We start from the raw sequence: 49,525 nt of genomic DNA on the forward strand, positions 1-49,525 counted from the left end.
ATGAGCTGCCGCTTGCCGCGGGCCTCGAACCACTCGACGGTCGCCCTGAGCAGGCGGCGGGTCTCGTCGTCAAGATGGGCCGGGTCGTAGTGGTTCGGGTCGAGCAGCACTGGCGCCTCCTTCTGGTCTCCCATCGGACGCTACCAGTGAGTAACTTGTGGGTCTACGTGGGGTTTCTTCCAGCTGCGGAAATTGTCGGACCCCCGGCGTAACGTGCTCCGCATCACATCTTCTCGTGAGGAGGCTGCGTTGCGATGACGGTGGTCGTGGCGATCGGTACGCGCAAGGGCCTGTGGCTGGCGCGCAGCGAGGACCGGGTGACGTGGGAGGTCGACGGACCGCACCACGCGATGCAGGAGGTGTACGCGGTCGCGTTCGACACCCGGTCCGGCGTCCGGCTGCTGGCGGGCGTGGCCTCGCCGCACTTCGGTCCCGGCGTGTCCATCTCGGACGACCTCGGTGCCACCTGGGAGGAGTCGTCCTCGCCGCCGATCGCGTTCCCGGTGGAGGACGCGGCGCTGGAGCGCGTGTGGCAGCTCCAGCCGGCCCCGGCCTCGCAACCGGGCGTGGTGTGGGCGGGCACCCAGCCGTCGGCGCTGTTCAGGTCGTCGGACGGCGGCCGGTCGTTCGAGTTCGTCGAGGGCCTCTGGAACCACCCGCACCGCCCGGAGTGGGAGGCGGGCTTCGGCGGCCAGGCCGTGCACACGATCGTGCCGGACCCGGCCGACCCGGACCGGATGCTCGTGGCGATGTCGACCGGCGGCGTCTACCGCACGGCCGACGGCGGCAAGTCGTGGGAGGCCCGCAACAAGGGCATCAAGGCGTACTTCTTCCCGGACCCGTGGCCGGAGTTCGGCCAGTGCGTGCACAAGGTCGCCCAGCACCCGGCGTCGCCGTCCCGCTTCTACGCCCAGAACCACCACGGCGTCTACCGCAGCGACGACGGCGGCGACACCTGGCAGTCCATCGCCGCCGGCCTGCCGACCGACTTCGGCTTCGCGATGGTCGTCCACCCGCACGACCCGGACACGATCTTCACGTTCCCGATCGAGGCCGACGGCCGCCGCTTCCCGCCCGAGGGCAAGTGCCGCGTCTACCGCTCCCGCGACGCGGGCTCGACCTGGCAAGCCCTGGGCGCGGGCCTGCCGGACAACTTCTGGACGGCCGTGATGCGCGACGCCATGTGCACCGACGCCGCCCCCGTGCCCGGCGTCTACTTCGGCTCCCGCTCGGGCGAGGTCTACGCGAGCCCGGACGAGGGCGAGACCTGGCACCAGGTGGCCGCCCACCTGCCGGACGTGATGTCGGTCCGAGCGGCGGTGATCCCCACGTGAAGGTGACGGTCCTGATCCCCGGCGTCCTGCGGTCCGCGGTCGAAGGCCAGTCCTCCGTAGCGCTGGACGTCCCCGACCCGGCCACCCTCGGCGCGGCCTTGGACGTCCTGGCCGGCACCTACCCCGGCCTCGACCGCCGCCTGCGCGACGAACGCGCCGCCTTGCGCCGCTACGTGAACTTCTACGTCAACGGCGAGGAATGCCGCCGCCTCGACGGCCCGGCCACCCCGCTGCCGGCGGGCGCCGAGATCCAGATCCTGCCTTCGGTGGCAGGAGGCTGACGGCCCGAGCCGGGGGTGCGCCGACCGGGGATGACGGCGCACCTCCGGCACGAGCTGCCTGGCCGGGTGCGCGCCGCCCAGCCCCGCCGACGCGCCCGGCCGGCCCCGCCGCGTGCCCGGCCAGCGCCGCTGACGTGTCCGGCCAGCGCCACTGACGTGTCCGACCGGCCTCGCCCCGCCGACGTGGCCCGCCCAGCCCCGCCGACGTACCTGACCAGCTGCAGCTGACGCACCAACCAGCCCTGCGCGGTGCGGGCCGACTCCGTGCGGGCCGCCCCGGCGCGGGCAGCCTGACCTGCGCGCACCGCCCCGGTCTGCCTTCGCCGCGCCCCTGCGCCGCGCGCCTTCGCACCGCGAGTCCGAGGCCGCGTGCCTCCGCGCGTCGATTCGCTCTCGGCGTCGCACCGCCGCCCCAGCAACCTCGCCGCGTCCGCAACCCCGCCTCGCCGTCGTCGCCGTGCTGTGCCCCCGGCTCCCACCGCTCACCGCGCCGCCCTCCTGCCGCCGCCCCCGATCTTCCGCGCTTCCCGCACCTCCACTCCGTCCCCGCCGGCACCGACCGCCCTCCCGGCCTCAGCAGTTCGCGAAGTCGTCCAGCAACCCCGAAGCCACCTCGACGTCCGGGCTGAGCTGCCGGTCCGCCATGTCCGGGTTCAGCTTCGCCTCCGCCGCCTCGAACGCCGCCCGCAGCGCCGGCGTCTCCGGCACCACCCCGCGCAGGCGCAGCGCCCGCACCGCGGCCACCACCTCGCAGGCCAGCACCAGCCGGAACGCGCCCAGCGAACGCAGTGCCTGCGAGGCCGACTGGAAGGCGAAGCTCGAGTTCTCCTCCTGGCCGCGCGACACCACGGCGTTGCCGATGCTCGCCGGCTCGGCCAGGGTGCGGACCTCGGCCAGCGCCGAGTTGGCGCTGTACTCCAGGATCATCACGCCCGAGCTGCCGCGCACGCCCTCCGCCAGGAACGGGCGCAGGCCCGTGAAGTTCGGCTCCACCAGGGTGGCCAGGCGGGCCGTCGACAGGTGGCCGGTGTGCAGCATCGACAGGCGCAGGCGGTCGAGGGCCTGGCCCAGGTAAGCGCTGTGGAAGGCGCCGTGGTGGTAGGCGGCGTCGTCGGACGGGCCGAAGTGGTCGGCGACGATCAGCGGGTTCTCGGCGGCGGCGTTGAACTCCACGTCCAGGACCCGGCCCAGGTCGGTGGCGGCGTCGACGGCCGGGCCGTGGATCTGCGGGAAGCAGCGGTAGCCGAACGGGTCCTGGATGCGGGCCGGCGGGCGTGCCGGTTCGGACAGCAGGCGGCGCATCTCGGCGGCCACCGCCACCTGGCCGGGGTGCGGGCGGCCCAGGTGGACGCGTTCGTCGTAGGCCTCGACGGCGCCGTCCACGGCCAAGAACGACAGGGCGGCCACCACGTGCGTCGCCTTCAGCAGCTGGTGGGCGTCCTGCCAGGCCAGGCCCGCCATGCCGATGGTCAGGGCGTTGCTGCTGATCAACGCCAGCGCGTCGCCCGAGTCGAGCTCGATCGGGTCCGGGGTCTGCGTGGAGCCGAGCCAGTAGCGCTCGCCGAGCAGCGTCAGGCCCGTCTCGGCCAGGGCGGTCAGGTCGCCGGTGCCGATGGCGCCGTACTCGTGGACGCCGGGGTAGCAGCTGCTGTTCAGGGCGGCCAGCAGCGCGTCGGCGACGGCAGGGCGCACGCCCGCGCCGCCGGCGAGGAGCTGGTTGAGGCGCACGACCATCATCGCGCGCACCTGCTCCTCGGGGAGCATGCCGCCGAGTCCGCCCGCGTGGCTGCGCAGCAGGCGCAGGCCGTGTTCCGCCCAGCCCTCGGTGCTGATGATCTGGTCGCGGTTCGCGCCGACGCCCGTTGTGCGGCCGTAGACCTGTCGTCGCACCACGAGACGTTGGCTGGCGTGCCACGACGATTCGAGGCGTGCGAGTCCATCGGTGTGCAGGGACACCGGAGCGTGGTACCTCGCCACGCGCACCACGTCGTCGGCGCCGAGGGACTGACCGTCCAGCACGACAGGGGAGTCTTCGACCATGGCACCAATGTGAGCACATAGGGTTCAGAGGTGCTCGTACTGCATGGCCTGTGCACGACCGACGGCGTCCTCGCGCTGTGGGCCGAGGATGCCAGGCTGCCCGCACGCAGCGAGAGCACGCGTCGGGACGCACCGCACCCGTTCGCTGCGACCGCTGAATCGCTGGCTGAAGCCCTCGGGCAGGAAAGCGTCAAAACGACCACACGCGGGTTGCTGCTGCCGTCGTTCTCGTCGGGACCGATGGCGTCGCCGGAGCTGGTGCGCGACCCGTTGTCGGCGGGACGGGCGCAGCGCGGCAAGGTGCAGCTGCGGCAGTGGGGTGTTCCCACGGTTCGTCTCGACGGGACGGTCGAACGCGGTGCCGAGGTGCGGCTGAGCGACTCCGCGCGGTTCGTGTTCGACGTCGCGAAGTTCGCCACCGACCTCGTCGACCGCGGACGCGTCCTGCCGTCGGTCGCGCCGGACCAGGCCGTCGCGCGGTGGGTGCCGGTGCTGTCGGGAACGGACTCGGCGCGGTTCGCGGCGTTGCAGGCCGCGATGCCGCCCGCCTGCCGCTGCGAGGAGATCGCGGGCGACCCGGCCGAGCTGGTGCGCGCGGCGCTCACCACCGCCGTCGACGAACAGGTGCGCGTCCGGCTGAACGGCACCGGCCTCGTGCCGAAGCGACGTGGGCGCGTCACGACGGCGGAAGCCTGGCTCGCCGCGCTCACCGGTGAGCCCGCCTTCGACGCGGACCCCGTGGAGCTCTACGAACTGCGCGAGCAGCTCGACCGGTGGCGCGACAGCGCGGGCAACGAGAGCCCGGTGCGCACGTGCTTCCGGCTGCGGTCGCCCGAGCAGCGCGACGAGGACGAGTGGGCCGTCGAGTTCCTGCTGCAGGCCGTCGACGAGCCGAGCGTGCTGGTGCCCGCGCAGCAGGTCTGGTTCGCGGACGACGGCGTGCTGCGGCGGTGGATCCCCGCGCCGCAGGAGCACCTGCTCGCCGACCTCGGCCGTGCCGGCAAGCTGCACCCCGACCTCGACGAGGCGTTGCGCGCGTCGCACCCGGCCGAGCTGGAGGTCAGCGCGGAGGGCGCCTACCGGTTCCTGACGGCGGCGCCCGTGCTGGCGCAGGCCGGGTTCGGCGTGCTGCTGCCCTCGTGGTGGCAGCAGCGGACGAAGCTGGGGCTGAAGCTCTCGACGAAGAGCCGCGGGACGGCGGGCACCGTCGCCAAGGAGAGCGAGATCGGCCTGAAGTCCATCGTGGACTACAAGTGGGAGCTCGCCCTCGGCGAGGACGCGCTCACCGACGCCGAGCTGGCCGAGCTCGCCAGGGCGAAGGTGCCGCTGGTGAAGGTGCGCGGGCAGTGGGTGCAGGTCGACCAGAAGCGCCTTGCCGCGGGCCTCGCGTTCCTCAAGCGCGGCGGCGGCCAGATGACCGCCGCCGAGGTGATGCTCCACAGTGGACTCACCGAGGAGGACGAGAGCCTGCCGCTCCCGCTGGTCTCGGTCGAGGCCGACGGCTGGCTCGGCGACCTGCTGTCCGGCAAGGCCGACGAGCAGCTCGAACCCGTCGAGCCGCCCGCGAACTTCGGCGCCCGGCTCCGCCCCTACCAGCAGCGCGGCCTCGCCTGGCTCGCGTTCCTCGACAAGATCGGCCTGGGCGCGTGCCTGGCCGACGACATGGGGCTCGGCAAGACGGTCCAGCTGCTCGCCCTCGAAGCGCTGAACCGCGCGCACGGCAAGCGGCCGCCGACGTTGCTGATCTGCCCGATGTCGGTCGTCGGCAACTGGCAGCGCGAGGCCGCCCGCTTCACGCCGGAACTGTCCGTGCACGTCCACCACGGCGCCGACCGCCTCGACGGCGACGCGTTGCGCGAGGCCGTCGAGAGCCACGACCTCGTGCTCACCACGTACGCGCTGGCCGGCCGCGACGCCGACGCGCTCGGCGACCTCACCTGGGACCGCGTGGTGCTCGACGAGGCGCAGAACATCAAGAACAGCGCCACCCGCCAGTCCCAGGCCGTGCGGCAGCTCAAGGCACGCCACCGCGTCGCGCTGACCGGCACGCCGGTCGAGAACCGGCTGGCCGAGCTGTGGTCGATCATGGACTTCGCCAACCCCGGCGTGCTCGGCACGATCAACACGTTCCGCGCCCGCTTCGCCGTGCCCGTGGAACGCCACAACGACCAGGACGCGGCCGCCCGGCTGCGCAAGATCACGAACCCGTTCGTGCTGCGCCGCGTGAAGACCGACCCGCGCATCATCAGCGACCTGCCGGACAAGGTCGAGATGCGCCAGCTCTGCAACCTCACGACCGAGCAGGCCTCGCTCTACCAGGCCGTCGTGAACGACATGCTGGAGAAGATCGAGGAAGCGGAGGGCATCGGCCGCAAGGGCCTGGTGCTCGCGACCATGTCGAAGCTCAAGCAGGTCTGCAACCACCCGGCGCACTTCCTCGGTGACGGCTCACGCGTCGCCGGCCGTTCCGGCAAGCTCGCGCGCCTGGAGGAGGTGCTGGAGGAAGTGCTCGCCGAGGGCGACAAGGCGTTGTGCTTCACGCAGTTCACCGAGTTCGGCAGCATGCTCGTGCCCTACCTCGCCGCCCGCTTCGACACCGAGGTGATGTTCCTGCACGGCGGCACGAACAAGGCTTCTCGCGACCGCATGGTCGAGCGCTTCCAGGACGCGAAGGGCCCGAAGCTGTTCCTGTTGTCGCTCAAGGCGGGCGGCACGGGGCTCAACCTCACCGCCGCCAACCACGTGATCCACCTGGACCGCTGGTGGAACCCCGCCGTCGAGGACCAGGCGACCGACCGCGCGTTCCGCATCGGCCAGCGCCGCAACGTGCAGGTGCGCAAGTTCGTCTGCATCGGCACGCTGGAGGAGCGCATCGACGCGATGATCGAGGAGAAGCGCGCCCTCGCCCAGCTCGTCGTCGGCGCGGGGGAGAACTGGCTCACCGACCTGTCCACCGCCCAGCTGCGCGACCTGCTGACGTTGTCGGGGGAGGCCGTCGGTGAGTGAGCACTGGTCGGGGGAGCGCCCCCGCTACGGCAAGACCATCAAGGTCGACAACGGGATCAAGGCGCAGAGCAAGCGCGGCGACATCGGCGCCACCTGGTGGTCGCGCCGCTTCATCGAGGTGCTCGAGTCGTTCGGCATGGGCGGGCGCCTGACCAGGGGACGCACCTACGCGCGCCAGGGCCAGGTGCTGTCGCTGTCGTTGTCCACCAGCATGGTCATCGCGCTGGTGCAGGGCTCGCGACCCACGCCGTACAAGACGCGGGTCGCGATCAAGGCCTTCACCACGCCCGAGTGGCAGCGCATCGAGCACGCCCTCGCCGGACAGGCCCTGTACGCCGCCAAGCTGCTGGCCGGCGAGATGCCCGCCGACATCGAGACGTTGTTCGCCTCACTGGGCCTGCGCCTCTTCCCCGCCACGCAGCGCGAGCTGACGATGGACTGCACCTGCCCGGACTGGGAGGTGCCGTGCAAGCACCTCGCCGCCACCTGCTACCTGCTCGCCGAGTCGTTCGACAACGACCCGTTCGAGATCCTCGCCTGGCGCGGCCGCAGTCGCGAGGACCTGCTCGACCGCCTCCGCACGCTGCGCGGCACCACCCGCACCGCAGTGGCGCGCGAGGAGGCGCCACCGCTGACCCGCTGCCTGGACACGTTCTGGCAGAAGCAGACCACGACGAGCCTGACGCTCGGCGACCCCACCGCCGCGGTGCGGGTGGACGCCGTGCTCGACCAGCTCGACGCCGTGCCGATCACGGTCGGGCGCGAAGACCTCGTCTCCCTGCTGCGCCCGGCCTACCTCGCCCTGAACCGGCCGGCCGGGGACGACCCCGCGCCCGAGTGATCAGATCCGGCCGAGCCGCAGGAACACCGACTCGCCGGGAGCGTCGTCCACACCGTCGTTGTCCACCACGCCGACCAGTCGCCGCAACGGCCAGGACCCGACCACGGCAAGGCCTTCCGGCTTGTCGTGCGCGGTGGCGCCGTCCGCCTTGAGCGCGGGCAGCAGATCCTTGGCCAAAGCCTTGGACACCAACGGTTTCACGGCACCCGCGGGCACGGGCGTCGTGCGGCCGACGTCGACGCGGTAGACCTTCTTCGTCCGGGCCGCGTCGCCGCGCTGGTTGTCGCGTTCCAGCACCAGCAGGGTCCGGTCGTCCAGCGCGGTGATCTCGGACAGCCCGACCCACGCACCGGCCTGCGCCGTGTCGAGCGGGTACGCGGCGAACGCCCACTCCCCGGTCGCCGGCGTGTACCGGGCCAGCGTGGCCTGGCCGGGGACGTCCTGCTTCCACTCCCGCTGCACGGCGAGCCACACCTGCTCGGACTTGCCGCCGCCCACCGTGGTCACGCCTTCGAACCCGTTGCTGGTGGCCGCTTTCGCCACCGCCTCGGGCAACGCGACCTCACGCACGACGGCACCGTTCGCGGCGACCTCGACGAGCAGGTTCGGCTTCTGCTTGCCGTCGCCCTCCACCGCGATCCAGTAGCCACCGCCCCTGCGCGCGGCGATGCCCTCGCCGTCGTACCCGACGGGCTTGCCGTCCTTGGTCAGCGTCAGCTCCCGCCGGACCTTCGCCGGCGCGGCCACCGTGTCGATCGTCAGGATCCGGGTCGGGCTGTACGCCGAGTCCGTCACCGCCACGACGTCGCGGACGTTGCCCGGAACGCCCGAAAGCCCGGACAGGGCACCGAACCCGATGCCGTCCGACCCGATCGACGGCGTGCCTTCGTTGTGCGCCAACGACAACGCCAGCGGCTTGCGCGTCAGCCGGTACCCGCTGAGCGACGACCGGATGCCGTCCTCGGCCGAATCCTCCTCCGCGGACACCACGAGCGTGCCGGTCGCGGGGATCGGCAGCAGCCCTTCCGGCGCGACCCCGGTCGGCAGCGCCTGCACGAAGCGCGGCCTGCGCGGGTCGTTCACGTTGTAAACCGCGACGAGGTTGGCGCGCTCCAGTCCGACGAACGCGTACCTGTCGTGCCCGAACGTGGCGACCGCCAGACCTTCGGGCTCCACACCCTTGTTGTCGGACCGGCCGTCCGGGTACTGCCCCTGCTCGATCGCGATCTGCTGGAGCTCGTTGCCCGAGGACCGCACGACAGCGCCGGAGTCGGCGTCGAAGATCGTCCAGGTGCGCGAACCTCCCTTGTAGTCACCTTCGTCGGCGGTGGCGAGCGTGCGGTCGTCCAGCCAGGCCACGGCATCCGGCTCGCGGGCGGCGGTGATGGTCTCGGTGGGCGAGATCTGCTTGTCGTCCGCGGTGTCGACGTTCGCGACCGTGGCCGTGCCCGCCGAGAAGTGCCTCACGACCCTGCCGGAACGCAGGTCCACGATCGCGATGTGGTTGTTCTCCTGCAACGTGACGGCCACCTGGTTGCGGCCGTTGATGCTGACGTACTCCGGTTCGGGGTCGCCCGGCGCGACCTCGGCGAGCCCGGTCAGCCCGACCTTCCGCACCTTCCACGCGTCGGGCTTGCCGACCAGGTCGACGATGGTCAGGAACCCCGCGGGCGCCTGCGGGATCTCGCCCTCGTCGACGTCCTCGTTCCGCTCGTTCTCGACGGCGATCGCCGCGTACCGGCCGTCCTTCGAGATGTCGATCGAGTCGGGCTGCCCACCCAGCTCGTGGGTCGTGACGACGACCCGCTTGACCAGGTCGACGACGGCGAGCACACCCGACGGCTCGGTGTACGACCGCGAGGTGTTGACCGCGACCAGCGCGAGCCCGCCGACGACGTCGACGGACGTCGGCTCACCCGGCATCGCCAGCACACCGTCGGGCGTGAGCTTCGCGCCCGGCCTCGCGAACCCGATCCGGCGCGCGGGGGAGTCGGTGTAGACGACCAGCTTGCCGTCCGCGGTGGCCGCGGCGATCTCCGCGGCCGTGTGCTCGGCCGCCGAGCTGTTGCGGAACACCGGCATCGTGTCGAAGCGCTGGAACCGCTGCGGTGCCGACGCGGTGGCCGGTGCGGCCTGGGCCGCCGGGATGGCCGGGGTGGCCGATGCGAGCAGCAGGGCGGCCACCAGGCCTGTGCACAACCGGACCACTGGTCCTCCTCATGGGTTCGGAGGCGCGCATTGTGTCCGACGTGGTGGTCTGGCGGGTGAACGTCCGCTGATTATTCGGGGTGGGGTGGGTGGGAACGGTTGTGGGGCTGGGGTTGAGGGCTGCCCGCGACGGCTCGGGGGTGGTGGCCGGCGCGGGTTCGGACGCGGACGGACGGGGCGGCTCGGATGAGGTGGGCGAGGGCCTGGTCGCCGGCGCGGTGGTGCGGGTGTGGACGGGCGCGTGGTTGGGAGGGGTGGCGCGGCTGGCGCGCACCCGGTGGCGGAGACGGGGTCGCCTTCGTGCGGGCACGTGGGCAGGGCCGGACGGCGCGGTACGGCTTGGACGTGCTCCCCGGCGGGGTAGGACCGCTTGTGGGCTGTGGCGTCAGCAGGAGCAGCCCGTTGAACCGGACGCCGCTCATGCGTGCCCGGCAGCAGAGGCGGGCGCCTGGCTGCGGGCACGTGGTGGCGGGGACGGGCGGCTGGGGCCTGCCCGGTCACGCCGGCGGGGTTGGACGCTTGCCGAGTGGGCGCGCGTGGTGAGGGAAGGGTCGTTGGTGGAGCCGGATGGCGCGGTGCGGCTCGGGTCCGGCGGGCCGTCGAGTGGATGGGACCGTTTGTGGGTCGGTTCGCGGGCTGGCGTCGGTGGACGCAGCGGCTTGCTGAGCCGGGTGGTGCGGTTCGCACCGACCTGGCCGCGCCGTGTCGGCCCTCGGTTGGAGGGCGGGGACGGGTAGAGGCGGTACGGCTTGAGCGTGAGGTCCGGCAGCCCGGCGGGCGGGGTGCCGCTCGGGCCCGGTGTCGGCAGGCGCGACCGCTCGCTGGGCCGCTTGGCGCGGCTCCGGGCGCGCCCGGTGGCGGAGGCGGGGTTGCCTGCGCTCCGGGCGCGCTGGGGTGGGGACGGGCGGCTGGGGGCCCACCCGCCCCCGGCTCTGGGGGTCAGTGGTGGATCTTGGGCTTGGAGCGGTTGGCCAGGATGCTCACGCCCGCGCCGGCGAGGCCTACCTGCAGGGCCAGCTCGATCCAGTCGATGCCGGGGGTGTCGGCCACGCCCAGGACGGTGGCGGCCGCCGTGCCCAGGAGGGCGGCGACGATGCCCACCAGGATCGTGGCGAGCAGCGAGATGTGCTGCCTGCCCGGGATCACGAGGCGGCCGAGGCCGCCGATGGCGGCGCCGAAGATGAGTGCGGTGAACAGGCCCTCGATTTCCACGGTGGTTCCCCCTGGGACTGCGGCGGTTGCTTGCCAGTCCAGGGTGGGCCGGAGGGCACGGGCCGCGAATCAGGTCTTTCCCTGAGCGGTCCCTGAGTTCGCCCCTAGGAGGGTGGCGCCGGTCTCGGACAGCTCGCGGCCGGGGACGTCCGGATCGCAGCCCACCTTGGCCAGGCGGGCGCGGATGGCCGTGGTCGAGCGTTGCATGGCGTCGGCCAGGGATCTCGCCAGGGCCGGTGCGCTGCCCTCGGTGGCGGCGAGCCAGGTGGTGCGGAGCTCGGCGTCGAGGGACTCGGTCCAGGGCTGGTTGGCGTTGGCGTGGCGGGACGGGCGGGGGCGCAGGCGGGAGTGGGCGGTGAGGACGCGGGCCATGAGTCTGCCGACCGCGGTGCCGCCCTCGACCGGCATGCGCAGGCGGCCGTCCGCGACCACCTCGCCGGAGTCGAGCGACCCCAGCAGGTCCAGGACCAGGGACTCCTCGGAGTCCGTCGTCGCGCTCAGCCGGTAGTTGACCTCGCCGAGCTTCATCTCGTTGTAGAAGGTGGATGTCATGGGGTCGACGTTAGGGAGGGGGTCTGACGGTTTTTCGCCGGTGAGCGCTGCGGGCGGCTCTTGGTCGGGGGAGTTCACTCGAAGGGGTGGGGGCACACGCCTGCCCGCGCCGCTGAACAGCCTTGCGGGGCAAGGCTCACCCCGACGTCACCGAGCTCCGGCCCGTCCCGATGTCCGCCACGTCCGCCGCCGCACGTCCGGCACCCCAGCCCGCCGCCGACCGCACCGTCACGCGCGAGGTGCGCGTGCGCGTGAACATCTGCTCGAACAACGTGTCCACGGCCTTCTTGCGGTCCGCCAGCACCGGCAGCAACCGCTCGTCCGGCACGCCGGGGGCGTCGGAGGTGTCCGGAACGGACTCCAGCCGCTCCCCGATCCGCGACGCGAAGGCCACCAGGAACGACTTCCGGAACGGCCGCGACCGCGCCTCGCTGCCCTTCCCCGCCCGCCCGCCGACGGCGACCATCGCGCGCGTCGCCTGCACCAGCAGCGAGGTCGACAGCAGCTCGGTGCTCTCCAGGTCCACCTCGTCGCCCACCAGCGCGACGAACCCGAACCCGTCGTAGGCCACCGCCCGCGACCGGAACGCCGTCGCCACCACGTGCACCAGCTGCGACTTCTCCTTGAAGTAGCTCTTGTCCAGCCACAGCCGCCGCGAGGTCGCCTCCGCCGGCAGACCGGCGTCGAGCACGGCCCGCTCCAGCGCGTGCCGGTTCATCAGCTCCTGCGCCTTGGCCGACAACGCCTCAGCCTCCTCCGGGAACGCCGTCGACTCCGCCTTCGCGAGCAGGCCGCGCACCCGGTTGAGCACCTTTGGGTCCACGCCCGCGCGCACGGCCGACATCAGTGCGTCGCCCGGCAACGGCAGGATGCGCGGCAACGACGGCAACCTCCCGAGGAACTTCAGCAGCTCGTCAGCCGTCCGTGAGGCGTACGCCCGCGTCTCGATGTGACGGGTCGCCCACGCCTCCAACAGCGGCCCCTCCCACCACACGGAGGCGCCGATCTCCTCGAGCTGACGCCGCCAGCGCGGGTGCACGGTCGACTCCGGATGAGGCGAACAGGACAAAGCGATCACGTCCACCACGAGCGAGGTGGCCGACTCGTCGAGTGAGCGCGACACGATCTCGCGCACGTCGTACGGCAGCCAGCCCCGCTGCCACAGCCCGTCGACCGCTTTCACCAGTTCCACGCGACGCAGTATGAGACGTCCGCCATGTGCACAGGCCGGGGACCACCTGGTAGACACGGGATGTGATCGAGCTCCAGTTCCGCGGCCGGACCGTCGTCCGCGACCACGCGCTGGTGATGGCGATCATCAACCGCACCCCGGACTCGTTCTACGACAAGGGCGCCACCTATGCCGAGGACGTCGCCATGGAGGCCGTCCACCGCGTCGTCGACGAGGGCGCGGACATCGTCGACATCGGCGGGGTGAAGGCCGGCCCCGGCGACCGCGTCGACTCCGGCGAGGAGGTGCGCCGCGTCGTGCCGTTCATCGCCCGCGTGCGCGACGCCTACCCGGACCTGGTCATCAGCAGCGACACGTGGCGCGCGGACGTCGGCAGGCTCGCCTGCGAGGCCGGTGCCGACCTCCTCAACGACACGTGGGCGGGCGCGGACCCCGGGTTGGCCGAGGTGGCCGCGGAGTACGGCGCCGGGTACGTCTGCTCGCACACGGGCGGTGTGAAGCCCCGCACGCGTCCGCATAGGGTTAGTTATCCGGACCTCGTGCGGGACGTCATCGCGGAGACGACGACGCACGCGGAGAAGGTGGTCGCGCTCGGCGTGCCGCGCCAGAGCGTGCTGATCGACCCCACACACGACTTCGGCAAGAACACATGGCACAGCCTCGCGCTGGTGCGGCACACGGACGAGCTGGTGGCGACCGGGTGGCCCGTGCTGATGGCTCTGTCCAACAAGGACTTCGTCGGGGAGACCCTCGGCGTAGAACTGCACGAGCGCGTCGAGGGGACCCTCGTCGCGACTGCGATCGCGGCGTTGGCGGGCGCCGCGGTCTTCCGCGCGCACGAGGTGGCGCGCACCAGACGAGTACTCGAGTCCGTCGCTCGACTGTGAGCTGGAGGTATCAGGTGGACGACGTCTTCGCCCGGTTTTCGGACGACCGGTGGGACGACTTCCTCGACGAACTCGACAAGATCCGCGTGAGCGTGGTCGATCCCGCGGAACGGCAGCAGATCAAGGTGACCGCGCGCCGTGACGCCCGTGAGGCGGCCGGACAGCCGTTGCTCGTGCGCATGGCGCTCGCGGACCACTACCTGAACCTGCTCGCCATCGGCGTGTGGGCGGGCGACGAGAGCTGGCGCGCCGATCTGCGCGACCTGGTCGTCTCTCTCGTGCCCGAAGAGGACGAGTCGCACGACGACGCGCTGGTGAGCTCCGTCATCGCCGTGGCACTCGCACAGCTGCTTCAGGACGCACGGCTGCGTGGCGGTTCCGAGGCCGATCTCATCGCACGGTCGGCGTGGGAGAAGGCACAGGAATGGGCGGCCTACGCGGAAGACCGCATCGTTGAACGGTTGCTCTACCACTCCACGGAGGCCGGCGCGCGCGTCGTCACGGCGTCGGAGGTCCAGGAGGTCGTCGAACTGGCGACGGCCGCCGCGGACGACGACCACGCCGAGACGTTGGCCGTGCTGGAGGCCGAGGGGCTCTCCGCGGAGTTCATGAACGGCGTGTGGGTCGTGGACGGCGACTTCCGCAACCCCGTGCGTGCCGCAGCGCGCGCGATCACGCTCACGGGCTTCGGTTGTGTCCTCGCGCGCAACATCCGGTCATCCGCCGTGATGCTGTGGCACGAGAACACGCTCGCGATGGCGGACTCGAAAGTGCCGCGCTGGCGCGTCTACCCGATCCTCGCTCCCGTTACGCCGCAATCGAAGTTTTCCGGTGGTGAAGGCCTGCCGTTCACCCGCGAGACACACCCGTTGGCACCCGCGCCGGAAGTCGTGCGCCGGTTGGCGGACGCCGTAGGTGTCAACCTGTCCCATCTGCTGGCGGCATTGCGGTGAAAGGGTGATCTTTGCCTTTCCGCCACCTCGACTCGTTATCTTGGTGTCATGCCCAGATTTGCCGAGTTCGATGTGGAAGGCCTGCGAAAATCCAGCGCCGTCGCCGACTTTCCCTGGTCAGAGACGTGGGTCACGTTGATCCGCGTCGACGCCAAGGGAGTCGTCCGGCAAGCGAAGTCGTTGACCGAGAAAGTTTCTCTGCTGACCGTCGCGTCGGACAAGGACCTCGTCATCGCTTCCTGCCCGGAGATTTACGCTGTCGACGACCTGTCGGCGGCTCGTGCCGCCGTCAGGGCCTCGGTCGCCCGCGAAATGATGCCAAGCCTCGGATGAACACCTCCCTCCACTCGGGCTCAGCGGCGAGCGCGAGTTCGGGGGAAACGCCGGAGGAGCGTTTTCCGACCCGATTTCGCCCTGCTCGCGAGCGGCCTCGTCCCCGCCGCTCCACCTGAGACGGCGACCCCGCGAACCGCGACCCGTCCGATCTCCGCGCCGGTGCCGGCGACCGGAGCGTTACTCCCAACGGATGACGTCGGCGCTCGCGGATAACACGAGCCACGGGCCCGAACGACAGCTCCGGCATGGACAACGGGTACGCGGTCGTCGACGTCGAGACCACTGGACTCTCACCCGGTCACCACCACCGCGTGATCGAGGTCGCCGTCGTTCACGTGGACGGGTCGGGCCGCCGGACCGACGAGTGGTGCACGCTCGTCAACCCGCGCCGCGACCTCGGCCCCCAGCACGTGCACGGCATCAGCGCTGCGGAGGTCCGCCGCGCACCGGACTTCGCGGGCATCGCGGGCGAGCTCGCCGCGCGGCTGTCGGGCCGGGTGCTCGTCGCGCACAACCTGTCGTTCGACCTGCGGTTCCTGCAGGCCGAGTTCGCACGGCTCGGCCACGAGCTCGTCGCGGACTCCGGGCTGTGCACGATGGAGCTCTCCGGCCGTTTCCTCGGCGCCTCGTCGCGTTCACTCGCCGCGTGCTGCTCGGTGGCCAACGTGCCGATGGGCACCGCGCACTCCGCGCTGCACGACGCGCGCGCGTCCGCAGGTCTGCTCGTGCGTTGCCTTGAGCACGTCGGGCATGTGGAGCCCGTACGTCTGGAAGTACCGCGCACGTCGAACACGTACGCCGTGCAGCGCAGTAGCGCACACGGGCCGGAGCAGCACTTCCTGGCGAAGCTCGTCCAGCTGCTGCCCCGCGCGGAGAACTCGTCGGGCGACGAGTACCTCGACGTGCTGGACCGTGCGTTGCTCGACCGGCACCTGTCGCCGGAGGAGCAGTCGGAACTGCTCGACGTCGCCCGCGCCCTGGACCTGGGCCTGCCCGAGATCATGGAACTGCACCGCGGCTACCTCTCCGCCCTCGCCGACGCCGCGTGGGAGGACGGCCGGGTGACCGCCGACGAGGAGGCCGACCTCCGGCTGGTCGCGGCACTGCTGGGCGTGGACGTCACCGAGGTGCTGACCAGCGAGCCCGTGCGGCTGAACCTGGGCGATCTCGTCGTCTTCACCGGCGAGATGCGCGAGCCGCGGGACGTGTGGGAGAGGCGGGCGTCGTCGGCTGGGCTGACCGTGAAGGGCGGCGTCACCAAGCGGACGGCGCTGGTGATCGCGGCGGACCCGGACTCGTTGTCGGGCAAGGCGGACAAAGCGCGCACGTACGGCATCCCGATCGTGTCGGAGGACCTGTTCGCCGGGCTGCTCGGTGAGCTGACGGGGAGTGTGCGGTGATCGGGCACTTCGTGCTGGAGGAACGCGAGGACGTGCTGGCGGAGATCGCGGAGATCAGGGCCGCCCGCGAGAAGCGCGTCGAGGAGCAGCGAGCGGAGAACGCGTCCATCGTGCCGTTGGCGTGGCCGGTGCGGGCCATGACGGAGGCGATGGCCGGGCATCCGGCGCTGCGCCGGCGACGGGTGGAGGGCGCCGCGTGAACGAGGTGAAGCGGGTCGCCGACCTGATCCAGGAACGCAACCGCGTCGACGCCGCGCTGTCCGCGTGCATCCGGCGGCCCGCGTTGACCGGGCACCTCGGCGACTGGATCGCGGCGCAGATCTTCGGGATCGAGCTGGGGCTCGGGGCCAAGGGCGTCGACGGCACGCTGGCCGACGGCCGGACCGTCAACGTGCGGTGGAACCTCAAGCGCGACAACCTGCTGGACCTGCGTGACGGCGGGCCGGACGTGTACCTCGTGCTGAGCGGGCCCAAGGCGCTCGCCGAGAGTTCGCGTGGCGCGACGAGGCCGATGGTCATCGATGCCGTGTACCTGTTCGATGCCGCTGCTGTCGTGGGGGAGCTACGCGCGCGTGGACGCAAGGTCGGCGTGGCGTCGAGTGTGCGCGAGGAGCTGTGGGACGCCGCGGAGGTCTATCCGCGGCGCAACCCGTCGTTCGTGCTCACCGAGGAACAGCGGGAGTTCCTGGCGTTGTTCGGCAGTTAGTCGTCCGCGTGCAGGCTGTGGCCGTCCCAGGTGAACCGGACCGTCGTCACGGCGTCGTCGCCGTCGGTGCCGGTGGTCAGCTGGTGGATCGCGATGCCGGTCAGCTCCTGGTAGTCGCACCACTCGTGGTCCGAGGTGAGCACCAGGTCCAGGTCGAAGTTGACCAGCAGCTCCAGCAACTGACCGCGGTTCGTGGCGTCGACACCGACGAACACCTCGTCCAGCAGGATCAGACGTGGTGCCGTTGGCGTGGCGTGGTAGTGAGCTGCTGCTGCGGCGAAGAGGGGGAGGTGCAGCACGATGGCCTTCTCTCCGCCGGAGAGGGCGCCGTGGACGCGTTTGGTCACCGGCACCCAGCCTTCGCCGCGGTCGACCTTCACGACGAACTGGTGCCACGTCGTGTAGTCGAGCACCTGGGCCAACTGCTGCTCCCAGCCCGTGGCGGTGTCGTGAGCGCGTGCTTCTTCTACACGCTCGCGGAAGAACTGGTGCAGCGCAGCGCGTTCCGAGGCGTCGAGGTCCGTGCGCAGCAGTAGGTCGCGGGCTTCTCGCGTGCCCGGCGGCAGCTGGGGGTCCACCTGCCAGTCGAGCTGGACGCGGATGCCGGAAGCGGTCTGCACGCGCGCCAGGCGGTGGTTCATGGTGTCGACGAGCTCGGCGGCGCCCTGGATCCGTTGCGCCAGATGCCTACGCGTGTCGCCGGTGAGGGTCTGGTCGAACAGGTCGCGTTCGGCGTCGGTGATGTGTGTGCGCACGCGGTCGCGTTCGGCCTGGAGGGCTTGCAGTAGGGCGTGTGCGCCCATGCGCGCGCCGTCCAGGGACGCGGTCAGCACCGTGATGTCGTCGTCGGGGTCCAGCGACAGGTCGATCCGGCCCGCCAGTTGTTGCTGGGCGTCGTGCACGGCCACGCCCAGACGGGACTCGGAGTCGCGGATCAGGCGCGGGTCCACGGGGCCGTCGGGCACGTCGCCGGCATCCGAAGGCAGGTGCGCGGACGTGAGGTGGCGATAGCGGGCGTCGGCGACCTCGAACGCGATGGTGGCTTCTGCGGCGCGTGCGTTGTCGTTCTTGCGCTTCTCCTCCAACGTACCGAGGGTGCGCGCTAGGCCCGTTTGCTTGTCCTGCAGCAGCTCGCGGTCTTCGGCCAAAGCGAGTGCCTTGGTGCGCAACGTGATGAGCTGCTGGTCGAGAGCGTGGAACTCGGAGCCTGCGGCACGCTCGACGGTCTCCAGCGTGATCGCCAGGTCGGCGGATTCCTGCTGACGCGCTGCGGCGGTCTCCTCGGCTTCATCGGCCAGAGAGCTGCTCACGGACGCACGGTTGCCCGCCTCAACTGAGAACGACTCGGCGGCCAACGCGTCGTGGCGGTCGTCCAACCAACGATGACCCACGGTCCGGAACGACGTCACGGCGTCCATGTCGGGCACGTCCGCGACGGTGAGCGCGGAGAACGCCGCCTCGGCCTCGGACACATGCCGGGTGGCGGCTGCCACGGCGTCTTTGCGCGCCGCACACCGCAACTGCGCCTTGGTGCGCTGTTCCTCGGCGATCTCGATCGGGTCCGTCGACGGCTGCCGCGCCAGCTCGCCCGCCAGGGTGGCGCGGCGTACGGCGATCTGCGACAGCGCCGCGTCCACTCCGGACAGGTCGGTCGCCAGCTGCTCGATCAGGCCGGTCAGCTCGGCGATCCGGCCCGCGCGGGCACGTTGGCGGGCGACCTCGCCGATGTAGGTCGGCACTTCCTTGGCCCAGCGCCCGTGGTTGTTGCCCACGCGCCACGTCCCGTCCGTCCCGACCGCGGCGACGTGGCCGGTGGCCGTCTCGCCGAACGCGACCGTCTCGAGGAACTGGTAGCAGCGCTCGTCCTCGGTGACGAGGACGTCCAGCAACGAGCGGCCGGGAGCGGGACCGGCGAGCAGCGGTTCGGCGAAGCGGTCCTGGTCGGAGAGGCCGAACGAGTTGCCCGGCGTGATCCACGCGTCCAGCAGGCCCGAGGCCTCCAAGGCGGCTTCCACGGAGGCGCACACCTCCGGTGGCGTGCCCTGGCGGAACTGGACCAGTCGCCACAGAGGGGCCCCTGCGGCGTGCGTGCGGTAGTCGGCGTCACGCGTGTACGGCGCCGGTGGCGGCACGTCGACCTGGTTGGCGAGCTTCTCCCGGATGGAGCGGTACTGCGAGAGCTGCCCGTTCAACGCCGTGCGCGTCTCGTGCAGCCGTGCCTCGATCGCGCTGAACTCCTCGCGGGCGAGCGCGGCGGCCTCGACGATCTCGCTCTGGTCGGACACCTGCAGCTCGGAACAGCCGTGCGCCCACGTCTCGAAGTCCGCGCCGAACTTCGCAAACGCTTGCTCGAACGTGTACTGAGCAGCGATCTCGGCGTCCAGGGCGAGGTCGAGCTCCTCGCGCGTCTCCTCCAACCGTTGACGTGCGGCGTCCCGTGCGTCGACTGCTCGCTCATGCGCGGAGACGGCACTCATGAGAGAAGAGATCTCTGCAGTCCGTGAGTCCACAGCGGCCGAGAGAAGCTCACGGCTCGCACGTGCGTCCGTGCTCGCGTCGATCTCCTCGAACACCGACGGCATGCCCGCGAACTCCGCGGCCGCCTGCGCTTCCGCGACCGAACGACGCAGGTCGTCCGCGCGAGCAGCAGCCTCGGCCTTCGCCTGCGACGCGTGTTCCTCGTCCGCGACGGCACGCGCACGGAGCTTCGCGGCGTGTGAGGCCGCCTCCGACGCACGCAAGGTCGCCGCGGAGAGCTGCTGTCGCAACAGGTCGAGCTGCTTGCCCTCCTGGTACGCGGGCAGGTCGGAGATGCCGGCGATCTCGGCGTCGACCGCGCTCGCCTCCCGCCCCAGCGCCGCGAGCTGCTCGAACGCCTCGTCGGTCAGGGTCACCTGGCGCTGGAAACGCCGCTCGCTCATCCGTGCCGCACGCGTCGCGTCCTCGAGGTTCTCGGACGCGGTCGACAACGTGAACGCCGCCGCGCCCAGCACGCGCTGCGCGTAGACGCGTTGCACGTCCGCGAGCTTTCCGGCGGTGATGATCTCCTCGTCGAGGCGCCGCAGGTCCTCGCGCTGGCGGTCGAGCCGCTCGAAGCCCTCGGCGATCTCCGTGAGGTCGGACTGGTCCAGCGGCGGAAGAGCCTTGGACAGCAACGACGACAGCACGCTCGGGTCGAGCCGCTCGGACAGCTTCGGCGTGCGCAGCTGCAGCAACGCGGTGATCAACGAGTCGTACCGCTGCTCGGTCACACCGGGGAACAACGTCGTGCGCACCGTGTGCCGGTAGTCGGCCGGTGAGGCGTGCACGACGCCATAGTCGCCCATCGCCTCGATGAGGTCCGTCTTGGTCAACGGCCGCCCGGCCTCGTTCACGAGGTTGAGGTCGCCGATGCGCAACGACGTCGTGAAGTAGTTGGCGATGACGTTGGACGTGTTCGTGGTGGCCTGGAGCCGCGCACCGCACGTGAACCACTCGTCGCCCTGCTGGAACTCCAGCCACACGTACCCCACGCGCGTGCTGCCCTGGTTGCCCTCGCCCATGAGGTTCCAGTGCATCGTGCGGTCCGCGCTGCCGAACGTCGACAGCCGGTGCGGGCGCAGGTTCGCGTCGAAGAGGTAGGGCAGCAGCAGCTCGAGCGCCTTCGACTTGCCCGTGCCGTTGGGGCCCCTGAGCAGCAGTCTGCCCTGGTAGAACGAGAAGATCTCGTCGTAGTAGCGCCAGACGTTGATGATCCCGGCGCGGCTGGGTTGCCACCGGTCAGTCATTGAGCTCCTCGACCGCGTACCGAGCTGCCGCGGGCAGCCTGCGAACGGTGCCGTTCTCCGTGCGCGCGAGCCCGAAGCTCTCGAGCAGCGCGAGCCCGTCCGCCGCCAGCCTGCCCGCACCGCCGTCCGACTGGTAGGCCTTGGCCCACGTGCGGAACTTGGTGAGCAGCTCGCGTGCTTCTTCGACCAGGTCCTCGACCCGTGCGGGACCTCGTGCCAGCCGGTCGAGCAACAACAACGCCGCGACCTTCGCGCTGCTGTCGTCGTCCGGAAATCTCGTGTCCGTGGCGATCGCGTCCGCGTCGACCACGAGAAACCCCTCAGCGCGTTCTTCCAGCGTGCACCCGGCGAGCCCGACGCCCGTCTGGACGACCTTACGTCCCGCGGGCGACGTGAGGAACGCGAGTTGGCTCGCGTTCAGGTCTTCCTTGTAGACGACGGGGTCGTCGATCAGCCGGCGCATCACCGAGTGCCGTTGCCAGAGGCTGCGGTGCGCGCTCTCGTACCGCGACTCGTGCGTGAGGTCCTCGATGCCGTCCACCGCGGACGGCGGGTTCGGTGCGGAGAGCAGGCGCGTGATGAGCGTCGGGTCCGCGCGCACCTGCACCTCGTCGCTCTCCAGACCGCCGTGCTCCTCGAGGAACGTCAGCACGTCGGCCAACGCGGACCGGTCGCTGCGCCGGTTCAGGTCGAACGGCGGCAGCTCCTCTGCCGCGGCGGCCAGCCGTACGCGCGTCGTCAGCGCATCGACCGTCGTCGTCGGAGTGGTCAGCAGCTCCGCACACACCAGGCACAGCAACGTGTAGCGCCGGCGGTCGAACATCGGACGCGTGCGGTCGGGCCGTTGCGTCGTCTTGAACAAACGCGCGTATCCGGCCCGTGGCTCGACGTGCACGCGCCAGCCGCAGTAGTAGTCGAACCACTTCACGATGGGCTCACGGCGCCGTCGGATGAGGTCGAAGCCGTCGTGGTCGTACACGGCCGTGAGCAGCGGACGGGCGAGCAGCAGCCGCACGCCCCGTGCCACCTCTTCGCTCTCCAGCCGTGCCAGCTGGTTCCCGGTCCTGCTCATCGGCTCTGCACGTCGATCACGTAGTCGGGCCCGCTCAGGGTGCCCTTCTGGGTGGTGATCGTCGCCCAGCCGCGGGCGTTGCGGAGGTTGATCTGCATCCTGCCGTCCGTGGTGCCGGCCGTGCGCGTGCCGGTGCTGTCCGGGTCGCTGCCCAGCGCCCTGCCGACGAGGTCGATCAGCCGGTGGAACGTGTCGTGGTCGAGGTTGGTGAGCGTGGAGATCCGCACCGCGCCGTCGGTCTGGATCTGGGACCAGGCGTGCTCGAGCTCGCGGCGTTCCTTCTCGGCCTGCTCGCGCCGGTTGCGGCGGACCTCCTCGACGTTGCGGACCTTGCCGGTGCTGCCGATGTGCTCCTGCTTGCCGGTCGCGCGCAGCTGCGGGGACACGGGAACCGGCGGCGTGTTGTGCCACGGCTCGCCGCTGGGCAGCAGTTCGCCGTCGGCGTGCGCGAGGTGGGCGTGGCGCGCGGGCCACAACCCGAACGCGGCGTGGAACAGCTCGTGCGCCTCGTCCTCGGTCTCGGTCCGCGCGAACCAGCGGGCGAGCGCCCGGAAGTCGGCCGCGGTGTTCGTCGGCCGCTTGCGCTGCTCGCTGATCCGGTCGAGCACCCGCAGCAGCTGCACGATCGCCTTGCGCGCCACGTCCTGCAACTCGTCGGCCCGCGCGAACCAGTTCCGCATGTCCGTCCATCGCGCCGTGCGCTGCTGCAGCCACGACTCGTCGCTCTGGAAGAGGTCGGCGCCGTTGCGCGCGCGGTCGAGGGTCTTGATGGCGTCGATGGCGTCGATCTTGTCGCGGATCTGCTGCTTGCGCGCGTCCAGGTCGCCGATGAAGTCGCGCAGGTAGGTGATCGTGGTGCGCTTGACGTCCTGGAACGTGGCCAGGTCGGCCTGCTCGTCGCGCAGCAGCCGCTGCAGGTCCGCGTTGAACCGCGTGGTGTTGGTCCGCAGCGCGTCGAGGTGGCCCTCGACCTCCATCAGCGCCGTGAACACGCGCCGGTCGTCCTGCGCGTTCTGCAGCTCGTCGAGCCGGTCGACGATCGCGTCGAGCACGGCGGTCTGCAACGACCCGCTGCTCGTGAGGGTCTTGAGCGCGTGCTGCACCCCCGCGAACGCCGCCTCGCCGAGCTTGGTGAGCCCGTGGCGCTGCTGCGTCACGTCGAGCAGACCCCACTGACGCAGCGCAGTCAGCGACGCCGTCAGCTCGTCGTCCGTCACCTGCTCGGACCAGCCGACCTCGCGGAGCCGTTGCTGCACGTCGTCGAGGGTGAGGGCGGTCTCCAGGCGCTCGTTCGCCACGCCGAACGCGCGAAGCACGGCTGTGTGCAGCTCCGCGTGGTCGGTCGTGGTGAAGCGGAACAGGTCCGCGGGCACCGGGGGGAACGTCGTCACCTGTGTCACGGTAGCGGGTGGCGGTACGTCCTTAGAGTGACACGGCTCCGCCGTCCGGAGGCCGGGCCGCCGGGGAGGGTCGGTCGTGCCGGGCGACGCCCTCTCCGCGGCGATAGTGTGACCATCCGCTGTCAAACGAATGCGGAGTGTGGTCACGGATGGGGCGGTTCGGGAAGCTCGCGGGCACGCTGATGCTCGTGGTCGGTGCGGGTGCCTGCGCGGGCCCGGTCAAGAATCCGGCCGGGCACCCGGCGCTCGAGTTCGCCACGGCGGCCACGCCCGTACCCGCCAAGTACACGGCGGTGCCCACCTGCCGGCAGATCGAGCAGAGGGTGCCGGGACTGCCGAGGTTCCGGTTCGGCAACGAGGACGCGCCGCCGTACATCGACCTGTTCACCGGGTGCGAGTTCCAGAAGATCCCCGACTACCCGAGGATCGGTCTCGAAGTCTCGGTGTGGACCGGAGGATCGGGCAGGACCAGGGCGCGCGAGCGGTTCGCCGCGTCGTCCGACCCGGTCGACGACGGTGCGGCCGACGTGGGTGTCGGTGACCAGGCCAAGTAGCAGAACGACGTGGACCGCGACAACTGCTCCCTGGTCGTCCTCGACGCCAACGCCGTGCTGGTGCTCCGGAACAAGTCGGCCGACCGGATGAACCCCCGGTCCGAGGAGTGCCGGGGCAGGCTGAAGGAGCTGGCGCCGGTGTTCTTCGCCGCGGTACGACCGTGACTGCCCGTCGCCAAGCCGTGGAGGCGTGGTCTCGGGCTTCAGCGGATGACCTGATGTGGTGAAACGCGCCACGCCGTGATCCACCGCGCTGCCCCGTTGCGCCGATCGGGCTAACCTCCGGCCGTGCGGACGAGGTTGACCCCCAGGCAGCAGGTGGTGGTGGCTGCCGGGCGTCCGTTGCCCCAGCTCACCGACCCGCTGGAGGTCGAGCTGCGGGTCAGCGCGTTCGCCGGGCTGTACGCGCGCGACGAGGAGTTCTGGGAGGGCGTCGTCGCGCACCTGCGGGAGGTGCCGAGCCGGCGCAGTGCGGCGTTGCTGACGGCGCTCGGGCACCTGCTGCCGGGACGGCCGGGGATGTGGGCGCGGGAGGCGGCGCTCGAGCAGCCGAGGCCGCGGTGGGATCTCGGTGGCCTGACCTTCGGCGAGTGCTGGGTCGGCGACCGGTCCGTCGACGCGGGCTACCTGGCGTTGCTGTGCGGTTATGCCTACGGGGACGAGCGGCACGCCGTCGTCTACATGGTCGACGAGATCAGCGGCAGCCTCACCCGGCACGCGTTCCTGACCCGGCAGGTCGACGACGCGCTGGAGCGGCTGGGGCAGCAGGTGCGGCTGGAGCCGATCACGCCGGAGGCCGCGCACTGGTTGCTCAGCCGCAGCTACGACCGGTTCGAGCGGCGGCCGGGGCTCGGCGTCAGCGAGGACGTGCACCAGACGCGGTTGCTGGTGCGGCGGCGCATCGCCCTCGCGCTGGGTCAGGTCGGCACGAACGCGGGCAGCACGGCGTCGACCTCGTAGCCGCCGTCGTCGGTGGGGCCGGCGGTGAGGGTGCCGCCGACCATCTCCACGCGGCCGCGCAGGCCCAGCAGGCCCTTGCCGGACCGGGGTGGGGCCGGGTCCGGTGTGGACGCCGGGGCGGCGTTGCGGATGACGGCGCGGACGGTGCTCGGTCCGCAGTGGATGGTGATCTCCGTCTGGGCGCCGGGGGCGTGCTTGTGCACGTTGGTCAGCGATTCCTGGACGACGCGGTACATCGTGCGGCGGACGGCGGGGGAGACGATGTCGGCGTTGCCGTGCTCGGTCAGGGTGATCTCCAGGCCGGTGGCGGCGGAGTCGGCGACCAGGCTGGACAGGCGGTCGGGCAGGACGTCCGGGATGCGGGCGGCGCGGCCGGAGCGCAGGACGCCGACCAGGTCGCGCATCTCGGTCAACGCCTGGCGGCCCGCGGTGCGCAGCTCCTCGGACGCCTCGCGCACGCCGTCGTCCTTGGCCGCCATCCGCAACGCGCCGGCGTGCAGCACCATCAGGTTCAGGCGGTGGGTGACGACGTCGTGCATCTCCGCGGCGAGCCTGGTGCGTTCATCGGCGCGGGCGCGTTCGGCGAGCAGCTCGCGTTCCAGCTCGGCCCTGGCGGTCAGCGACTGGGCGAGACGGCGGCGGGTCTGCAGGTAGAGGCCGGTCAGCCCGGCCACGGCCACCCCGCCGAGGCCGAGCGGCCACGACTCGCGCCAGGTGTCCAGTGCCGCCACGAGCAGCACCGGCACCAGGTCCTCCGCCCGCGTCACGCGGGTGACGATACTGCCGGATTTGTGCCTTGGATCACCTACTCCAGCAGGGGATAGTCCCTACTTTCGCAGGTGGCGGGCCGTGCGGTTTCCGCCTGCCGGACGCCGGTGTCCGGTTCCCGCGTCAGTCCTTTCGGAACAGCGCCGTCCAGAGGAACGACTTCCCGAACGACGGCGACGCCGCCGGCTCCTCGGTCATGCGGCGCAGCTCCACCTCGGTGAGGTCCTGGAACACCCAGCGCAGGTCGGCCGGTCGGTAACCGACCCCGCCCGCCAGGCTCCCCTGCCGGTACAGGTCGGCGTCCGGCGCGGCCGTGCCCTCCTCGTCGGTGAAGCAGGTGAGGGCGAAGTGGCCGCCGGGTTCCAGCACGCGGTCGAGCAGCGCGAGGTAGGAGATCCGGCGGTGCGGCGGCAGGTGGTGGAAGCAGCCCGAGTCGTACACGAGGTCGTACGAGCCCTTGGTCGTGAACGCGTCGCCGTGACGGAACCGGACGTCGAGACCCTCCGCGCGTTCCGTCGCCCACGCGATGGCGGTGGCCGAGATGTCCACGGCGTCGACCTGGAAACCGTTGCGCGCCAGGAAGATGGCGTTGCGACCGGGTCCGCAGCCGACGTCGAGCGCCCGGCCGGGTGTGAGCAGGCCGCGGTCGAGGTAGCCGGCCAGGTTCTCGTCGGGCTTGCTCACGAAGAACGGGACCTCGCGCGACCGGTCCGCGTAGAAGGCGTCCCACCAGTCGCCCGCCCCGGCGGTCCAGCGGTCGGCTCCCGGCGCGAACAGGCCGTCGAGCAGGGTCAGGACGTCGTCGGTCGTGCGGATGTTCCGCTGCACTCGAACCCCCAGGTCAGAGAGGTTCGATCCTACCGGCCGGAGCGGCGCCCGGTTGCGCTCTCGTACGGTGTATGGGTGCCTTGACCTCATGATCTTCTGACTCCACCACCGCGACCTCGTTCGTTTCCGGCTGTGGGGAGTTCGCCTTGTCAGGTCAGCTGACGCTCAAGAAGATCACCAAGAGGTACGGCCACCGGCGCGTGCTCGACGACGTCTCGCTGACGGTCCGTCCGGGCGAGAAGGCCGGTGTCGTCGGGGAGAACGGCTCCGGCAAGTCCACGCTGCTGCGGATCATCGCGGGACAGGACCCGCCGGACGACGGCGAAGTGGTCGTCCACGCACGGGGAGTCGGCTACCTCGCGCAGGTGCTCGACCTGCCCGGCGAGGCGACCGTCGGCGACGCTGTCGACGCCGCGCTCGCCGAGATCAGGTTGCTGGAGCGGCGGATCGCGACGGCTGCCGAGGAAGAGCAGCTGGACGACCTGGGTGAGCTGCTCACCGCGTTCGAGCTGCGCGACGGCTACGCGGCCGACGCACGGGTCGAGGCGGCGATGTCCGAGCTCGGCGTGGCGTTCGCGAAGGACCGGATGCTGGGCACGCTGTCCGGCGGCGAACGCGCGCGGCTCGCGCTGGCGGGCGTGCTTTCCGCCCGCCCAGAGCTGCTCCTGCTCGACGAACCCACCAACCACCTCGACGACCAGGCGTTGGCCTGGCTGGAGAAAGCGCTCCAAGACCACCGCGGCACGCTCGTCGTGGCGACGCACGACCGCCTGCTGCTGGAACGGGTGACTACCACGATCGTCGAGGTCGACAACCGGACGGTCACCCGCTGCGGCAACGGGTACGCGGGCTACCTCGCCGGGAAGAGGGCGGCGCGGCAGCGGTGGGAGCAGGCGTACGCGGAGTGGGTCGCCGAGATCGGACACTGGACGCGGTGGCGCGGCACGACGGCCCACCGCGTGGCGCCCGGACGTGCGATCCCGGACCACAACAAGTGCAAGTACAACGGCGACGGCCGCCGTGTGCAGGCGTCGATCCGCACTAGGGTGCGCAGCGCGTCCGAACGCCTGGAACGGCTGCGCGACAACCCGGTGCCGAAGCCGCCGGAACCGTTGCGCCTCAAGGCGACGCTGGACGCGGCGATCCGCGAGGGAGCGGTGCTGGAGTTCGGCGACCTGACGATCGAGGCGGGACGGCGGTTGCTGGTGACGGGACCGAACGGTGCCGGCAAGTCGACGTTGCTCGACGTGCTGGCGGGCGTGCGTCCGCCGGAACGCGGCACGGTCGTCCGCGCCGGACGGATCGGGTACCTGCCGCAGGAAACCGTTGTGCGCCAACCGGAACGAACGATCCTCCAGGCCTTCGGCGGAACGGCCGAGCAGCTGAAAGACCTCGGTTTGTTCCGCGCCGAGGACTTCACGGCACCGGTCGGTGCGCTGTCGGTCGGGCAACGGCGGCGGCTCGCGCTCGCCCAGTTGCTGCGGCAGGAGTTCGACGTGCTGCTGCTCGACGAACCGACCAACCACCTGTCGCTCGCGCTGGTGGAGGAGCTGGAGGCCGCGCTCGACGACTACCCCGGCGCGGTGGTCGTGGCGTCGCACGACCGGTCGCTGCGCGCGAGGTGGCAGGGGGAGGAGCTCAGAACGGCCGGTAGCAGTCGAACGTCTCGATCGAGCTGATCAGGCCGTCGCGCGTCTCGACGAACTGCGCGATGTGCGCGGTGAGCTCCTTGCCGTCGCGCAGCACCCCGGTCCACGTCAGGCGGAGGATCGCGGTGTCGCCGGTGACCAGGGCGGAGTGCACGTCGTACTGCTGGCTCGACAGCAGGCCGACGCCCTTCTCCGACGCGGCGAGCATCTCGTCGAGGGACGAGCGCGCGCCGTTCGGCTTGATCAGGTTCGGGTGTTCGACGGTCATGGCGTCGGGCGTGAAGTGACGGCGCAGGTCGGCACCGTGCGTCCCGGCTTCGAGCGCGCGGTGCAGTGCGGTGGCGGTTTCGGCAGGAGTCATGTCCACAACCATAGTTGTACAACCTTGGTTGTCAATGTCAGGATGCGCGGCGTGGACCTGATGGACATCGACTTCGCGACGCTCGCGCACCTGGCCGGCAGTGCCGCGAACGACGCGATCCTCGAGCAGCTGCACGAGATCGGGCACGAAGGCGTCCGCGTCTCGCACGGGTACGTGATCCAGCACCTCGTCGAGGGCTCGCCCACCGTGTCGGAGCTGGGGGAACTGCTCGGCGTCACCCAGCAGGCGGCGTCCAAGCAGCTCCTCGAACTGGAACGGCTCGGCTACGTCACCCGCGTGCCGGACCGCGCCGACAGCAGGATCCGGCGGGCGGAGCTGACCGGACGGGGCCGGCGGCTGGTCGACGACAGCCGCCGGTTGCGGCGTGCGCTGGACGTGCACGGCGACGACGCGGCGAAGCGGGCTCTCGTGCGGTTGCTCGATGCGACCGGGGGAGCGGAGAACGTGCTGAGGCGGCGGGTCGTCCCCGGCTAGCCCGATCGGCTGACTCTCGTACCCGGTCCGGCAGTACATCGTTGACGAATGCATGACCTGTGACAACGAAGTCCCGGTCCCCGAAGCCCGGGTTCCCGTGCGTCGTCGGCAGTTCCTCGCGTTCCTGGTCGCCGCGCCGGTGCTCACCGTCGCCGTGCCCGGCAGCGCCGAGGCCGCCGTTCCGACGCTGCCGCAACCGGCCGAGATCCTCGACCTCGGCGACGTCCTCATCCTGGCCGGCACCCCGACGGAGGGCGCGCTCGCCGTGCTCAGCGTCGGCGAGGACGGCGTCGTCACCCTCGAACTGCCCCGCTGCGAGGTCGGCCAGGGCATCACCACGGCCACCGCGATGCTCGTGGCCGAGGAGCTCGACCTGTCCCTGAGCAGCGTCCGCGTCGTGCTGGCGGACGCGCGGCCCGAACTGCTGATGAACCAGCTCACCGGCGGTTCCAACACGATCCGGTCGGTGTACGGCCCGGTCCGTCGGGCGGCGGCGGCCGCACGGGCCAGGCTGCTCGCCGCGGCGGCGCAGCAGCAGGGCGTCGCGGTCGAGCGGCTGTCCACGAAGGACGGCGCGGTGGTTCTGCCGGACGGCCGGCCCATCGCCTACGGACTGTTGACGTCGGCGGCCTCGAAGCTCACCGGTGTCTTCGCGGCGCAGCCGAAACCCGTGTCGGAGCACCGGATCATCGGCACGCCGCAGTCGCGGATCGACGCCCGCGCGATGGTCACCGGCCGGTTCAGGTACACGCTCGACCACGACGTGCCCGGCGCCATGCCGACGGTCGTGCGCCGCCCGCCGACGATCAACGGCTCGGTGCGGTCCGTCGACTCGAGCACCGCCAGGTCCATGCCCGGCGTGCTCGCGATCGGCGTGGTGCCGACCGGGGTCGCGGTGGTCGCGGAGACGTTCGGACAGGCGATGGCCGCCCGTGACGCGCTGAAGGTCACCTGGAACGTGGGCACCATCGACTCGTTGTCGGACAAGGAGATCCGCGACAAGCTGCGGGCGGCCGCGCTGCCGTTCGTGGTACCGCCACTGTTGACCCAGCACGTCGACATGGAGTTCGACTTCGCGTTCGTCAGTCACGCGCCGATGGAGACGAACTCGGCGATAGCGGACGTACGTGACGACCGAGCGGAGATCTGGGCAGGGCTGAAGTCGCCGATCGTGGCGCGGCAGACGATCGCGGCGGCCATCGGGCTGCCGGAGGCGAGCGTCACAGTTCACGTCATGCAGGGCGGTGGGTCGTTCGGCCGGCGTCTCTTCTTCGACGCCGCTATAGAGGCCGCGCAGATCTCGAAGGCGTTGCGGCGCCCGGTGAAGCTCATGTGGTCGCGCACCGACGACATGCGGCACGGCCGGGCGCGCGCCGCGAGCCACCACAAGCTGCGGGCGACGTTCGGGCTCGGCAACGTGCTGACGTTCGAGCACCGCGTGGCGTCGGTGGAGACCGACTTCCGGCACGGCCTCGGCGAGATCCTCACGGCCACGGCCGCGTCACTGCCGGTCGGCGGCAACCTCTCGTTCGCGCAGACGGTGTTCCTGACGACGTGCAAGGTCCCCTACAACTTCGGCGTCGTCACGTCGTTGCTCAACGAGGTCCCGCTGCGCATGCACACCGGCTCGTGGCGCTCGGTCTACTCGGCCAACACCCGTGGCGCCGAGGAGATCCTGGTCGACCAGCTCGCGAAGAAGATGGGCAAGGACCCGGTCGCGTTCCGCCGCGAGTTCCTCAAGGACGCCCGCCAACGCGCCGTGCTCGACAAGGTCGCCGCCGAGGGGCAGTGGGGCCGTGCGATGCCGCAGGGGTTCGCGCAGGGCGTGGCCTTCCACGACGAGTACAAGTCGTGCACGGCCTGTCTGGTCGAGATCGACGCCCGCGACCCGAAGAACCCGCGTGTGGTCAAGGCGGTCATCGCGGCCGACGTCGGCCGCCCGATCAACCCGCGCGGCCTTGAGGCGCAGCTGCTCGGTGGCCTGACCGACGCCATCTCCACGACGCTGCGCGCCGGCCTGCACATCGACAGGGGCCTGCCGCTGGAGGGCTCGTACTCGCAGTTCCACTACGCCCGGCAGAAGGACGCGCCGCTGGACGTGCGGATCCACGTGATGCCCGCGACCGGCGAACCGGGAGGCGCGGGCGAGCTCGGCGTGCCGGCAGCAGTGGGCGCGATCGCCAACGCCTACGCGCGTGCCACGGGTGTGGTGCCGCGCAGCTTCCCGATCATCTTCCCCGTCGACTTCGAGCCGTTCCCGCGCTGAAGGAGCGTCCCCTGTGCCCAGCTACACGATGATCGTCAACGGGCGGCCCGTCACCGTCGAGGCCCCCGCCGACCTGGCGCTGCTGTGGGTGCTGCGCGACAAGCTCGGCGTGCGCGGCCCGAAGTTCGGCTGCGGCATCGGCGTGTGCCGCGCCTGCACGTCCCACCTCGACGGCGCGGAGATCCAGCCGTGCGTCACGCCGGTCGCCGAGTGCGCGGGGAAGGAGGTGACCACGATCGAGGGGCTGGCGTCCGGGGACGACCTGCACCCGGTGCAGGAGGCCTGGCTGGAGCAGGACGTCGCGCAGTGCGGGTACTGCCAGCCCGGTCAGATCATGGCCGCCGCCGCGTTGCTCCGGACGAAGAAGGAGATATCGGACGAGGACATCGACCGGATCGCGAACGTGTGCCGTTGCGGTACGTACTTCCGCATCCGGCAGGCCATAAAGTCGGCGGCAGCGAAGATGTGAGCGGGCCGGAGCAAGCCGGCGCAGGAGGATCGCGTGCTGGCGCTGTCGGTGTTGTTGCTCGTCGCCGTGCTCGTGTGCGCGGTCGTCAGGCCGTGGGGCTGGCCTGAGGCCGTCGTCGCGGTACCCGCGGCGGTCCTCGTCGTGCTCGTGGGTGCGTTGCCCTTCGACCACGCGGTGGACGAGGCGGTGCGGCTGGGGCCCGTGATCGGGTTCCTGGCCGCCATCCTCGTGCTCGCTCAGCTCTGCGACGACGAGGGGCTCTTCCACGCGTGCGGCACGTGGATGGCACGGGCGTCCGGTGGCAGACCGCGGACGTTGCTCGGCGGTGTGTTCGTCACGGCGTCGGTGACCACGGCGGTGCTCAGTCTCGATGCGACGGTCGTGCTGCTCACGCCCGTGGTGTTCGCGACGGCCGCACAGCTCGGCATCAGGCCGAAGCCGCACGTCTACGCGTGCACGCATCTCTCGAACAGCGCGTCGCTGCTGCTGCCGGTGTCGAACCTGACGAACCTGCTGGCGTTCGCGTCGAGCGGGCTGAGCTTCACCCGGTTCGCGGCGCTGATGGCGTTGCCGTGGATCGTCGCGATCGTGGCCGAGTACGTGGTGTTCCGGCTGTTCTTCCGCACCGACCTCGACGCGCCGGTGCACGCGCCCTCCGTGCAGCCGCCGCAGGAGCTCCCGGTGTTCGCGCTGGCCACGGTCGGTCTGACGCTGGTCGGGTTCGTGGTCGCGTCGGCCACCGGGATCGACCCGGCGTGGGCGGCGTGCGCGGGCGCGGTGGTCATGGCCGTCCGGGCGCTCGTGAAGAAGCGCACGACGCTGCCGAAGCTGGTCAAGGCGACGTCGTTGCCGTTCCTCGCGTTCGTGCTGGGGCTGGGCATCGTGGTCCGCGCGGTCGTCGACAACGGGCTCGACGACCTGCTGCGGCACGCCATCCCGAGCGGCAACGGCCTGTGGGCGCTGCTCGGAGTGGCCGCCGTCGCCGCCGTGCTGGCCAACGTGATCAACAACCTGCCCGCGGTGCTCGTGCTGCTGCCACTGGTCGTGCCGTTCGGGTCCGGCGCGGTGCCGGCCGTCCTGCTGGGCGTGAACCTCGGGCCGAACCTCACCTACGCCGGGTCGCTCGCGACGTTGCTGTGGCGGCGGATCGTGCACGACCACGACACCGAGGTGCACCTGCCGGAGTTCACGAAACTCGGCCTGCTCGCCGTGCCTGCCACCCTGGTCGGCGCGGTCGTGGCACTGTGGGCGTCCCTGCAGCTGATCGGAGGATGACCATGACGGTGGTCGTGTGGATCGCCGACGACACCTGGCAGGACTGCGTCGACGCGGCACGTGCCCACGGCGAGGACTTCCTGCTGCTGCACGTCAGCGACGTGGCCGGCGCGGCCCACGGCGCGTTCGCCGGGCTGTTCGGCCGCCACCCGTCGCTCGACCCCGGCACGCGGCTCGACCACCTCGCCGCCGACCACGCGACGCACCTCCTCGACGCCGCCGCCGAACGCCTCGGGCGGCCGTGCGCCAGGGAAGCGCGCGTCGGCCGGGTCGAGCACGAGGTCGTGGCCGCCGCCCGTGACGCGTCCCTGCTGGTCCTGTGCCGTGACGGCGACGTGAGCCACGCCGGTCCCCGCAGCCTCGGTCCCGCGACCCGGTTCGTCGTCGACCACGCGACCTGTCCCGTGCTGCTGGTGTGGCCGTCCTGAAATTGCCTATACGCAAAGTTGCGTGCACGCACTTTTGTCCCCTAGTCTCGCGGTCATGCGAGCCAAGGGGATTGCGTACGACACCGGTTTCGTGCGCCGTGGAGACATTTCGCTGAAGAAGTTCGACCTCGACGCGGTCCGGCGGGACCTGACCGTCATCAGGGACGACCTGCACTGCAACGCCGTCCACCTCGTCGGCGGCGTTCCGGAACGGCTGGAGCGCGCGGCGGAGGTCGCCGCCGAGCTGGGGCTGGAGATCTGGTTCTCGCCCTACCCGCTGGAGCTGACGCCCGCCGAGGTCCTGGAGCTGTTCACCGACTGCGCGCGGCGGGCCGAACGGGTCCGGGCGGCCGGCGCCGAGGTCGTGTTCGTGACGGGCGTCGAGCTGAGCGTCATGAACGAGGGGTTCCTGCCGGGCGGCGACGTCCTGGAACGCCTGACGCTGCTGCTGGGCGAGCCCGAGGGCAGGGCCGAGCGGATGCGGGAGGCCGGTGGGGTCCTCAACGCGTTCCTGGTCGACGCGGTGGCCGCCGTGCGGGAGCTGTTCCACGGCAAGGTCACCTACGCGTGCATCCCGTTCGAGAACCCCGACTGGGACCTGTTCGACATCAAGTCGTTCGAGCTGATCCGGACGGCCGAGGTCGCGGGCGTGTACGCCGAGAGCATCCGCAACGTGGTGGCGCAGGGAAAGCCAGTCGCGATCACCGGGTTCAACACGGCGGCGTGGCGCGGATCGGGCGCGAACGCACCGCGCAGCATGGAGATCGTCGAGTTCGACGACGCCGGACTGCCCGCGCGGGTGAAGGACGGCTACGTCCGCGACGAGGAGGAGCAGGCCACGTACCTGCGTGAGCTCCTGGAGGTCTTCGAGGAGGAGAAGGTCGACGGCGCGTTCGTCTACCTGTTCTCGCTCGCCGGCTATCCGCACCGGCCGCACGACCCGGGCCGCGACCTCGACATGGCGAGCCCCGGCATCGTCAAGGTGTTCGACGACGGCACGTGGGAGCCCAAGGCCGCGTTCGGCACGGTCGCCGAGATCTACGCGCGCGGCTAACTCGCTTGGCCCGCGCCACCGGTGCCGTCAGACTCGACGGCACCATGAGCGACAGACTGCGGGCGATCGCCCAGGAGACCGTCGAGATCTCGGAGCGGGGCTCCTACTCCACCGAGGCGGGCGAGGTCGTCGTCGACGTCGCCCGCGCGGTCTCCGGAACCCGCCTCCACCTGCCCGGCGAGGTGCTGTCCCTGCCCCCGGAGACGACGGGCACGCGGGTCGACGTCACCAACGAGTCCACTTTGGACGCGGCCCGCCGGCTCGGTGGTGACGTCGCCGCGCTGAACTTCGCGTCGGCGCGCAAGCCCGGCGGCGGCTTCCTGAACGGCAAGATGGCGCAGGAGGAGAGCATCGCCTACGCGTCGGCGCTGCACCCGTGCCTGCTCGCCGCCGGCGACTTCTACGCGCACCACCGCGCGGACCGCGACCTCACCTACAGCGACCGGGTGATCTACTCGCCACGCGTCCCGGTGTTTCGCGACGACGAGGGCGCGCTGCTGCCGCGGCCGTACGAGGTCTCGTTCCTGACCGCCGCCGCGCCCAACCGCGGCGCCATCCTGCGCAACCAGCCCGAGCGCGCCGAGGGCATCCCCGTCGCGTTGCTGCGGCGCGTCATCCGGGTGCTGCACGTCGCCGCGTCGCACGGTCACCGCCGGCTCGTCCTCGGCGCCTGGGGCTGTGGCGTCTTCGAGAACGACCCCGCCACCGTGGCCAAGATCTTCGCCCTCGCCCTGCGGGACAACCGCTACTTCGAGCACGTCGTCTTCGCCGTCCTCGACCGCCAGCAGGGCACGCCGACGTTCCAGGCGTTCGCCGACACCTTCGCCTGAGCCACGCTGGCATCACCTCTGACCAGTGGTGAGCCACAATGATGCCAAGCTGAGCCAGATTTGCTTGTGGGTGGTGCCACCGTGTGCCATAGTGATGCCATGGATCTGACCCCGTATGTGGCTTCCCTCGGTCGCGAGCTGCTGACCGCCGTCGAGACGGGCGGCGGCGAGGCGAGTGCGCTGGTCGAGCGGTTGACCGTGACGATGGAGTCGGCGATCCGGCTGGCACTGCTCGAAGCGCTGTCCGCCGCCGCCGACGAGATCACCGCGGACCTGGCACCGGACTCGGTGCAGGTGCTGCTGCGGGGCCGCGACCCCAAGTTCGTCGTGACGCGCCGGGTGCCCGAGCCGGCCGTCGCACCGGAGCCCGCGCCCGCCGCGCCCGCCGAGGACGTGGCAGCCGGCTACGAGGACGGCACCACCGTGCGCATCAACGTCCGCCTGCCCGAACCGCTCAAGGCCGCGATCGACGAGGCGGCGGCCAAGGAGGGGCGTTCGGTCAACGCGTGGCTCGTGCGCGCCGCGTCCGCCCAGCTGAACCCGAAGCGGGAGACGATCGAGGAGACGGTGACGAACGCGATCACCGGCTCGCAGCGTTTCGTCGGCTGGGTCCGCTAGCTCCCGCTCTTCTCCACTTCGCCCCGACCTGCGGGGATGCCCCACCCACACCTTCTGAGGGGACAGCCATGCCTTCTTACGACACGCCGGAACCCATTTCCGTACTGCTCGACATCTACGCGGGCCACGTCCAGGTCGTCGCGTCCGACCGCGTCACCACGACGGTCGACGTGCGGCCGTCCGACTCGTCCGACTCCTCGGACGCCGAAGCCGCGAAGAAGACCACGGTCGACTACACCGACGGCACGCTGATGGTGCGCGGGCCGAAGCGGACGTTCGACTTCTCCCGCAAGACCAGGTCGGTCGACATCGTGATCGAGCTGCCGACCGGGTCCAAGGTGGACCTCGACGTGACGGCGGGCAGCATCCGCACGAGCGGCGTGCTCGGCGCGACCGAGGCCGACCTGTCCGCGGGCAACATCCACGTCGACCGCACCGGCGCGCTCAGGGCCGACACCGGCGCCGGGCAGGTCAAGATCGGCGCCGTCACCGGCAATGCCGAGGTGAAGACCGGCAGCGGCCACATCCGCGTCGGCACGGTGGACGGTTCGCTGGTCGTGAAGAACTCCAACGGCCACATCGACGTCGGCACGGTCGAGGGCGACCTGCGGGCCCGGTCGGCCAACGGCGACATCCACGTCGAGCGCGCGGGTGCGTTGGTGGAGGCCAGGACCGCGATGGGGTCGATCGAGGTCGGCGAGGTCGTCCGCGACGAGGTCACGCTGAACACCGCGATGGGCGGCATCGAGCTCGGGATCGCCCAGGGCACCGCCGCGTGGATCGACGCCAAGACGTCGTTCGGGCGCGTCACCAACACCCTCGACGGCAGCGACGGCCCCGGCAACGCCGCGCGGACCGTCAAGGTCACCGCCCACACGTCCTTCGGCGACATCGCGGTGCGTCGTGCCTGAGGCGAGCGCGATCACGGCCAGGGGCCTGCGCCGTTCTTACGGCGACCACGAGGTGCTCAAGGGCGTCGACCTGGACGTCCGGCGCGGCACCGTCTTCTCGTTGCTCGGCGCGAACGGCGCCGGCAAGACCACCGTGGTCAAGATCCTGTCCACGCTGATCGGGGCGCACGGCGGCAGCGCGTCCGTCGCGGGCCACGACGTGGCGGCCGACCCCGACGGCGTGCGCGGCGCGATCGGCGTCACCGGCCAGTTCTCCGCCGTCGACAACCTGATGACGGGCCGCGAGAACCTGAAGCTCATGGCCGACCTGCACCACCTCGGCCGCGAGACGGGCCGGCGCAGGGCCGAGGAGCTGCTCGCCCAGTTCGACCTGGTGGACGCGGCGGACAAGTCGGCGGCGACCTACTCCGGCGGCATGCGGCGCCGGCTCGACCTCGCGATGACGCTGGTCGGGTCGCCCGAGGTGATCTTCCTCGACGAGCCGACCACCGGCCTCGACCCGCGCAGCCGCCGCGCCATGTGGCAGATCGTGCGGCAGCTGGTGGCGAGCGGCGTCACGATCCTCCTCACCACCCAGTACCTGGAGGAGGCCGACGAGCTCGCCGACCGGATCGCGGTGCTGGACCACGGCCGGATCGTCGCCGAGGGCACCGCGGACGAGCTCAAGCGCCGCATCCCCGGCGGGCACGTCCTGTTGCAGTTCACCGACCTGCGCGACCTCGAGGCCGCTACCGGGGTCGTGCGCGAGGCCTCCCGCGACGGCGAGGCCCTGGCGTTGCGCGTGCCGAACGACGGCAGCGTCCGGTCCCTCAAGGCGTTGCTGGACCGGCTGCACGAGCACGCCGTCCCGGTCGAGTCGCTCAGCACGCACACCCCCGACCTCGACGACGTCTTCCTCGCCCTCACCGGCGGCGGGCAGAAGGTGGACCAGGAAGTGACTCAGCCATGACGTACGTGCTCACCGACTCGGCGACGATGGTGCGCCGCAACCTCAGGCGGATGGTCCGCTACCCGTCGCTGACGTTCCAGCTGCTGATCATGCCGGTCGTCTTCCTGCTGCTGTTCGTCTACGTCTTCGGCGGCACGCTCGGCGCCGGGCTCGGCGGGCCGTCCGGCGGCCGTGCCGAGTACCTCGCCTACGTGACGCCGACGATCATCCTGATGTCGATCACCGCGGCGGTGCAGGGCACGAGCATCTCGATCGCGATGGACATGACCGAGGGCATCGTCGACCGGTTCCGCACCATGAAGATCGCCCGCGTGTCCGTGCTGACCGGCCACGTCGTGGGCAGCCTGGTCCAGACGGTCCTCGCCATGGCGTTCGTCTTCGGCGTCGCCGTCGCGATCGGCTTCCGGCCGCAGGCGAGCGCCCTCGGCTGGCTCGCGCTGGCCGGGCTGCTGACCGCCATGTCGTTCGCGATGATCTGGCTCTCCGCTGCGCTCGGGCTCGCGAGCAAGACCGTCGAGGGGTCGAGCAACGTCGGCCTGCCGCTGATCCTGCTCCCGTTCTTCGGCAACGGTTTCGTGCCCACCGACTCGATGCCGGCGGTGCTGCGGTGGTTCGCCGAGTACCAGCCGTTCACGCCGTTCATCGACGCGCTGCGCGGCCTGCTGACGGGCACGCCGATCGGTGACAGCGGGTACGTCGCGTTCGGCTGGTGCGCCGTCATCGGAACCGGTGGCTACCTGTGGTCCAAGAAGCTCTTCAACCGCGAATCGACTCGCTGAAGGAGATCCAGTCATGCAGGAAGGTCTTCCCACGGACCGCGACGTCAGCCCGTTCGTCCCGCCCAGCCGGATCACCGAGCTGCGCTCGGCCGGCCCGGTCAGCCCGTTGCTCTTCCCCGACGGCCACGAGGGCTGGCTGGTCACCGGGTACGACGCCGTCCGGCAGGTGCTGGCGGACACCAGGTTCAGCTCGCGCCAGGACCTCGGCATCATCCGCGTGCCGTTCCCGACGCCCGGCATGCCGGAGATGACCGAACCCGTCCCGCAGGAACCGGGCCTGTTCATCAGCATGGACCCGCCGGACCACACCCGGTTGCGGCGCAAGCTCACCGGCGCGTTCACCGTCAGGCGGATGAAGGCGCTCGAGGAGCGCGTCGTCGAGATCACCGAGCAGCGGCTCGACGCGCTGGCGGAGCTCACCCCGCCGGTCGACCTGGTGCGCGAGTTCGCGCTCCCGGTGCCGTCACAGGTGATCTGCGAGCTCCTCGGCGTCCCGTACGAGGACCGCGACTCGTTCGAGGAGAACTCCGCCCGGTTCATGGAGCGGGACATCACCCTCGAGGACAAGATCGCCGTGTACGTCGCGCTGAGCACGTACCTCAACGACCTCGTCACGAGCAAGCGCGCCGACCCGGCCGACGACCTGCTGTCCGACCTCGCCCGCGACGAGGAGCTCAGCCAGGCGGAACTGACCGGCATGGCGTTCCTGCTGCTGCTCGCGGGCCACGAGACGACCGCGAACATGCTGGCGCTGGGCACCTTCGCGCTCCTGGAGCACCCGGACCAGCTGGCGGAGCTGCGGTCGAGGCCGGAGCTCATCCCCGACGCCGTCGAGGAGCTGCTGCGCTACCTGGCGGTGGCCGACGTCTTCTTCCGCTACGCCTCGCAGGACATCGAGTTCCACGGCGAGACGATCCGCGAGGGGTCGATGGTCGTGCTGTCGCTGCTGGCCGGCAACCACGACCCCGAGCGCTACGAGAACGCCGGCTCGCTGGACGTCCACCGCAACGCACGGGGCCATCTGGCGTTCGGCCACGGCGTGCACCAGTGCCTGGGGCAGCAGCTGGCCCGCATCGAGATGCGGGCCGGGTTCGAGGGGCTGCTGCGCCGGTTCCCGACCCTGCGGCTGGACGTGCCCGCCCGTGACGTGAAGCTCAAGACGATGATGAGCATCTACGGCGTGCACGCCCTGCCCGTCAGCTGGGAGTAGCGGTCGGCGCCGCTGACGCCCGCAACGGCGCCGAGACCTCGTGCAGGTGCTCCAGCACGTACCCGTACGACCGGAACAGCCCGCACTCCGCGTACGAGATCCCGCGCTCGCGGCAGAACCTGCTCACGATCACCTGCGCGTGCCGCAGGTGCGGGCGCGGCATGCTCGGGAACAGGTGGTGCTCGATCTGGTAGTTCAGCCCGCCCAGCAGCAGGTCGGTGAACCAGCCGCCGCGGATGTTGCGGGACGTCAGCACCTGCTTGCGCAGGAAGTCGAGCGCGTGGCCGGCGGAGAGCACCGGCATGCCCTTGTGGTTCGGGGCGAAGGAGCAGCCCATGTAGAAACCCCACAGGCCCTGGTGCACCAGCACGAACGCGATCGCGTGCACGGGGGAGAGGACCCAGAACACGACACCGAGGTACACGACCACGTTCGCGATCATCAGGAGCCGCTCGCGGCCGGCGTGCTTGATCGAGTGCACGTGCAGTGCGAAGCCTTCGAGCAGCAGCAACGGGAAGAACAGCACGGCCTGGTGCGAGGCGATCCAGCGCAGCGGGCCGCGCTTGGCCTCGCCCTGGCGCTGGGTGAACGCGAGGACCGTGATGTCGACGTCCGGGTCCTCGTCCTCGTGGTTCGGGTTGGCGTGGTGGCGGTTGTGCTTGCCGTTCCACCAGTCGTAGCTGACCCCGATGAGTCCACTGTGGACGTACCCGGCGATCTCGTTCCAGCGCCGGGTCGCGAAGATCTGCTTGTGCCCGGCGTCGTGGCCGATGAACGCGAGCTGCGTCGTCACCACCGCCAGCACGGCCGCGACCGCGAGCTGCCACCACGAGTCGCCCAGCAGCACGAACGCCGCCCAGGCCGCCGCGTAGACCGCGAGGTTCGCGCCCATTCTGGCCAGGTAGTACCCGCGGCGCCGGTCGAGCAGGCCCGCCCGTTTGATCTCGGTCGACAACTGGGCGAAGTCGCTCGCCGCGCGGAGTGTCATTCGCGAAGAATGCCCGACCGCCGCGTCGGTGTCGTGCACGGGCCGTGAAGACGCCGCGAACCGCGCGCGGCGACACGATGGAGTGATCATGATCTTGGTCCTCGGCGAGCCGCTGGCCTCGGCCCTCACCGGTGCTGTCCAGTGCTGCCGCAACGGGCCCGGTGCGGGCCCGATCGGCAGAGAGGACCGGATCGCGTGGTCGACCACACGACCGTGCTCATCGCGGGCGCGGGGCCGGCGGGGCTCGTCTTAGCCAACCTCCTACGCGCGGAGGGCGTCGACACGCTCGTCGTCGAACGGGCGAGCCGCGAGCAGGTGCAGACCAGGGCGAGGGCCGGGTTCCTGAGCCCGAACAGCGCGCGGGTGCTGGTCGAGCACGGTCTGGGCGCCGGCTTGCTCCACAAAGGACAGACGCACGGCCTGTGCGCGTTCCGGGGCGAGGACGGCGAGTTCGAGCTCGACTACTCCCGGCTCGGCCGGGGCGAGGTGCACACCGTGTACCCGCAGCAGGACCTCGTCACGGATCTGGTCGCCGAGTACCTCGGCCGCGGTGGTGACATCCGGTTCGGCGTCACGGTCACCGGCGTCGACCCGCGCACCGCCACGATCCGCTACCGCGACGAGCGGGGCAGTGACGACGTCGCCACCGGGCGGTTCCTCGCCGGGTGCGACGGCGGCAACGGCGTGACCCGCAAAGCCGTGCCCGCGCGCCGGTACCGCCAGGACCACGGCATCAGCTGGCTGGCCGTGCTCGCGGAGGCGCCGCAGAGCATGGCCGCCGTGACCTACGCCGTGCACGACGACGGGTTCGCGGGCCACATGGCGCGCAGTCCCGAGGTGACGCGCTACTACCTCCAGATCCCTCCCGGCGACACCGAGGAGGCCTGGACCGACGACCGGATCTGGGCGGCGCTCGACACCCGCATGCGCGTCGACTTCTTCGGTCAGCTCAAGCAGGGCCCGGTCCTCGACCGGCGGATCGTGCGGCTGCGGTCCGAGGTGGCCGACCCGGTCCAGCACGAGCGGCTGTTCCTCGTGGGTGACGCCGCGAGCCTGATCAGCCCGTCCGCCGCCAAGGGCGCCAACCTGGCGATCATGGAGGCCGAGGTGCTGGCGTCCGCGCTGACGGCGGCCCTGCACGGCGACGAACGGCCGTTGGCCGCCTACTCCCGCACCTGCCTGCCCCGCGTCTGGCGGGCGCAGGAGTTCTCCCGCTGGATGATCGACCTCCTGCACGGTCCCCAGGACGACTTCCACCGTGCCCTGCGCCGCGCCCGGCTCGACAGCCTGCGCGACTGCCGCGCCCACCAGAACTTCTTCGCCGAGCAGTACGTCGGCATCTGAAACCCCGGGAACACTCATGATCTCGACACGCACCCCCGTCCTCGCCGCGGCCGACCTCGACCGCCTCACCGCGGCGCTCGACCTCATCGGCGGGCACGACACCCACTCGGCACTGGCGGCCGCGGTGCCGTCCCTCGACGCGGACCAGCGCGCCGCCGTGACGCGGCACGCCACCCTCGACCACGTGGCTCTGCTGATCTTCCCGGAAACCCTGGCGGGACTGGCGGACGAGCTCTCGGCACGTGGCATCGAGGTCGGCACGATGACGCCCAGCGTCGTCGTCCGCGAACGGCTGAGCAGCCGGTACTCCGTGCCCGTCGCCGATCTCCAGGTCGGCATCCTGCGCGCGCCCGTCACCGACCGCAACGGCTGGCCGTGCGAGCTGGAGATCTTCGTGCTGGTGACGCCGCCGTCGCTGGCGCACATCGCCGAGGACGAACGCCGCCACCAGCGGGAGAACCACGTCGGGCTGGCCGTCAGGAGGCCGGACCCGGTGCTGCTGCGCGGGTTGCGGACGATGATCGCGGGCGTCATGCGCCCGGACGGCGGTGGCTACAACGGGTACGAGAACAGCAGCGTCCTCTACTTCCGCGACGCGCACCGCGCCGATCCCGCGTTCCGCCGCCTGGAACTGGTCGCCACCGGCCGGTTCCCGCAGCTGCAGGCCCTCCACCAGCGCGAGTCGTGCGCCGGCACGGAACTGCTGCGCCTGCTGACCGGCGCGTGGGCCACGCAGGCCATCGCGACCGCCGCCGAGCTGCGCCTGCTCGACCACCTGGCGTCACTCGGCGACCTGCCGTCGCTCGCCGCCGCCACCGGGACCGAACCCCGGAGCCTGGCCAGGCTGCTGCGCTACCTCACGTCGCTCGGCGTCGTCCACACGGCTGGCGACCACCACTCGCTGACCGACCTGGGCGAGCTGCTGCGCTCGGACCTCACGGGCTCGATGCGTCCGCTGGCGTTGATGTACGGCGGCCCGTTCTACCGCTCGTTCGCCGAGCTCACCGAGTCCGTCCGCAGCGGTGAGGAGTCGTACGCGAAGGCGTTCGGCGCCCACCACTTCGCCCACATGGCAACGGATCCGGCGCTCGCGGAGCTGTTCCACGGCTCCATGGCGGCGAGCAACGCCATGTTCACCGGCGTCACCAAGGTCGTGGACTTCTCCCGCGCCCGCACCGTCGTCGACGTGGCCGGCGGCAACGGCGAGCTGCTGTCCCGCGTCCTGCACGCCAACCGGGACCTGCACGGCGTCCTGCTGGACCTCCCGAACGCCCTGGCCGCCGCCGAACCCCGTCTGGCAGACCTGGCCGAGCGGGTGTCGCTGGTGCCGGGCGACTTCACCCGGTCCGTCCCCGCCGACGGCGACGTCTACCTGCTGTCCCGCGTGCTGCACGACTGGGACGACGACCAGTGCCGCACGATCCTGGCGACGTGCGCGCGCGACATGCCCGCGCACGCCGAGCTGCTGGTGATCGAGCGGCTGCTGCCCGAAGCCGGTGACACCGACTCGCTCGCCATCCCGTGGGACATCCACATGCTGTGCAACACGGGCGGGCGCGAGCGTTCCGAGTCGCACTACCGCTCCCTGCTGGCAGAAGCCGGCTTCGAGCTCGTCGAGACGCACGCGCTGCCGTTGGACGCGCACGTCATGCGCGCCCGTCTGCTCTAGTGGCGCGGCTCGGGACGTCGGCGAGGTAATCCACGCTCAGCAGGGCACCTCGCGGCACCGCCCCCACGCCCCCGTACAACCAGTACGAGAGCGTGGGGGCGGCACCGCGATGCACCCGTCTGACCGCGCATTTCCCCGGCAACGTCCCGAGCCACACCACTAGAAGCTCACGAGGCAGAAGGGGTGGCCGGCGGGGTCCGCGTAGACGTGGAACCGCTCGCCACCCCCGTCGAGCCGCCGCGCCCCGAGCGCCTCCACCTGCGCACCCGCCGCCGCGAGGTCGTCCACCCGCACGTCGAGGTGCATGTGCGCCGACTCGTCCGGCCACTTCGGCGGCTGCCAGTCCGCGACCCGCGCGAACGCCACGCCGGGCCGGTCGGGGGCGTCCCCGATGACGACGAACCCGTCGTCGTCCTGCACCCGGATCATGCCGAGCACCTTCTCGTAGAACTCCGCGAGGCCCCGCGGGTCGGGGCAGTCGATCACCAGGCCGTGCCAACGTCCGATCATGCGCGGGATCGTGACACCGCACGCGGACATCCGCTGTCCTGGACTCGCGTCCTCTGTGGAGTGCCGCGGGTCACGGCCGGGTTAGTTTCGCCTAACTTAGGTTAGGCTCCCCTCATGCAAGCACCTGACGGGGTGATGTTGGCCGGGCGGGACCTGGTGCTCGCCCACCACGAGCACGAGGTCGTGCACGGCGTCTCGGTCGAGCTGACGCCCGGTGCCGTCACGGCGCTCGTCGGCCCCAACGGGTCCGGCAAGTCGACGGTCCTGCGGTCGCTGGCCCGCCTGCACAGGCCCAGGACCGGCGAGGTGCGTCTCGGCGAACGACCGGTCTGGCACGGATCGGCGTTGTCCGGCAAGGAGTTCGCCCGCAACGTCACGCTGCTCACTCAGCAGCGGCCCACGCCGTCCGGGGTGTCCGTCGAGGATGTCGTCGGCTACGGGCGCCACCCTTACCGCTCGGGCTGGCGCGGCGTCGACCCGGACGGAGCGGCGGCGGTCGCGCGGGCCATGGCGATGACCGGCGTGGCCGAGATGGCGTCCCGCGGCGTCGACGAGCTGTCCGGCGGCGAGCTGCAGCGGGTGTGGCTGGCGTCGTGCCTCGCCCAGCAGACGGCGGTCCTGCTGCTCGACGAACCGACCAACCACCTCGACCTGCGCTACCAGGTGGAGATCCTCGACGTCGTGCGCGACCTGGCGGACGACCACCAGGTCGCGGTCGGCGTGGTGCTGCACGACCTCGACCACGCGGCGATCATCGCCGACCGCGTCGTCCTCCTGTCGCAGGGCAGGGCTCTCGCCGGCGGCGCCGTGAAGGACGTGCTCACAGCCGAACACCTGACCGAGGCATACGGCGTCGTGGTGCACGTCGCCGACGACCCGGTCACCGGAACGCTCCATTGCCGCCCCGTCGGCAGACACACCCCTCGCGTCTGAACCCCTGGAGAACTGTCATGCGCATCCCAGCTCTGGTCGCGGCCGTCGCGATCCTGCTGACCGCTTGCGGCACAACGGAAACACCGCAAAGCGGGCAGGCGGCCGGTGACTCCGGTGGGCCGGTCAAGGTCACCGACTCCCGCGGCAAGGCCGTCGAGCTGAAGGCAGCCGCCCAGCGCGTCGTCGCTCTGGAGTGGGGCGAGGCGGAGATCGTCGCGTCGCTCGGCGTGATGCCGGTGGGCGCCGCCGACACCGCGGGCTACAAGACGTGGGACGCGGCCGTGCCGCTGGACGCGTCGGTCAAGGACGTCGGCAAGCGCGGCGAGCCGAGCGTGGACTCGATCGTCGCGCTGAACCCGGACCTCGTCGTGATGGCCGCCGAGCGCGACTCGCCGATCGTGCCGCAGCTGGAGAAGTACGTGCCGGTCATCGTCACGAAGTCCAGTGACGCCGCGCGGAACTTCGACCGGTTGCGCGAGGACGTGAAGATGATCGCCCTGGCGGTCGGCAAGACCGCGGAGGCGGACGAGCTGTTGTCCGACATGGACTCGAAGCTCGTCGAGGGCAAGAGGGCGCTGGCGGCCAAGGCGGGCACGCCGTTCTTCATGGCCGACGGCTACCTCGAGGGCAGCACGGTCAGCATCCGCCCGTTCGGCAAGGGCTCGCTGGTCTCCGACACCGCGGAGGCGCTCGGGCTGACCAACGCGTGGACCGGTCAGGTCGACCCGCAGTGGGCGCTCGGCCAGACCGACGTCGAGGGCCTGACCGCGTTGACCGACCCGAAGACCGTGCTGTTCTACAGCGCCTCCGAGGACGACGTCTTCACCACCGGCCTCGCGCAGAACCCGGTGTGGCAGCGGCTGCCGTTCGTGGCGTCGAAGCAGGTCCACAAGTTCGAGCCGGGCACCTGGACGTTCGGCGGGCCGAAGTCCGTGGCGCGCATCGCCGACCAGTTCGTGAAAGCCCTCGCCTGACCGTGCGGAACGCCGTCGTCGCGGCGGCGAGCGTGGTGGTCATCGCCCTGCTCGCCGCCGTCCACCTCACCCAGGGCACCGCCGACACCGGCGTGCTCGACGTGCTGCGCGCCGTGGTCGGTGCCGGTGACGAACAGACCTACGCCGTGCTCTCCGGATCACGGCTGCCGCGTCTGCTCACGGCCCTACTGCTCGGCGTCGCACTGGGCGTCGCGGGCGCGGGCATGCAGTCCGTGGCCCGCAACCCGCTCGCCGCACCCGACACGCTGGCCGTGAACGCGGGCGCTTACCTCGCGGTCGTCGCCGTGTCCGCGTTCGGCCTGACGCTTCCCACGCTGCCCGCGGGCGCCACGGCGTTCGTCGGGGCTCTCGCCGCCGCTGTGGTGGTGCTGGGCCTGTCCGGTGCCGGGTCCGCCACGCCGCGGCTGGTGCTGATCGGGTCGGCCGTGACGCTGGCGTTGCAGTCGATCACGATCCTCCTGCTGCTGACCTACGAGCAGGAGACGTCGGGGCTGTTCGCGTGGGGGAGCGGGTCGCTGAGCGTGGCGAACCTCGACGCCACGGCCCAGATGGCGCCGATCGTGCTCGCCGCGACCATCGCGCTGGTCGCGATGGGACGGTCGTTGGACATCCTCGCCCTGGGCGACGACAACGCGACGGTGCTGGGCCTGAAGGTCCGCCGCACCCGTGCCGGCGCGGTGCTGCTGACGGTGGCGCTGACCGCCGCCGCGGTGACGGTCGCCGGACCCGTCGGGTTCGTCGGCCTGTGTGCCCCGGTGATCACGCGGCTGGTGATGTCCAAGGAGGGACGTCACCGCGTTCTGCTTCCCCTGTCCGGACTTCTCGGTGTCGTGCTGGTGCTCGGCGCCGACGTGCTGCTGCGCGCCGTGATGGGCTCGGCGGCGGCACTGCGCGTGCCGACCGGTGTGATCACGACGGTCGTGGGCGCGGTCGTCCTCGTCTGGCTGGCTCGTCGCAGCCGTCCGGGCGGCTCACGTCGCCAGCCCCCTGCCGGTCGTGTGAGCGTCGCGGGGTCGCGACGTCGGCTGGTGGTGGCGAGTGCGGTCGTGCTGGTCCTGCTGGTGGCGGCGCCGGTCGTCGGCATGCTGTTCGGCGACCGGATGGTCCTGCTGGGCGACCTGGCCAACTGGCTGTCCGGCCGCACCGGCACCGCGCTGACGTTCGTGCTCGACCAACGCCTGCCCCGAGTCCTCGCCGCGCTGACCGCGGGCGCCGCGCTCGCCGTGTCCGGCTGCGGCATCCAGTCGGTCAGCCGCAACCCGCTCGCCGAACCGGGCCTGCTCGGCATCACCGCCGGCGCGGGCCTCGGCGCCGTCGCCCTGATCACGTTCGTGCCGCTGGCCGGCGCGTGGCAGATCGCCGGCGCCGCGGGTGCGGGAGCGCTGGTCGCGTTCGCCCTGGTCTACGGCCTGGCCTGGCGTTCGGGCCTCGACTCCGACCGCCTGGTGGTGATCGGCATCGGCCTCTGGTCCGGCGGGATGGCGCTGATCACGTTGATGATCGTGACCTCGGACCCGTGGAACATGGCCAAGGCGCTCACCTGGCTGTCCGGCTCGACCTACGGCCGCACGCTGGACCAGGTCGTCCCGGGCCTGGTCGCACTCGCGGTCCTGACCCCGCTGCTCTGGTCCCGGCACCGCGAGCTCGACCTGCACAGCATCGACGACGACACCCCGCGCGTCCTGGGCGTCCCCTTGGAACGGTCGCGCCTGGTGGTCCTCGCGGCCTCGGGCATCCTCGCGGCGACCGCGGTGGCCGCGATCGGCGTGGTGGCCTTCGTCGGCCTGGTGGCCCCGCACCTGGCCCGTTCGCTGGTGGGCGGCCGGCACGCGCGGGTCATCCCGGTGGCCGCGGCACTGGGTGCGATCCTGGTCAGCGCCGCGGACACGGTGGGCCGCACGGTCATCGCACCGGCGCAGATCCCCGCCGGTCTCGTCATCTCGTTGCTGGGCACGCCGTACTTCGTGCTGGTGCTCTGGCGGACGCGGACCTGACCCCGCCCGGCTCAGCCGCGGGTGGCGGAGCGTTCCCTCAGGACCGCGAGCGCCTTGTCGGCGTGGACGGTGAACTTCAGCTCGCTCCTGACCACCTCGAGGATGCGCCGGTCGGTGTCGATGACGAACGTGCGCCTCTTCGCGTGCAGCGGGCTGAAGCGCCGCCACGCGCCGAACTGCTTCGCCACGGCACCGTCCACGTCGGACAGCAACGGGTAGTCGAAGCCGTTCGCGGCGGAGAACTGACGTTGCGTCCCCACGGCGTCGGGGCTGATCCCGACCCGGTGCGCGCCGACGTCGGCGAACTCCTTCGCCAGGTCGCGGAAGTGGCAGCTCTCGGCGGTGCACCCACCGGTCATCGCGGCCGGGTAGAAGAACAGCACGACCGGTCCTGAGGCCAGGAAGCCGGACAGCGCGCGGGGTTCGCCGGTGTCGTCGGGCAGGGTGAAGTCCGGGGCGGTGTCTCCTCGTTCCATGGCCCTGCTTCGGAGCCGGGGGAGTCTCGGATTGGTGATCACCGTGTGTCGATCTTTTGGGTGTGATCCTGTGTCGCAAAGTAGTCGAAAACAAATGTTTCAAATTGTTTTGTGCTTTTGAGCTGCGGCGACGAAAATTCTTCGATTTTTGTGCAATCCACCCCATCGTGGGAATCCGAATGCCTGACGTGACCAGGTGCCGATTCGAGGAGAGGGGGTGATTGCATGAAGTTGACATGCCCCACAGCAGTGCGGCGCTCTCTCGGCGTGGCCGGATTCCTGATCGGTTTCGGCCTGCTCTCCGCGGGAGTCGCGAGCGCTGACGAAGGTGACTCACCCGGCCTGCTGGGTGGCGTCATCGATCTCGTAGCTCCGGTGACCGCGCCCGTGCTGGAACCGTTGACGCCCGTCGTCGACACCGCCACGCAGGTCCTGGACCCGGTGTTGGAGCCCCTCCACCCCGTGACCGCACCGCTGCTCACCCCCGTGGTGGACGCGGTGCGGGACGTGCCGGTGGTGCCACGACTGGCAGAACCGCTGGTGGACCAGCCGGTGGACCAACCTGCGGCTCCGGCCCGGCCGTCCGCTCCGGCAGAGGTCCCGCCGGCCGCGGAACCCGTGGTCCCGGAGTCACCGCCGGTCGTCACACCGGAAGCACACGCCGTGACGCCCGACGTCGTTCCGGCGGCCGCGTCCCCGCGACCGATCTCCGCACCTGAAATGGCGCCACCGCTCAAGGCGCCCTCGCCGCCGTCACCGGACGTGCCGTTCGTTTTGCCCGGTACGACGGGATCGGCGTCGTCCAGTGGATCGACGGGTCTCGCACTCGCGGACCTCCCGGCCAGAACGGGAGACCACTCGACCGGCGAGTCGCTCGTGGTGGTCGCCGACCACCAGGTCCACGGGTCGTGGTGCTATTACTACGGCCGAAATCATCCCAGTTGATCCGACCTGCCATCCAAGCCGACAGATCACCCAGCTTGTTTGACAGGAAAGGCTCGACAATGCACAACTACGTGAAGCGC

The 49,525-nt window shown here is 71.1% G+C and carries 47 protein-coding genes (1 of these 47 cut by a window edge); 32 read left to right on the forward strand and 15 right to left on the reverse strand.

The genetic code is table 11. From position 1 onward, the window contains the following. Positions 1-134, reverse strand: the start of a protein-coding gene (locus tag ACFWV3_RS37710; protein WP_382418708.1) for an acyl-CoA dehydrogenase family protein. The gene continues 1,573 nt to the left of window position 1, outside the view; 134 of the gene's 1,707 nt are visible here — the first part of the coding sequence; it begins with the start codon at positions 132-134; its stop codon lies off the left edge, out of view. Positions 135-254: 120 nt separating this feature from the next. Here ACFWV3_RS37710 and ACFWV3_RS37715 point away from each other — a divergent pair, with 120 nt between their 5' ends. Both ACFWV3_RS37715 and ACFWV3_RS37720 read left to right on the forward strand, forming a co-directional pair. Next, the gene (locus ACFWV3_RS37715; RefSeq protein ID WP_382418709.1) at positions 255-1,334 is read left to right on the forward strand and encodes a WD40/YVTN/BNR-like repeat-containing protein; all 1,080 of its coding nucleotides are present in this window, start codon (positions 255-257) and stop codon (positions 1,332-1,334) included. After that, complete coding sequence (locus tag ACFWV3_RS37720; protein ID WP_382418710.1) at positions 1,331-1,615, forward strand: MoaD/ThiS family protein; 285 nt, start codon at positions 1,331-1,333, stop codon at positions 1,613-1,615. Before ACFWV3_RS37715 ends, ACFWV3_RS37720 begins: the two co-directional genes overlap by 4 nt. 573 nt (positions 1,616-2,188) lie before the next feature. On the opposite strand, the gene ACFWV3_RS37725 is transcribed toward ACFWV3_RS37720, so the two are convergent. After that, positions 2,189-3,655 (reverse strand): aromatic amino acid ammonia-lyase, encoded by a 1,467-nt coding sequence (locus tag ACFWV3_RS37725; protein WP_382418711.1) that lies wholly within the window; start codon positions 3,653-3,655, stop codon positions 2,189-2,191. A 30-nt stretch (positions 3,656-3,685) separates the two neighbouring features. Between ACFWV3_RS37725 and ACFWV3_RS37730 the strand changes: the two genes are divergently transcribed. Together ACFWV3_RS37730 and ACFWV3_RS37735 are read left to right on the forward strand one after the other, a co-directional pair. Then, the gene (locus ACFWV3_RS37730; RefSeq protein ID WP_382418712.1) at positions 3,686-6,661 is read left to right on the forward strand and encodes a DEAD/DEAH box helicase; all 2,976 of its coding nucleotides are present in this window, start codon (positions 3,686-3,688) and stop codon (positions 6,659-6,661) included. Then, a complete protein-coding gene (locus tag ACFWV3_RS37735) occupies positions 6,654-7,502 on the forward strand; it encodes an SWIM zinc finger family protein (RefSeq protein WP_382418713.1) in 849 nt (282 codons plus the stop codon). Before ACFWV3_RS37730 ends, ACFWV3_RS37735 begins: the two co-directional genes overlap by 8 nt. Here ACFWV3_RS37735 and ACFWV3_RS37740 read toward each other — a convergent pair whose 3' ends face one another. The 4 genes from ACFWV3_RS37740 to ACFWV3_RS37755 form a co-directional block, all read right to left on the reverse strand. Then, positions 7,503-9,710, reverse strand: coding sequence for an esterase-like activity of phytase family protein (locus ACFWV3_RS37740; RefSeq protein WP_382418714.1), 2,208 nt, complete (start codon positions 9,708-9,710; stop codon positions 7,503-7,505). A gap of 939 nt (positions 9,711-10,649) precedes the next feature. Continuing rightward, complete coding sequence (locus ACFWV3_RS37745; RefSeq protein WP_382418715.1) at positions 10,650-10,922, reverse strand: GlsB/YeaQ/YmgE family stress response membrane protein; 273 nt, start codon at positions 10,920-10,922, stop codon at positions 10,650-10,652. 69 nt (positions 10,923-10,991) lie between these two features. Next, positions 10,992-11,474, reverse strand: a complete 483-nt coding sequence (locus ACFWV3_RS37750; protein WP_382418716.1) for a hypothetical protein — start codon at positions 11,472-11,474, stop codon at positions 10,992-10,994. Between the two features lie 136 nt (positions 11,475-11,610). Then, on the reverse strand, positions 11,611-12,666 hold the full coding sequence (locus ACFWV3_RS37755; RefSeq protein ID WP_382418717.1) for a DUF2786 domain-containing protein: 1,056 nt from the start codon (positions 12,664-12,666) through the stop codon (positions 11,611-11,613). A 62-nt stretch (positions 12,667-12,728) separates the two neighbouring features. On the opposite strand from ACFWV3_RS37755, the gene folP reads away from it, so the two are divergent. The 6 genes from folP (at position 12,729) to ACFWV3_RS37785 (ending at position 16,948) form a co-directional block, all read left to right on the forward strand. Next, positions 12,729-13,553 (forward strand): dihydropteroate synthase, encoded by an 825-nt coding sequence (gene folP / locus ACFWV3_RS37760; protein WP_382418718.1) that lies wholly within the window; start codon positions 12,729-12,731, stop codon positions 13,551-13,553. 14 nt (positions 13,554-13,567) lie between these two features. Then, a complete protein-coding gene (locus tag ACFWV3_RS37765) occupies positions 13,568-14,506 on the forward strand; it encodes a hypothetical protein (protein WP_382418719.1) in 939 nt (312 codons plus the stop codon). A 48-nt stretch (positions 14,507-14,554) separates the two neighbouring features. Then, on the forward strand, positions 14,555-14,839 hold the full coding sequence (locus ACFWV3_RS37770; RefSeq protein WP_382418720.1) for a hypothetical protein: 285 nt from the start codon (positions 14,555-14,557) through the stop codon (positions 14,837-14,839). A 248-nt stretch (positions 14,840-15,087) separates the two neighbouring features. After that, complete coding sequence (locus tag ACFWV3_RS37775; RefSeq protein ID WP_382418721.1) at positions 15,088-16,242, forward strand: exonuclease domain-containing protein; 1,155 nt, start codon at positions 15,088-15,090, stop codon at positions 16,240-16,242. Next, entirely contained in the window at positions 16,239-16,442 is a 204-nt protein-coding gene (locus ACFWV3_RS37780) for a DUF6218 family protein (RefSeq protein WP_382418722.1), read from the forward strand. Before ACFWV3_RS37775 ends, ACFWV3_RS37780 begins: the two co-directional genes overlap by 4 nt. Then, on the forward strand, positions 16,439-16,948 hold the full coding sequence (locus ACFWV3_RS37785; protein ID WP_382418723.1) for a hypothetical protein: 510 nt from the start codon (positions 16,439-16,441) through the stop codon (positions 16,946-16,948). Before ACFWV3_RS37780 ends, ACFWV3_RS37785 begins: the two co-directional genes overlap by 4 nt. On the opposite strand, the gene ACFWV3_RS37790 is transcribed toward ACFWV3_RS37785, so the two are convergent. The 3 genes from ACFWV3_RS37790 to ACFWV3_RS37800 are packed head-to-tail and all read right to left on the reverse strand — an operon-like array spanning position 16,945 to position 23,178. Next, positions 16,945-20,715, reverse strand: coding sequence for an SbcC/MukB-like Walker B domain-containing protein (locus tag ACFWV3_RS37790; RefSeq protein WP_382418724.1), 3,771 nt, complete (start codon positions 20,713-20,715; stop codon positions 16,945-16,947). The two genes, ACFWV3_RS37785 and ACFWV3_RS37790, sit on opposite strands and share 4 nt — an antisense overlap. Further along, positions 20,708-21,787, reverse strand: a complete 1,080-nt coding sequence (locus ACFWV3_RS37795; RefSeq protein WP_382418725.1) for a TIGR02678 family protein — start codon at positions 21,785-21,787, stop codon at positions 20,708-20,710. Before ACFWV3_RS37795 ends, ACFWV3_RS37790 begins: the two co-directional genes overlap by 8 nt. After that, entirely contained in the window at positions 21,784-23,178 is a 1,395-nt protein-coding gene (locus ACFWV3_RS37800; protein WP_382418726.1) for a TIGR02677 family protein, read from the reverse strand. The genes ACFWV3_RS37795 and ACFWV3_RS37800 overlap by 4 nt, the downstream gene beginning before the upstream one ends. Positions 23,179-23,336: 158 nt before the next feature. Here ACFWV3_RS37800 and ACFWV3_RS37805 point away from each other — a divergent pair, with 158 nt between their 5' ends. From ACFWV3_RS37805 to ACFWV3_RS37815, 3 genes are all read left to right on the forward strand, one after another. Continuing rightward, the gene (locus ACFWV3_RS37805) at positions 23,337-23,741 is read left to right on the forward strand and encodes a hypothetical protein (RefSeq protein WP_382418727.1); all 405 of its coding nucleotides are present in this window, start codon (positions 23,337-23,339) and stop codon (positions 23,739-23,741) included. A 9-nt stretch (positions 23,742-23,750) separates the two neighbouring features. Then, the gene (locus tag ACFWV3_RS37810; RefSeq protein WP_382418728.1) at positions 23,751-23,906 is read left to right on the forward strand and encodes a hypothetical protein; all 156 of its coding nucleotides are present in this window, start codon (positions 23,751-23,753) and stop codon (positions 23,904-23,906) included. A 123-nt stretch (positions 23,907-24,029) separates the two neighbouring features. Further along, positions 24,030-24,701: a hypothetical protein gene (locus ACFWV3_RS37815; RefSeq protein WP_382418729.1), complete on the forward strand. Its 672-nt coding sequence runs from the start codon at positions 24,030-24,032 to the stop codon at positions 24,699-24,701. On the opposite strand, the gene ACFWV3_RS37820 is transcribed toward ACFWV3_RS37815, so the two are convergent. Further along, positions 24,659-25,468, reverse strand: a complete 810-nt coding sequence (locus tag ACFWV3_RS37820; RefSeq protein ID WP_382418730.1) for a sensor histidine kinase — start codon at positions 25,466-25,468, stop codon at positions 24,659-24,661. The two genes, ACFWV3_RS37815 and ACFWV3_RS37820, sit on opposite strands and share 43 nt — an antisense overlap. Positions 25,469-25,592: 124 nt before the next feature. Continuing rightward, entirely contained in the window at positions 25,593-26,297 is a 705-nt protein-coding gene (locus tag ACFWV3_RS37825) for a class I SAM-dependent methyltransferase (protein ID WP_382418731.1), read from the reverse strand. Positions 26,298-26,443: 146 nt separating this feature from the next. Here ACFWV3_RS37825 and ACFWV3_RS37830 point away from each other — a divergent pair, with 146 nt between their 5' ends. After that, on the forward strand, positions 26,444-27,976 hold the full coding sequence (locus tag ACFWV3_RS37830) for an ABC-F family ATP-binding cassette domain-containing protein (protein WP_382418732.1): 1,533 nt from the start codon (positions 26,444-26,446) through the stop codon (positions 27,974-27,976). Here ACFWV3_RS37830 and ACFWV3_RS37835 read toward each other — a convergent pair. After that, positions 27,936-28,307, reverse strand: a complete 372-nt coding sequence (locus ACFWV3_RS37835) for a nuclear transport factor 2 family protein (protein WP_382418733.1) — start codon at positions 28,305-28,307, stop codon at positions 27,936-27,938. The two genes, ACFWV3_RS37830 and ACFWV3_RS37835, sit on opposite strands and share 41 nt — an antisense overlap. A gap of 60 nt (positions 28,308-28,367) precedes the next feature. Here ACFWV3_RS37835 and ACFWV3_RS37840 point away from each other — a divergent pair, with 60 nt between their 5' ends. The 12 genes from ACFWV3_RS37840 to ACFWV3_RS37895 all read left to right on the forward strand — a co-directional run bounded on the left by ACFWV3_RS37840 (position 28,368) and on the right by ACFWV3_RS37895 (position 39,591). Continuing rightward, positions 28,368-28,802, forward strand: coding sequence for a MarR family winged helix-turn-helix transcriptional regulator (locus ACFWV3_RS37840; RefSeq protein ID WP_382418759.1), 435 nt, complete (start codon positions 28,368-28,370; stop codon positions 28,800-28,802). Positions 28,803-28,854: 52 nt separating this feature from the next. Further along, the gene (locus tag ACFWV3_RS37845; protein WP_382418734.1) at positions 28,855-31,068 is read left to right on the forward strand and encodes a molybdopterin cofactor-binding domain-containing protein; all 2,214 of its coding nucleotides are present in this window, start codon (positions 28,855-28,857) and stop codon (positions 31,066-31,068) included. Positions 31,069-31,081: 13 nt separating this feature from the next. Next, positions 31,082-31,537, forward strand: coding sequence for a (2Fe-2S)-binding protein (locus ACFWV3_RS37850; RefSeq protein WP_382418735.1), 456 nt, complete (start codon positions 31,082-31,084; stop codon positions 31,535-31,537). A 33-nt stretch (positions 31,538-31,570) separates the two neighbouring features. Beyond that, positions 31,571-32,812, forward strand: a complete 1,242-nt coding sequence (locus ACFWV3_RS37855; RefSeq protein ID WP_382418736.1) for an SLC13 family permease — start codon at positions 31,571-31,573, stop codon at positions 32,810-32,812. Positions 32,813-32,814: 2 nt separating this feature from the next. Further along, positions 32,815-33,240, forward strand: a complete 426-nt coding sequence (locus ACFWV3_RS37860) for a universal stress protein (protein WP_382418737.1) — start codon at positions 32,815-32,817, stop codon at positions 33,238-33,240. 55 nt (positions 33,241-33,295) lie between these two features. Continuing rightward, positions 33,296-34,294: a hypothetical protein gene (locus ACFWV3_RS37865; RefSeq protein ID WP_382418738.1), complete on the forward strand. Its 999-nt coding sequence runs from the start codon at positions 33,296-33,298 to the stop codon at positions 34,292-34,294. Positions 34,295-34,338: 44 nt separating this feature from the next. Further along, entirely contained in the window at positions 34,339-35,124 is a 786-nt protein-coding gene (locus ACFWV3_RS37870) for a TIGR02452 family protein (RefSeq protein WP_382418739.1), read from the forward strand. 99 nt (positions 35,125-35,223) lie between these two features. Continuing rightward, on the forward strand, positions 35,224-35,742 hold the full coding sequence (locus ACFWV3_RS37875; protein ID WP_382418740.1) for a ribbon-helix-helix protein, CopG family: 519 nt from the start codon (positions 35,224-35,226) through the stop codon (positions 35,740-35,742). 68 nt (positions 35,743-35,810) lie between these two features. Further along, positions 35,811-36,653, forward strand: a complete 843-nt coding sequence (locus ACFWV3_RS37880; protein WP_382418741.1) for a DUF4097 domain-containing protein — start codon at positions 35,811-35,813, stop codon at positions 36,651-36,653. Then, a complete protein-coding gene (locus tag ACFWV3_RS37885) occupies positions 36,646-37,602 on the forward strand; it encodes an ATP-binding cassette domain-containing protein (RefSeq protein WP_382418742.1) in 957 nt (318 codons plus the stop codon). Before ACFWV3_RS37880 ends, ACFWV3_RS37885 begins: the two co-directional genes overlap by 8 nt. Then, positions 37,599-38,381, forward strand: coding sequence for an ABC transporter permease (locus tag ACFWV3_RS37890; protein WP_382418743.1), 783 nt, complete (start codon positions 37,599-37,601; stop codon positions 38,379-38,381). Before ACFWV3_RS37885 ends, ACFWV3_RS37890 begins: the two co-directional genes overlap by 4 nt. 13 nt (positions 38,382-38,394) lie before the next feature. Beyond that, on the forward strand, positions 38,395-39,591 hold the full coding sequence (locus ACFWV3_RS37895; protein ID WP_382418744.1) for a cytochrome P450: 1,197 nt from the start codon (positions 38,395-38,397) through the stop codon (positions 39,589-39,591). On the opposite strand, the gene ACFWV3_RS37900 is transcribed toward ACFWV3_RS37895, so the two are convergent. Beyond that, positions 39,578-40,579 carry a fatty acid desaturase family protein gene (locus ACFWV3_RS37900; protein ID WP_382418745.1) on the reverse strand — a complete coding sequence of 334 codons (1,002 nt, stop codon included), beginning with the start codon at positions 40,577-40,579 and terminating at the stop codon, positions 39,578-39,580. The two genes, ACFWV3_RS37895 and ACFWV3_RS37900, sit on opposite strands and share 14 nt — an antisense overlap. A gap of 195 nt (positions 40,580-40,774) precedes the next feature. On the opposite strand from ACFWV3_RS37900, the gene ACFWV3_RS37905 reads away from it, so the two are divergent. Next, positions 40,775-41,923 carry a 4-hydroxybenzoate 3-monooxygenase gene (locus ACFWV3_RS37905; RefSeq protein ID WP_382418746.1) on the forward strand — a complete coding sequence of 383 codons (1,149 nt, stop codon included), beginning with the start codon at positions 40,775-40,777 and terminating at the stop codon, positions 41,921-41,923. A 16-nt stretch (positions 41,924-41,939) separates the two neighbouring features. Further along, positions 41,940-43,592: a methyltransferase gene (locus ACFWV3_RS37910; protein ID WP_382418747.1), complete on the forward strand. Its 1,653-nt coding sequence runs from the start codon at positions 41,940-41,942 to the stop codon at positions 43,590-43,592. A gap of 159 nt (positions 43,593-43,751) precedes the next feature. Here the strand turns inward: ACFWV3_RS37910 and ACFWV3_RS37915 are convergent, their stop codons facing one another. Continuing rightward, positions 43,752-44,102 (reverse strand): VOC family protein, encoded by a 351-nt coding sequence (locus ACFWV3_RS37915; RefSeq protein WP_382418748.1) that lies wholly within the window; start codon positions 44,100-44,102, stop codon positions 43,752-43,754. A gap of 114 nt (positions 44,103-44,216) precedes the next feature. Here ACFWV3_RS37915 and ACFWV3_RS37920 point away from each other — a divergent pair, with 114 nt between their 5' ends. The 3 genes from ACFWV3_RS37920 to ACFWV3_RS37930 are packed head-to-tail and all read left to right on the forward strand — an operon-like array spanning position 44,217 to position 48,024. After that, positions 44,217-45,035: an ABC transporter ATP-binding protein gene (locus tag ACFWV3_RS37920; RefSeq protein ID WP_382418749.1), complete on the forward strand. Its 819-nt coding sequence runs from the start codon at positions 44,217-44,219 to the stop codon at positions 45,033-45,035. A 17-nt stretch (positions 45,036-45,052) separates the two neighbouring features. Then, entirely contained in the window at positions 45,053-46,009 is a 957-nt protein-coding gene (locus tag ACFWV3_RS37925; RefSeq protein WP_382418750.1) for an ABC transporter substrate-binding protein, read from the forward strand. 2 nt (positions 46,010-46,011) lie between these two features. Then, positions 46,012-48,024 (forward strand): iron ABC transporter permease, encoded by a 2,013-nt coding sequence (locus ACFWV3_RS37930; protein WP_382418751.1) that lies wholly within the window; start codon positions 46,012-46,014, stop codon positions 48,022-48,024. 11 nt (positions 48,025-48,035) lie between these two features. On the opposite strand, the gene ACFWV3_RS37935 is transcribed toward ACFWV3_RS37930, so the two are convergent. After that, positions 48,036-48,500: a peroxiredoxin gene (locus ACFWV3_RS37935; protein ID WP_382418752.1), complete on the reverse strand. Its 465-nt coding sequence runs from the start codon at positions 48,498-48,500 to the stop codon at positions 48,036-48,038. Between the two features lie 267 nt (positions 48,501-48,767). Between ACFWV3_RS37935 and ACFWV3_RS37940 the strand changes: the two genes are divergently transcribed. Beyond that, positions 48,768-49,445, forward strand: coding sequence for a hypothetical protein (locus ACFWV3_RS37940; protein WP_382418753.1), 678 nt, complete (start codon positions 48,768-48,770; stop codon positions 49,443-49,445). The last annotated feature ends 80 nt before the right edge of the window (positions 49,446-49,525 follow it).

The organism is Lentzea sp. NPDC059081, from assembly GCF_042738015.1.
In the GTDB taxonomy this organism is placed as follows: domain Bacteria; phylum Actinomycetota; class Actinomycetes; order Mycobacteriales; family Pseudonocardiaceae; genus Lentzea.

Bases quoted from the DNA above. Each gene is read 5' to 3' on its own strand.
- ACFWV3_RS37795 (WP_382418725.1), bottom strand. From the start codon at position 21,787: ATGAGCAGGACCGGGAACCAGCTGGCACGGCTGGAGAGCGAAGAGGTG.
- ACFWV3_RS37895 (WP_382418744.1), top strand. From the start codon at position 38,395: ATGCAGGAAGGTCTTCCCACGGACCGCGACGTCAGCCCGTTCGTCCCG.
- ACFWV3_RS37860 (WP_382418737.1), top strand. From the start codon at position 32,815: ATGACGGTGGTCGTGTGGATCGCCGACGACACCTGGCAGGACTGCGTC.
- ACFWV3_RS37900 (WP_382418745.1), bottom strand. From the start codon at position 40,579: ATGACACTCCGCGCGGCGAGCGACTTCGCCCAGTTGTCGACCGAGATC.
- ACFWV3_RS37865 (WP_382418738.1), top strand. From the start codon at position 33,296: ATGCGAGCCAAGGGGATTGCGTACGACACCGGTTTCGTGCGCCGTGGA.
- ACFWV3_RS37910 (WP_382418747.1), top strand. From the start codon at position 41,940: ATGATCTCGACACGCACCCCCGTCCTCGCCGCGGCCGACCTCGACCGC.
- ACFWV3_RS37805 (WP_382418727.1), top strand. From the start codon at position 23,337: ATGGGGCGGTTCGGGAAGCTCGCGGGCACGCTGATGCTCGTGGTCGGT.
- ACFWV3_RS37790 (WP_382418724.1), bottom strand. From the start codon at position 20,715: ATGACTGACCGGTGGCAACCCAGCCGCGCCGGGATCATCAACGTCTGG.
- ACFWV3_RS37880 (WP_382418741.1), top strand. From the start codon at position 35,811: ATGCCTTCTTACGACACGCCGGAACCCATTTCCGTACTGCTCGACATC.
- ACFWV3_RS37935 (WP_382418752.1), bottom strand. From the start codon at position 48,500: ATGGAACGAGGAGACACCGCCCCGGACTTCACCCTGCCCGACGACACC.
- ACFWV3_RS37750 (WP_382418716.1), bottom strand. From the start codon at position 11,474: ATGACATCCACCTTCTACAACGAGATGAAGCTCGGCGAGGTCAACTAC.
- ACFWV3_RS37875 (WP_382418740.1), top strand. From the start codon at position 35,224: ATGGATCTGACCCCGTATGTGGCTTCCCTCGGTCGCGAGCTGCTGACC.
- ACFWV3_RS37775 (WP_382418721.1), top strand. From the start codon at position 15,088: ATGGACAACGGGTACGCGGTCGTCGACGTCGAGACCACTGGACTCTCA.
- ACFWV3_RS37915 (WP_382418748.1), bottom strand. From the start codon at position 44,102: ATGATCGGACGTTGGCACGGCCTGGTGATCGACTGCCCCGACCCGCGG.
- ACFWV3_RS37920 (WP_382418749.1), top strand. From the start codon at position 44,217: ATGCAAGCACCTGACGGGGTGATGTTGGCCGGGCGGGACCTGGTGCTC.
- ACFWV3_RS37725 (WP_382418711.1), bottom strand. From the start codon at position 3,655: ATGGTCGAAGACTCCCCTGTCGTGCTGGACGGTCAGTCCCTCGGCGCC.
- ACFWV3_RS37845 (WP_382418734.1), top strand. From the start codon at position 28,855: ATGACCTGTGACAACGAAGTCCCGGTCCCCGAAGCCCGGGTTCCCGTG.
- ACFWV3_RS37770 (WP_382418720.1), top strand. From the start codon at position 14,555: ATGCCCAGATTTGCCGAGTTCGATGTGGAAGGCCTGCGAAAATCCAGC.
- ACFWV3_RS37840 (WP_382418759.1), top strand. From the start codon at position 28,368: ATGGACATCGACTTCGCGACGCTCGCGCACCTGGCCGGCAGTGCCGCG.
- ACFWV3_RS37835 (WP_382418733.1), bottom strand. From the start codon at position 28,307: ATGACTCCTGCCGAAACCGCCACCGCACTGCACCGCGCGCTCGAAGCC.
- ACFWV3_RS37925 (WP_382418750.1), top strand. From the start codon at position 45,053: ATGCGCATCCCAGCTCTGGTCGCGGCCGTCGCGATCCTGCTGACCGCT.
- ACFWV3_RS37870 (WP_382418739.1), top strand. From the start codon at position 34,339: ATGAGCGACAGACTGCGGGCGATCGCCCAGGAGACCGTCGAGATCTCG.
- ACFWV3_RS37890 (WP_382418743.1), top strand. From the start codon at position 37,599: ATGACGTACGTGCTCACCGACTCGGCGACGATGGTGCGCCGCAACCTC.
- ACFWV3_RS37715 (WP_382418709.1), top strand. From the start codon at position 255: ATGACGGTGGTCGTGGCGATCGGTACGCGCAAGGGCCTGTGGCTGGCG.